53 protein-coding genes (2 of these 53 cut by a window edge) are annotated in these 55,582 nt (G+C 67.3%); 34 read left to right on the top strand and 19 right to left on the bottom strand.

What is annotated here, in order from left to right:
- Both htpG and KF707C_RS17100 read left to right on the top strand, forming a co-directional pair.
- A protein-coding gene (gene htpG / locus KF707C_RS17105) for a molecular chaperone HtpG (protein WP_003456152.1) crosses the window boundary here: on the top strand, positions 1–945 show its 3' end. The gene continues 960 nt to the left of window position 1, outside the view; 945 of the gene's 1,905 nt are visible here — the last part of the coding sequence; its start codon lies beyond the left edge, outside the window; its stop codon occupies positions 943–945.
- A gap of 292 nt (positions 946–1,237) precedes the next feature.
- A complete protein-coding gene (locus tag KF707C_RS17100; protein WP_003456150.1) occupies positions 1,238–2,026 on the top strand; it encodes a dienelactone hydrolase family protein in 789 nt (262 codons plus the stop codon).
- 20 nt (positions 2,027–2,046) lie between these two features.
- Here the strand turns inward: KF707C_RS17100 and KF707C_RS17095 are convergent, their stop codons facing one another.
- Positions 2,047–2,907, bottom strand: coding sequence for a pirin family protein (locus KF707C_RS17095; protein WP_003456149.1), 861 nt, complete (start codon positions 2,905–2,907; stop codon positions 2,047–2,049).
- A gap of 64 nt (positions 2,908–2,971) precedes the next feature.
- Positions 2,972–3,391 (bottom strand): OsmC family protein, encoded by a 420-nt coding sequence (locus KF707C_RS17090; RefSeq protein WP_003456147.1) that lies wholly within the window; start codon positions 3,389–3,391, stop codon positions 2,972–2,974.
- A gap of 142 nt (positions 3,392–3,533) precedes the next feature.
- Between KF707C_RS17090 and KF707C_RS17085 the strand changes: the two genes are divergently transcribed.
- The 5 genes from KF707C_RS17085 to mddA all read left to right on the top strand — a co-directional run bounded on the left by KF707C_RS17085 (position 3,534) and on the right by mddA (position 9,662).
- Positions 3,534–4,556 (top strand): amidohydrolase family protein, encoded by a 1,023-nt coding sequence (locus KF707C_RS17085; protein ID WP_003456140.1) that lies wholly within the window; start codon positions 3,534–3,536, stop codon positions 4,554–4,556.
- A 63-nt stretch (positions 4,557–4,619) separates the two neighbouring features.
- The gene (locus KF707C_RS17080; RefSeq protein WP_003456138.1) at positions 4,620–5,084 is read left to right on the top strand and encodes a DUF3859 domain-containing protein; all 465 of its coding nucleotides are present in this window, start codon (positions 4,620–4,622) and stop codon (positions 5,082–5,084) included.
- A 62-nt stretch (positions 5,085–5,146) separates the two neighbouring features.
- Positions 5,147–5,863 carry a response regulator gene (locus tag KF707C_RS17075; protein ID WP_003456137.1) on the top strand — a complete coding sequence of 239 codons (717 nt, stop codon included), beginning with the start codon at positions 5,147–5,149 and terminating at the stop codon, positions 5,861–5,863.
- A gap of 112 nt (positions 5,864–5,975) precedes the next feature.
- Entirely contained in the window at positions 5,976–8,795 is a 2,820-nt protein-coding gene (locus KF707C_RS17070) for a PAS domain S-box protein (RefSeq protein ID WP_003456135.1), read from the top strand.
- A 93-nt stretch (positions 8,796–8,888) separates the two neighbouring features.
- Positions 8,889–9,662 (top strand): methanethiol S-methyltransferase, encoded by a 774-nt coding sequence (gene mddA / locus KF707C_RS17065; protein WP_003456133.1) that lies wholly within the window; start codon positions 8,889–8,891, stop codon positions 9,660–9,662.
- Between the two features lie 87 nt (positions 9,663–9,749).
- Here mddA and fabB read toward each other — a convergent pair whose 3' ends face one another.
- The 3 genes from fabB to KF707C_RS17050 all read right to left on the bottom strand — a co-directional run bounded on the left by fabB (position 9,750) and on the right by KF707C_RS17050 (position 13,655).
- A complete protein-coding gene (gene fabB / locus KF707C_RS17060) occupies positions 9,750–10,967 on the bottom strand; it encodes a beta-ketoacyl-ACP synthase I (protein ID WP_003456131.1) in 1,218 nt (405 codons plus the stop codon).
- A gap of 11 nt (positions 10,968–10,978) precedes the next feature.
- On the bottom strand, positions 10,979–11,494 hold the full coding sequence (fabA, locus tag KF707C_RS17055) for a 3-hydroxyacyl-[acyl-carrier-protein] dehydratase FabA (RefSeq protein WP_003456128.1): 516 nt from the start codon (positions 11,492–11,494) through the stop codon (positions 10,979–10,981).
- A 253-nt stretch (positions 11,495–11,747) separates the two neighbouring features.
- Positions 11,748–13,655: an ATP-binding protein gene (locus tag KF707C_RS17050; protein ID WP_003456127.1), complete on the bottom strand. Its 1,908-nt coding sequence runs from the start codon at positions 13,653–13,655 to the stop codon at positions 11,748–11,750.
- 341 nt (positions 13,656–13,996) lie between these two features.
- Between KF707C_RS17050 and KF707C_RS17045 the strand changes: the two genes are divergently transcribed.
- From KF707C_RS17045 to glsB, 15 genes are all read left to right on the top strand, one after another.
- The gene (locus KF707C_RS17045; protein WP_003456125.1) at positions 13,997–15,019 is read left to right on the top strand and encodes an NAD(P)H-dependent glycerol-3-phosphate dehydrogenase; all 1,023 of its coding nucleotides are present in this window, start codon (positions 13,997–13,999) and stop codon (positions 15,017–15,019) included.
- Positions 15,020–15,068: 49 nt separating this feature from the next.
- A complete protein-coding gene (locus KF707C_RS17040) occupies positions 15,069–15,416 on the top strand; it encodes a DUF4389 domain-containing protein (RefSeq protein WP_003456124.1) in 348 nt (115 codons plus the stop codon).
- Positions 15,413–15,877: a phosphohistidine phosphatase SixA gene (sixA, locus tag KF707C_RS17035; RefSeq protein ID WP_003456121.1), complete on the top strand. Its 465-nt coding sequence runs from the start codon at positions 15,413–15,415 to the stop codon at positions 15,875–15,877. The genes KF707C_RS17040 and sixA overlap by 4 nt, the downstream gene beginning before the upstream one ends.
- Positions 15,878–15,981: 104 nt before the next feature.
- Positions 15,982–17,649 (top strand): AMP-binding protein, encoded by a 1,668-nt coding sequence (locus tag KF707C_RS17030; protein ID WP_003456119.1) that lies wholly within the window; start codon positions 15,982–15,984, stop codon positions 17,647–17,649.
- A gap of 199 nt (positions 17,650–17,848) precedes the next feature.
- Complete coding sequence (locus tag KF707C_RS17025; protein WP_003456118.1) at positions 17,849–18,652, top strand: alpha/beta fold hydrolase; 804 nt, start codon at positions 17,849–17,851, stop codon at positions 18,650–18,652.
- Positions 18,649–19,512, top strand: coding sequence for an alpha/beta fold hydrolase (locus KF707C_RS17020; RefSeq protein WP_003456117.1), 864 nt, complete (start codon positions 18,649–18,651; stop codon positions 19,510–19,512). Before KF707C_RS17025 ends, KF707C_RS17020 begins: the two co-directional genes overlap by 4 nt.
- Positions 19,513–19,665: 153 nt before the next feature.
- Complete coding sequence (locus tag KF707C_RS17015; protein WP_003456116.1) at positions 19,666–20,469, top strand: DUF4892 domain-containing protein; 804 nt, start codon at positions 19,666–19,668, stop codon at positions 20,467–20,469.
- Positions 20,470–20,565: 96 nt separating this feature from the next.
- On the top strand, positions 20,566–21,648 hold the full coding sequence (locus KF707C_RS17010; RefSeq protein ID WP_003456115.1) for an AI-2E family transporter: 1,083 nt from the start codon (positions 20,566–20,568) through the stop codon (positions 21,646–21,648).
- Positions 21,649–21,921: 273 nt separating this feature from the next.
- A complete protein-coding gene (kdpF, locus tag KF707C_RS17005) occupies positions 21,922–22,011 on the top strand; it encodes a K(+)-transporting ATPase subunit F (protein ID WP_036993962.1) in 90 nt (29 codons plus the stop codon).
- 8 nt (positions 22,012–22,019) lie between these two features.
- On the top strand, positions 22,020–23,720 hold the full coding sequence (gene kdpA / locus KF707C_RS17000) for a potassium-transporting ATPase subunit KdpA (RefSeq protein WP_003456110.1): 1,701 nt from the start codon (positions 22,020–22,022) through the stop codon (positions 23,718–23,720).
- 19 nt (positions 23,721–23,739) lie between these two features.
- Positions 23,740–25,791, top strand: coding sequence for a potassium-transporting ATPase subunit KdpB (gene kdpB, locus KF707C_RS16995; protein ID WP_003456108.1), 2,052 nt, complete (start codon positions 23,740–23,742; stop codon positions 25,789–25,791).
- Positions 25,792–25,880: 89 nt separating this feature from the next.
- The gene (gene kdpC, locus KF707C_RS16990) at positions 25,881–26,432 is read left to right on the top strand and encodes a potassium-transporting ATPase subunit KdpC (RefSeq protein WP_003456106.1); all 552 of its coding nucleotides are present in this window, start codon (positions 25,881–25,883) and stop codon (positions 26,430–26,432) included.
- Positions 26,429–29,077: a sensor histidine kinase gene (locus KF707C_RS16985; protein WP_003456104.1), complete on the top strand. Its 2,649-nt coding sequence runs from the start codon at positions 26,429–26,431 to the stop codon at positions 29,075–29,077. The genes kdpC and KF707C_RS16985 overlap by 4 nt, the downstream gene beginning before the upstream one ends.
- Before the next feature lie 60 nt (positions 29,078–29,137).
- A complete protein-coding gene (locus tag KF707C_RS16980) occupies positions 29,138–29,830 on the top strand; it encodes a response regulator (protein WP_003456103.1) in 693 nt (230 codons plus the stop codon).
- A 79-nt stretch (positions 29,831–29,909) separates the two neighbouring features.
- Positions 29,910–30,818: a glutaminase B gene (gene glsB / locus KF707C_RS16975; protein WP_003456101.1), complete on the top strand. Its 909-nt coding sequence runs from the start codon at positions 29,910–29,912 to the stop codon at positions 30,816–30,818.
- A 151-nt stretch (positions 30,819–30,969) separates the two neighbouring features.
- Here glsB and KF707C_RS16970 read toward each other — a convergent pair whose 3' ends face one another.
- Positions 30,970–32,319 carry a hypothetical protein gene (locus KF707C_RS16970; protein WP_003456093.1) on the bottom strand — a complete coding sequence of 450 codons (1,350 nt, stop codon included), beginning with the start codon at positions 32,317–32,319 and terminating at the stop codon, positions 30,970–30,972.
- A 495-nt stretch (positions 32,320–32,814) separates the two neighbouring features.
- Here KF707C_RS16970 and KF707C_RS16965 point away from each other — a divergent pair, with 495 nt between their 5' ends.
- The gene (locus KF707C_RS16965; protein ID WP_003456092.1) at positions 32,815–33,489 is read left to right on the top strand and encodes a phytanoyl-CoA dioxygenase family protein; all 675 of its coding nucleotides are present in this window, start codon (positions 32,815–32,817) and stop codon (positions 33,487–33,489) included.
- A gap of 72 nt (positions 33,490–33,561) precedes the next feature.
- On the opposite strand, the gene KF707C_RS16960 is transcribed toward KF707C_RS16965, so the two are convergent.
- The 6 genes from KF707C_RS16960 to KF707C_RS16935 form a co-directional block, all read right to left on the bottom strand.
- Positions 33,562–34,023: a methyltransferase family protein gene (locus KF707C_RS16960; RefSeq protein ID WP_003456090.1), complete on the bottom strand. Its 462-nt coding sequence runs from the start codon at positions 34,021–34,023 to the stop codon at positions 33,562–33,564.
- A 148-nt stretch (positions 34,024–34,171) separates the two neighbouring features.
- Positions 34,172–34,429 carry a heavy-metal-associated domain-containing protein gene (locus KF707C_RS16955; protein WP_036993959.1) on the bottom strand — a complete coding sequence of 86 codons (258 nt, stop codon included), beginning with the start codon at positions 34,427–34,429 and terminating at the stop codon, positions 34,172–34,174.
- Positions 34,430–34,526: 97 nt separating this feature from the next.
- Positions 34,527–36,815, bottom strand: coding sequence for a heavy metal translocating P-type ATPase (locus tag KF707C_RS16950; RefSeq protein WP_394296140.1), 2,289 nt, complete (start codon positions 36,813–36,815; stop codon positions 34,527–34,529).
- A gap of 87 nt (positions 36,816–36,902) precedes the next feature.
- Complete coding sequence (locus KF707C_RS16945) at positions 36,903–37,151, bottom strand: DUF2933 domain-containing protein (RefSeq protein ID WP_036993957.1); 249 nt, start codon at positions 37,149–37,151, stop codon at positions 36,903–36,905.
- Between the two features lie 74 nt (positions 37,152–37,225).
- Positions 37,226–37,696, bottom strand: a complete 471-nt coding sequence (locus KF707C_RS16940; RefSeq protein ID WP_003456085.1) for a hypothetical protein — start codon at positions 37,694–37,696, stop codon at positions 37,226–37,228.
- Positions 37,697–37,799: 103 nt separating this feature from the next.
- Positions 37,800–38,192, bottom strand: a complete 393-nt coding sequence (locus KF707C_RS16935) for a hypothetical protein (protein WP_036993955.1) — start codon at positions 38,190–38,192, stop codon at positions 37,800–37,802.
- A gap of 256 nt (positions 38,193–38,448) precedes the next feature.
- Here KF707C_RS16935 and KF707C_RS16930 point away from each other — a divergent pair, with 256 nt between their 5' ends.
- From KF707C_RS16930 to KF707C_RS16920, 3 genes are all read left to right on the top strand, one after another.
- Positions 38,449–39,378, top strand: coding sequence for a malate dehydrogenase (locus tag KF707C_RS16930; RefSeq protein ID WP_003456081.1), 930 nt, complete (start codon positions 38,449–38,451; stop codon positions 39,376–39,378).
- Between the two features lie 169 nt (positions 39,379–39,547).
- A complete protein-coding gene (gene vapB, locus KF707C_RS16925) occupies positions 39,548–39,796 on the top strand; it encodes a type II toxin-antitoxin system VapB family antitoxin (RefSeq protein WP_003456080.1) in 249 nt (82 codons plus the stop codon).
- Between the two features lie 6 nt (positions 39,797–39,802).
- On the top strand, positions 39,803–40,228 hold the full coding sequence (locus KF707C_RS16920; protein ID WP_003456079.1) for a type II toxin-antitoxin system VapC family toxin: 426 nt from the start codon (positions 39,803–39,805) through the stop codon (positions 40,226–40,228).
- A gap of 21 nt (positions 40,229–40,249) precedes the next feature.
- On the opposite strand, the gene KF707C_RS16915 is transcribed toward KF707C_RS16920, so the two are convergent.
- Positions 40,250–41,275 carry a patatin-like phospholipase family protein gene (locus tag KF707C_RS16915; RefSeq protein ID WP_003456078.1) on the bottom strand — a complete coding sequence of 342 codons (1,026 nt, stop codon included), beginning with the start codon at positions 41,273–41,275 and terminating at the stop codon, positions 40,250–40,252.
- Positions 41,276–41,460: 185 nt separating this feature from the next.
- Here KF707C_RS16915 and KF707C_RS16910 point away from each other — a divergent pair, with 185 nt between their 5' ends.
- From KF707C_RS16910 to KF707C_RS16890, 5 genes are all read left to right on the top strand, one after another.
- Entirely contained in the window at positions 41,461–41,739 is a 279-nt protein-coding gene (locus KF707C_RS16910; protein WP_003456076.1) for a hypothetical protein, read from the top strand.
- A gap of 159 nt (positions 41,740–41,898) precedes the next feature.
- On the top strand, positions 41,899–43,365 hold the full coding sequence (locus KF707C_RS16905) for a flavin-containing monooxygenase (protein WP_003456074.1): 1,467 nt from the start codon (positions 41,899–41,901) through the stop codon (positions 43,363–43,365).
- On the top strand, positions 43,349–44,293 hold the full coding sequence (locus KF707C_RS16900; RefSeq protein ID WP_003456072.1) for an alpha/beta hydrolase: 945 nt from the start codon (positions 43,349–43,351) through the stop codon (positions 44,291–44,293). The genes KF707C_RS16905 and KF707C_RS16900 overlap by 17 nt, the downstream gene beginning before the upstream one ends.
- 269 nt (positions 44,294–44,562) lie before the next feature.
- Complete coding sequence (locus KF707C_RS16895) at positions 44,563–44,904, top strand: ribonuclease E inhibitor RraB (RefSeq protein ID WP_003456068.1); 342 nt, start codon at positions 44,563–44,565, stop codon at positions 44,902–44,904.
- 171 nt (positions 44,905–45,075) lie between these two features.
- Positions 45,076–45,780, top strand: a complete 705-nt coding sequence (locus KF707C_RS16890; RefSeq protein ID WP_003456066.1) for a type 1 glutamine amidotransferase — start codon at positions 45,076–45,078, stop codon at positions 45,778–45,780.
- A gap of 176 nt (positions 45,781–45,956) precedes the next feature.
- Here the strand turns inward: KF707C_RS16890 and KF707C_RS16885 are convergent, their stop codons facing one another.
- From KF707C_RS16885 to KF707C_RS16860, 6 genes are all read right to left on the bottom strand, one after another.
- Positions 45,957–47,381 carry a gamma-aminobutyraldehyde dehydrogenase gene (locus tag KF707C_RS16885; RefSeq protein ID WP_003456065.1) on the bottom strand — a complete coding sequence of 475 codons (1,425 nt, stop codon included), beginning with the start codon at positions 47,379–47,381 and terminating at the stop codon, positions 45,957–45,959.
- Positions 47,382–47,451: 70 nt separating this feature from the next.
- On the bottom strand, positions 47,452–48,258 hold the full coding sequence (locus tag KF707C_RS16880) for an ABC transporter permease (RefSeq protein WP_003456064.1): 807 nt from the start codon (positions 48,256–48,258) through the stop codon (positions 47,452–47,454).
- A complete protein-coding gene (locus KF707C_RS16875; protein ID WP_036993951.1) occupies positions 48,248–49,186 on the bottom strand; it encodes an ABC transporter permease in 939 nt (312 codons plus the stop codon). Before KF707C_RS16875 ends, KF707C_RS16880 begins: the two co-directional genes overlap by 11 nt.
- 3 nt (positions 49,187–49,189) lie before the next feature.
- Entirely contained in the window at positions 49,190–50,200 is a 1,011-nt protein-coding gene (locus tag KF707C_RS16870; protein ID WP_003456060.1) for an ABC transporter ATP-binding protein, read from the bottom strand.
- 225 nt (positions 50,201–50,425) lie between these two features.
- Positions 50,426–51,577 (bottom strand): putative ABC transporter substrate-binding protein YdcS, encoded by a 1,152-nt coding sequence (gene ydcS, locus KF707C_RS16865; RefSeq protein WP_096368043.1) that lies wholly within the window; start codon positions 51,575–51,577, stop codon positions 50,426–50,428.
- Between the two features lie 200 nt (positions 51,578–51,777).
- Positions 51,778–52,329 (bottom strand): peroxiredoxin, encoded by a 552-nt coding sequence (locus KF707C_RS16860; RefSeq protein ID WP_004422069.1) that lies wholly within the window; start codon positions 52,327–52,329, stop codon positions 51,778–51,780.
- 451 nt (positions 52,330–52,780) lie between these two features.
- Between KF707C_RS16860 and KF707C_RS16855 the strand changes: the two genes are divergently transcribed.
- The 3 genes in view from KF707C_RS16855 to KF707C_RS16845 are tightly spaced (at most 2 nt apart) and all read left to right on the top strand, a layout consistent with a single transcriptional unit that may run on beyond the window.
- Positions 52,781–54,190 (top strand): circularly permuted type 2 ATP-grasp protein, encoded by a 1,410-nt coding sequence (locus KF707C_RS16855; protein WP_004422068.1) that lies wholly within the window; start codon positions 52,781–52,783, stop codon positions 54,188–54,190.
- A 2-nt stretch (positions 54,191–54,192) separates the two neighbouring features.
- Positions 54,193–55,143 (top strand): alpha-E domain-containing protein, encoded by a 951-nt coding sequence (locus KF707C_RS16850; RefSeq protein WP_004422065.1) that lies wholly within the window; start codon positions 54,193–54,195, stop codon positions 55,141–55,143.
- On the top strand, positions 55,140–55,582 hold the 5' portion of the coding sequence (locus tag KF707C_RS16845; RefSeq protein ID WP_004422064.1) for a transglutaminase family protein. Its footprint extends 355 nt past the window's final position; only the first 443 of its 798 coding nucleotides appear in the window; it begins with the start codon at positions 55,140–55,142; the stop codon falls past the right edge of the window. Before KF707C_RS16850 ends, KF707C_RS16845 begins: the two co-directional genes overlap by 4 nt.

The following is a 55,582-nucleotide window of genomic DNA, read 5'->3' as shown; positions in this document are numbered from 1 at the left end:
CCGCTGTACCTGCGCTTCATCAAGGGTGTGGTGGACTCCAACGACCTGTCCCTGAACGTCTCCCGCGAAATTCTCCAGTCCGGCCCGGTGATCGACTCCATGAAGTCGGCGCTGACCAAGCGCGTGCTGGACATGCTGGAGAAGCTGGCCAAGAACGAGCCCGAGCAATACAAGGGCTTCTGGAAGAACTTCGGCCAGGTCCTCAAGGAAGGCCCGGCGGAAGACTTCGCCAACAAGGAGAAGATCGCCGGCCTGCTGCGCTTCGCCTCCACCAGCGACGAGAACGGCGAGCAGAGCGTCGGCCTGGCCGACTACATCGGTCGCCTGAAAGAGGGCCAGGACAAGATCTACTTCCTCACCGGCGAGTCCTACGCCCAGGTGAAGAACAGCCCGCACCTGGAAGTCTTCCGCAAGAAAGGCATCGAAGTGCTGCTGCTCACCGACCGCATCGACGAGTGGCTGATGAGCTACCTCACCGAGTTCGACGGCAAGCAGTTCGTCGACGTCGCCCGTGGCGATCTCGACCTCGGCAAGCTGGACAGCGAGGAGGACAAGAAGGCCCAGGAAGAGGTCGCCAAGGCCAAGGAAGGGCTGGTGGAGCGCCTCAAGGGCGCACTGGGCGAGCAGGTGGCCGAGGTGCGCGTCTCCCACCGCCTGACCGACTCCCCGGCGATCCTCGCCATCGGCGAGCAGGACCTGGGCCTGCAGATGCGCCAGATCCTCGAGGCCAGCGGGCAGAAGGTGCCGGAGTCCAAGCCGATCTTCGAGTTCAACCCCAGCCACCCGCTGATCGAGAAGCTGGACAGCGAGCAGGACGAGGACCGCTTCGGCGAACTGTCCCATATCCTCTTCGACCAGGCTGCCCTGGCCGCTGGCGACAGCCTCAAGGATCCGGCCGCCTATGTCCGCCGCCTGAACAAGCTGTTGGTCGAGCTCAGCGCCTGACCCGCCGTTCCCCTCGGGCACGGGGGCAGGCGCCAGCGCGCCGGCGAAGCGCTCCCTATCGCGAGCGCGCCCCTACCCGGTAGCCAGAAGACGCCGCTGTCCTGATGAAGGGCAGCGGCGTCTTTTCATCTGAGCCGCGTTGCACGCCGCACGGGCCTTCGCGTCCGTCGAACCCTGTCCTTCGACGCTGCCTGGCGTCAGCGGTGAAACTCCCTGCAACCAAGGGGGATGAAAGGCGGTGCCCGGGCGGGTCTAAGCTTCAGGACTACCCCAGGCAGAGGAGAGTCCTCCCATGAACCGTTCGCTGCTGTGCACCCTGTTGCTGGCGGTTGCCAGTCCCGGCTGGGCCGCCATGGTCACCCAGCCGGTGGCCTACGAACTCGACGGCAAGGCCTTCGAAGGCATCCTGGTCTACGACGACGCCGTGACCGCTCCGCGCCCGGGCCTGCTGATGGTGCCCAACTGGCTGGGCGTCACGCCGGCCGCCGCCGAGCAGGCCAAGCTGATCGCCGGCCAGCGCTACGTCATCCTGGTGGCCGACATGTACGGCAAGGACGTGCGCCCCGCCAACCCCGAGGAGGCACGCGCAGCCGCCACGGCGGTGCGCGCCGACCGGCCCCTGATGCGCAAGCGGGCCGCGGCCGGGGTGGAAGCCCTGAAGGCCCAGGCCGGGAAGGTACCCCTGGACCCGGCGCGGCTCGGCGCCATCGGCTTCTGCTTCGGTGGCGGCAGCGTGCTGGAACTGGCTCGCGCCGGTTCGCCGCTCAAGGGCTTCGTCTCCTTCCACGGCAACCTGGATACGCCCAATCCCGAGGATGCCCGGAATATCCGGGCGCCCGTGCTGGTACTCCATGGCGCGGACGACCCGGCGGTGCCCAAGGAGCAGGTAGACGGCTTCATCGCCGAGATGACCGCCGCCAAGGCCGACTGGCAGCTGGTGAGCTACGGCGGTGCGGTGCACTCCTTCACCGATCCGGACGCCAAGGTGCCGGGCCGCAATGAATACCATCCCAAGGTCGCCGCCAGGTCCTACCAGGCCATGAACGACCTGTTCGACGAAGTCTTCGATCCTGCGCGGTAATCCATGTCCCAGCGCTACCCTCAGCGGGGCAGTTCGATGCGGCTGGTTTCCCCCGGCACCACCGGCCAGTCGCCCGCCGCCCAGCGCGTGCGGGCCTCGTCGATGCGCTCGGGGCTGCTGGAGACGAAGTTCCAGTTCATCCGGCGCGGGCCGTCAAGGGGCGCGCCACCGATCATCGCCAGCCGGCTGCCTTCGCAGGCCGCCAGCAGGTAGTCCACGCCTTCCGGGAGCACCACCAGGGTGTGCGGCTCCAGGGGCTGGTCGTCCAGGCGCACGTCGCCTTCCACCAGGTAGAGCGCCCGTTGCGGGTGCTCGCAGGGGATGGCCAGGGTGGCGCCGGCCTCCAGTTGCAGGTCGGCGTAGAGGGTAGGGGAGAGCACCGGCACCGGCGATTCCAGGCAGAACCCGGTGCCGGCCACCAGGCGAATTCGCACGCCCAGGGACTCGCGGACCGGCAGGCTGGCCGCCGGATGGTGGCTGTAGTGCGGCTCGCAGTCTTCCTGCTCCCGGGGCAGCGCCAGCCAGACCTGCAGGCCGTGGGCGCGGGAGCCGCTGGCCAGCAGGTCCGCCGGTGTGCGCTCGACGTGGGCAACGCCCCGGCCGGCGGTCATCCAGCTGACGTCGCCAGGACGCACCCGCTGGTCCGAGCCCAGGCTGTCCTTGTGCTGCAACTCACCCTCGAACAGGTAGGTGAGGGTGGACAGGCCGATATGGGGATGCTGGCGCACGTCCATGCCGGTGCCGGGGGCGTAGTCCGCCTCCAGCATGTGATCGAAGAAAACGAAGGGTCCGACGCTGCGGCATTGGGCCGAAGGCAGCGGGCGGAGAATGGGTTGCCCGGCGAGCACTTCGGCGCGGGGGCGGAGGGTGAGGAGATTCATGTCAGGGCTTCCTGCGCGGGGATCGCAGAAGCATAACCCGTTCGCGCCGGAAGCCCAGCCCTCGTTACTGGCTGAAGTCACCCTCGGCGAGGCGCGTCTCGATATGGGTTTCCACCTGGCTCATCAGCTTGTGCACCGGGCACTTGTCGGCGATGCGCAGCAGGGTGGCGCGCTGTTCGTCGGTGAGGGCGCCGCGCAGGGTCAGCTTCACGTCGAGGCGGTAGTGGCCCTTGCGCTCCTCGCTGTCGTCGCGCGTGACCTCGACGCCGATTCCGGTCAGCGGAATGTCGTGGCTACGGGCATAGAGGCTGACGGTCAGCGCCTTGCAGGCTCCCAGGGCGGCGTCGTAGAGGTCATGGGGCTCCGGTGCGCTGCCTTCGCCGCCCAGGGCCGTGGGAATGTCGGTAAAAAGGCTGTGGGTCTCGTTCACGCTGATGCGGTGGCGGTAGCCTTCGGCGCTTTCGGTGGTCACGGTCACGGTCATGTCGATCCCTCTGGTCAGTGGCGGATTGAGTCTTGCAAAGCGGTAGAGGCTGCTCCGGTCCGGACGTTCCCGCAAGTTTTCCCTGAACCCGGGCGTGCGGAATCCGGTCTACCCTCCCACTGCACGCCCTGGAGGACCGCCCTTGCCCCCCGTTCGAACCTGCCTCGCCGTCCTGGCCCTGCTGTCGGCCCTGCCGCTCCAGGCGCGGGATTACCGCTACAGCGACGCCCACCTGCACTACGTGGACTTCTTCCAGGAAACCGAAGGAATGCGATCCCTGCTGGATGCCATGGACGCGGGCGGCATCGAGCATGTGATGATCTCCGGCGTTCCGGTGGCGAAGAAGTGGCACGAGGATGAGCCCAAGCGTCCGCGCTACTACGCCGGCGACGATGCAGGCGCCTATTGGTACAGCGCCACCGATGTGCTGGTGGCCGCCGCCGTGAAAGGGTTGCCGGCGGATCAGCGCCATCGCTTCCACCCCTTCCTCAGCGGTTTCAATCCCAATGACAAGAACGCCGACGCCCACATCCGTCGCATGCTGGAGCTGGATCCGGGGCTCTGGCAGGGCATCGGCGAAGTATTCACGCGCCACGACGACCTCACCGCGCTGATCGATGGCGATACGCCGAGGGCCAACAACGAGGCCATGAGCCGCGTCTACCACCTGGCAGCCGAGTACGACCTGCCGGTGATGCTTCACTCCAACATCACCTCAAAGCGTGAGCGCAACCCGCTCTACCTGCAGGAAGTGGAGGAGCCCCTGCGCAATCATCCCCACGTGCGTTTCATCTGGGCCCACGGCGGAACCAGCAAGGAGATCCACCGGCACCAGACCCGCCTGGACTTTCTCCACGACACCCTGGCGCGGCTGCTCGCGGACTACCCGAACCTCTACATCGACCTCTCCTGGACGATGCTCGATCCCTACCTGCTGGATGCCGACGGCAAGCCGCGTGCGAACTGGCTGAAGCTGGTGGAGCGCTTTCCGGACCGCTTCATGCTGGGCTCCGACGTCGTGGGGCGCTTCAACGGGCTGGGAGGCTACCTCAAGGTCTATGAGCCCTTCCTCGACGCCTTGCCCGAGGCGGTGGCGCGCAAGGTCGCGCGGGACAACTTTCTTGCCGTGCTCCCCCGCAAGCATCGACCCCAGACGTCGAACTGAGCCTGTCACGCGCTTGTCATGGACGCGTCATAACCTCGCGCCACCGCAAACAAGGAGCGCGACATGAACCCTTTCCGACTGACAGCACTCGTGGCCCTGGGCCTGGCCTCCGGCATGGCCCTGGCGGACGTCCGGGTCGAGGGGCCGGTGGAATACGGCATCTTCGAATCCCGTTACCAGGACTTCCAGCCCGGCGAGCGCGTGCTGACCCGCAGCGACCAGAGCATCCAGCGCACCGAGGTGATCCCGGCGAAGCTGGGTACCAAGTTCGGCCTTCGCTACAGCCTGGTGGGCAAGCGCGAGAACGACACGCCGCTGACCCTGCTGTACCTCACCCCCGGCGTGGTCTCACCGGACGGCAAGCGCCACGACAAGTTCGTGGTGGAGCAGAAGATGGCCCCCGGCGCACCGCTCGACGTGATGGCCTTCGAGTTCACCGAGCCCCACGAAGTGGTGCCCGGCGAATGGCGCTTCATGGTGTTCCAGGGCGATCGCCTGCTGGCCCAGCAGGTCTTCTCCGTCCGCTGAAGCCACGCATCGTCCCGGGGCGGACTATAGTCGCTGGGTCAGGCCGACATGAGGCAGGGCCCATGACCGAACAGATCCGCATCCTGGTGGTGGACGACGACGAGGCGATCCGCGAGCTGCTGCTCGACTACCTGGGCGGGCAGGGCTATCGGGTCGAGGCGGTCGCCGACAGCGTGCAGATGCGCGCCTGGCTGGCCGAGGCGTTGCCGGACCTGGTGCTGCTGGACGTGGGCCTGCCCGGCGAGGATGGCCTGAGCCTGGCGCGCTACCTGCGGGAACACCACGACCTGCCGGTGATCATGGTGTCCGGTGCCGGTACGCCCCTGGACCGGATCGTCGGCCTGGAGGTGGGGGCCGACGACTACCTGGCCAAGCCGTTCGACCCGAGGGAACTGCTGGCGCGGGTCAAGACCGTGCTGCGGCGCTATCGCCGGGCACCGGCCGCCGCGTCTCCCGAGTCGGTGGAGACGGGCGAGCTCCTGAAGGTGGGGCTCTGTCGCCTTGACCTCGCCAGCCGCCAGCTGTTCGGCGCGGACGGTTCGGAGATTCCCCTCACCGCCATGGAGTTCGACCTGCTCCAGGCCTTCGCCCAGCGTCCCAATCGACCGCTGTCCCGCGACCAGTTGCTCAACCTCACCCAGCACCGCGACTGGAACCCCTTCGACCGCTCCATCGATATCCGCATCGCCCGGCTGCGCCGCAAGCTGGAGCCGGACCCCGACAAGCCGCAGGTGATCCGCACCGTGCGCGGCGTGGGCTATATGTTCGTGCCCGGCTGAGCGGCCGGCTGCGCCGCTTTGTTTCAATTGTTTCAATGCGCCGCGCGCCCCACCGGACGCCGTGGCGCTGTTCCTATACTCAGGCAGTCCAGCTTCCCCGGAGGGCACTGCGGTGAGCCAGCCATCCATCCGACCCTCGACCGACAGCGCCGGTGCGCACCACCTGCGGCAGATCGTCGACAACAGCAGCGCGGTGATCTACGTGAAGGACCTGGAGGGCCGCCTGGTGCTGGTCAATCGCGCCTTCGAGCGCCTGTTCAAAGTGCGCGCCGAGCGGGTGCTGGGGCGTACCGACCATGATTTCTTTCCCCGGGAGATCGCCGACGCCCTGCGTGCCAACGACCTGCGGGTGGCCCAGTCGGGCCATGAGCTGGAGTTCGAGGAGCAGGTTCCCATGGGCGGCATCATCCGCACCTACCTGTCCAACAAGTTCCCCTTGTTCGACAGCGACGGACGGGTCACCGCCATCTGCGGCATCTCCACCGACATCAGCTCGCGCAAGAGCCTGGAGGAGGTGCTTCGCTTCGTTGCCCTGGGGGTCTCGGCGGCCACCGGCAACGAGGTGTTCGAGGCCATCGCCCGCTACATGGTGCGTTCCCTCAATGCCGATTTCGCCTTCGTCAGCCGTATCAGCGACGAGGGGCCCCATCGCCTCACCACCCTGGCGCTCTTCTACGACGGCCGGCTGCAGCCCAACGCCACCTACGACCTGGAAGGCACGCCCTGCGCGGAAGTCTTCGGCCGCAGCTTCTATCTCGTCCCCCGGGACCTGGGGGTGTGCTACCCCAATGACTCCGTGCTGGCCGCCTATGGCATCGACAGCTACGCCGGCTACCCGCTGTTCGCCGGTGATGGCCGCCCCCTGGGACTGATCGCCGCGGGCCGGCTCGGCCCCATGGGCGACCATGACAAGGTGGAGTCGGTGCTGCGGATCTTCTCCGTCCGGGCGGCGGCCGAGATCGAGCGGTTCGCGGCCGAGGCCAGCTACCGGGCCATCTTCGACACCTCCGAGGACGCCATCTTCGTCCACGACATCGACAGTGGCACCCTGGTGGACGTGAATCCCAAGGCCTGTCGCGCCTACGGTTACAGCTACGAGGAGATGCTCGGGCTGGACATCGACGCATTCAGCGCCGGCTATGCGCCCTACACCGGCAAGGAAGCCGCCGGTTACCTGGCTCGGGCCGCCGCCGGCGAGCTGCAACGCTTCGAATGGCACCGGCGCAACCGTGACGGCAGCCTGCACTGGGACGAGGTGCTGCTCAAGCGCGTGACCATCGGGGGCATCGACCGCATCCTCGCCATCACCCGCGAGATCACCCAGCGCAAGGAGGCCGAGCAGGCCCTGCGAGCCAGTGAGCTGCAGTACCGGGCCATCACCAACACCGCCCTGGACTGCTTCATCGGCATGGATGAGCGGGGGCGCGTGCTGGCCTTCAACCCGGCGGCCGAGCGTTGCTTCGGCATCGGACGCGAGCAGGCGCTGGGTCGTTCGCTGCTGAAACTGATCATCCCGCCGCGATTCCGAGAGGCCTACGAGCGCGGCCTGGAGCACTACCTGATGACCGGCCAGGGCGCCTTCCTCGGCAAGCGCATGGAAGTGGTGGCGCAGCGTGCCGACGGTGAGGAGTTCCCCGCCGAACTGGCCCTGACCCAGGTGCCGGGTGACGAGGGGCCGCGCTTCATCTGCTACCTGCGGGACATCACCGAACGTACCCAGGCCGAGGAGGAGCGCGCGCGGCTGGAGCAGCAATTGCGCCAGGCCCAGCGCATGGAGGCCATCGGACACCTCACTGGCGGCATCGCCCACGACTTCAACAACCTGCTCACCAGCATGCTGGGCTACACGGTGATGGCCCTGGAGCGGGTGGAGCCAACCGGAGACGAGCGCCTGGGCAAATACCTCGCCCGGGTACAGCGGTCGGCGGAGAAGGCCCGTGACCTGATCCAGCAGATGCTCACCTTCAGCCGGGGTAGTCGTGGCAAGCCGCAGCTGCTGGCGCCGGACCGCCTGCTGGGCGACTTCATCCGACTGATGGAGTCCACCCTGCCGGCGACCGTGGAGCTGGATGTCCGGCTGGATTCCGAGCTGCCTCTGGTGCTGGCCGATCCGGTGCAGCTGGAGCAGGTGCTGATGAACCTCTGCATCAACGCCCGGGACGCCATGGGCAGCGTCGGCCAGCTCCAGATCAGCCTGGGCCTGGAAGAGCTGGAGTGCGTCTGCGCCTCCTGCCAGCAACGGGCCAGGGGACCCTTCGTGGCGCTGCGCGTCAGCGACAGCGGGCCGGGTATCGATCCGACGCTGCGGGCGCAGATCTTCGAGCCCTTTTTCACCACCAAGGCCAGCGGGCAGGGCAGCGGCATGGGGTTGTCCATGGTCCACGGCATCGTCCATGAGTACGGCGGGCACATCCAGCTGGACAGCCAGCCGGGGCATGGCGCCACTTTTCGCGTGTTGCTGCCGGCCCACGGTCCGGCCGCCCAGGTGAACGGCCGGGATGCCGTCCCTGAGCTGCCGCCGTTGCGCTCGGCCCTGCAGGGGCGGGTGGCGGTGGTGGACGACGATCCGTCGGTGGCCGAGTTCATGGGGGAGTTGCTGGAAGGCTGGGGCCTGGCGCCGGTGCTTTTCGGCGACGCCGAACTGGCCAGCCAGCAGCTCTGCGCCGACCCCTACGCCTGGGACTTCGTCATCCTCGACCAGAGCATGCCCAGGCTCTCGGGCCTGCAACTGGCGCGTCGCCTGCTGGCATCCCGCGCCGACCTGCCCATCGTGCTCTACACCGGATTCAGCGATTCGCTCCTGGAAAGCGAGGTGCAGCAGCAAGGGGCCAAGGCGCTGCTGACCAAGCCCCTCGATCAGCAGCGCCTGCACCAGTTGTTGCAGACCTGGCTGGGCCAGCCACGGCCGGGATACAACGCTGAAACAAACTGAGCGCCGCCAGCCATCGGACTGATACAGGCCAGGGTCACTCTGCATCTCACGGCGGAGCGATGCCGCCGACCAGACCCCCGGCAGGAGTGCATCATGTTCAACCTTTTCAAGCGTGTCTCGATCTTCGGCTACGGTGTGATCAGTTACCTGGTCTTCCTCGCCACCTTCATCTACTCCATCGGTTTCGTCGCCAACCTGCCGTTCGCCCCGCGAACCCTGGATGGCGATCCACGGCTGCCGTTCTGGACGGCACTGGGCATCGACGTGCTGCTGCTGGGACTGTTCGCCGTGCAGCACAGCCTGATGGCCCGGCCCGCCTTCAAGGCCTGGTGGACGCGCTGGATTCCCGAAGCGGCGGAACGCAGCACCTATGTGCTCTTCTCCAGCCTGGCGCTGATCCTGCTCTACAGCTTCTGGCAGCCCCTGGGCGGCGAAATCTGGGTGATAGAGAACCGCTCCGGGCGACTGGTGATGGGCGCGGTCTTCGGCTTCGGCTGGGCGCTGGTGCTGTACGCGACGCTGCTGATCAACCACTTCGACCTGTTCGGCCTGCGCCAGGTCTGGTTGCAGCTGCTGGGTCGGCCCTACACCAATCTGGCGTTCAAGGTACCCGGCGCCTACAAGCTGGTGCGCCACCCCCTCTACCTCGGCTGGTTCCTCTGCTTCTGGGCCACCCCGACCATGAGCGCGGCGCACCTGCTGTTCGCGGTTCTCACCAGCCTCTACATCCTGGCGGCCATCCGGCTCGAAGAGCGGGACCTGGTTCGCGCCCACCCCGAATACGCCGAGTACCGGCGGCAGGTCCCCATGCTGCTGCCGCGTATCGGCAGCCGCGCCAAGGCGGACGGTGGGCGCGAGGCGGCCTGAGGAGCCTGGGCGACAGGGCGGGACAGACCAAAGAAAAAGGGCGCCTTGCGGCGCCCTTTGTCTTGAGTACGGCGATGGCCGTGGCGATCAGCCGTTGAAACGACGCAGCACCAGGGTGGCGTTGGTGCCGCCGAAGCCGAAGCTGTTGGACATCACGGTGTCGACTTTCGCGCCTTCGCGGGTTTCGCGCAGGATCGGCAGGTCGGCCACTTCCGGGTCCAGTTCGTCGATGTTGGCGGAGCCGGCCATGAACTGGCCTTCCATCATCAGCAGGCAGTAGATGGCTTCCTGCACGCCAGCGGCGCCCAGGCTGTGGCCGGACAGGCTCTTGGTGGAGCTGATGGCCGGGGCCTTGTCGCCGAACACTTCACGCACGCCGCGGATCTCCGCAACGTCGCCCACCGGGGTGGAGGTGCCGTGGGTGTTCAGGTAGTCGATGGGGGTGTCGACGGTGGACAACGCCTGCTGCATGCAGCGGATGGCGCCTTCGCCGCTCGGGGCGACCATGTCGTAGCCATCGGAAGTGGCGCCGTAGCCGACGATTTCGGCGTAGATCTTGGCGCCGCGCTTCAGGGCGTGCTCGAGCTCCTCGACCACCACCATGCCGCCGCCGCCGGCGATGACGAAACCGTCACGCTTGGCGTCGTAGGCGCGGGAAGCGCGCTCGGGGGTCTCGTTGTACTGGGTGGACAGGGCACCCATGGCGTCGAACAGGCAGCTCTGGCTCCAGTGCTCTTCCTCGCCGCCGCCGGCGAAGACCATGTCCTGCTTGCCCAGCTGGATCTGCTCCATGGCCTGGCCGATGCAGTGGGCGCTGGTGGCGCAGGCGGAGGAGATGGAGAAGTTCACGCCCTTGATCTGGAAGGGGGTGGCCAGGCAGGCGGATACGGTGCTGCCCATGGTGCGGGTCACACGGTATGGGCCGATGCGCTTGACGCCCTTCTCGCGCAGGATGTCGATGGCTTCCATCTGGTTCAGGGTGGATGCACCACCGGAGCCGGCGATCAGGCCGACACGGGGGTTGGAAATCTGCTCGGCGGTCAGGCCGGCGTCTTCGATGGCCTGCTGCATCGCCAGGTAGGCGTAGGCAGCGGCATCACCCATGAAGCGGAAGATCTTGCGATCGATCAACTCTTCCAGGTTCAGGTTCACGGAGCCGGAAACCTGGCTGCGCAGACCCATTTCCGCGTAGGACGGGTTGTGCCGGATGCCGGAACGACCGGCGCGCAGGTTCTCGGAGACGGTGGCTTTGTCATTGCCCAGGCAGGAGACGATGCCCAGGCCAGTGATCACGACGCGACGCATGCGGATGTCCTTCAGAAGCTGTCGGTAGAGGTGAACAGGCCGACGCGCAGGCCTTCGGCGCTGTAGATCTCGCGGCCGTCGACGGCGACGGTGCCATCGGCGATGCCGAGGATCAGCGAACGATTAATAGTGCGCTTGATATGGATGTTGTAGGTGATCTTTTTCGCGGACGGCAGGACCTGGCCGAAGAATTTCACTTCGCCGGAGCCGAGGGCGCGGCCACGGCCGGGGTTGCCCTGCCAGCCGAGGTAGAAACCGACCAGCTGCCACATGGCGTCGAGGCCGAGGCAGCCGGGCATGACCGGGTCGCCTTCGAAGTGGCAGGCGAAGAACCACAGGTCGGGATTGATGTCGAGCTCGGCGACGATTTCGCCTTTGCCGTACTTCCCGCCGGTCTCACTGATGTGGACGATGCGGTCGATCATCAGCATGTTGGGGGCGGGCAGTTGCGCATTACCAGGGCCGAACAGCTCGCCGCGACTGCAGCGCAGCAGGTCTTCCCGGGTATAGGCGTTTTGTTTGGTCATGCGAGCTCCTCAATGGTCCCCGTGCGGCACAGGGCTTTGCATTCTTCTTTCTGCCGGACCGGACGGGTCTCAGGCGACAGACTAGTCATAGACTATTGCGTTGCGGTGAAAGTCACAGCGTAGCGAGCACAGTCGTTCACTTGGTCGCTTCGTTGGGCTGGAACTCCCGTGCCAGGGGCTTCCGCCAGCAAATCGTGACGCACTTTAACATCCCTTCACACTCGACGAATGCCTGGAAGCGGCACCAATGGTTTCAGTCCGACGGCCTGCTCAACCAGCGCTGGATCACCCGCAGCAGGTCGGCGCGCTTGAAGGGCTTGGCCAGGTAGTCGTTCATTCCCGCGGCCAGGCAGGCCTCGCGGTCGCCCTGCAGGGCATTGGCGGTCAGGGCGATGATGGGCACCGCCTCGCCGCCCGGCAACTGGCGGATCTGCCGGGTGGCCTCGTAGCCGTCCAGCACCGGCAGGCGGCAATCCATGAGAATGACGGCGTAGGTGGCGCGCGAGGCCTCGTGGACCGCCTGGGCGCCGTCGCCCACCAGGCTGACCTGGAAGCCCAGGCTGCGCAGCATGGCCTCGATCACGGTCTGGTTCACCGGGTTGTCCTCCACCAGCAGCACCTGCTGGCCGGCGCCTTCGTCTTGCGGATGCGCGCCGCCGGCCGTCCTGTCGGCGTCCTGGATGCGGAAGGGCAGGGGGATTTCCAGGGTGAAGATCGAGCCGGAGCCTTCGTGGCTTTCCGCGCGCAGGGTGCCCCCCATGCGTTCGGCCAGGGTCCGGGCGATGGGCAGCCCAAGCCCGGTGCCGCCATAGCGTCGGGAGATGGACTGGTCGGCCTGCTGGAAGGCGTCGAACATGTGCTCCAGGCGGTCAGGCGCGATGCCGATGCCGCTGTCATGGACCGCACAGGTCAGCCAGAGCACCTCGCTGTCCAGGGCCTGCCAGCGGGTTTCCACGCGGATGCCGCCTTCTTCGGTGAACTTGAGCGCATTACCCACCAGGTTCACCAGAATCTGCCGCAGCCGGGTGGGGTCGCCTTGCACTTCCACCCGCTCCAGGCCTTCCTGGGTGTCCAGGACCAGGTCCAGCCCGCGTTGCTGGGCGCCATGCTGGAACACCTGCACCGAGCCCAGGATCAGATCCAGCAGGTTGAAGGGGATGCTTTCCAGTTCCAGGGCGCCGCGCTCGATGCGGGAGAAGTCGAGGATGTCGTTGATCACCTTGAGCAGGTGCTCGGTGGACTCCGTGGCGAGGGCGGCGTACTCCGCCTGCTCGTCGTTCATTTCCGTGGTTTCCAGCAGCTGCAGCATGCCCAGCACGCCATTCATCGGCGTACGCAGCTCGTGGCTCATCATGGCCAGGAAGTCGGACTTGGCGCGGTTGGCGGTTTCCGCTTCCTCCCGGGCCTTGATCAGCTGGTCCATGGCTTGCTGCTGCTCCTGCGCCGCCTTCTCGAGGCCATTGGCGAGGTTGTTGATATGGCGGCTGAGGTCGCCCAGTTCGCTGTCGTCCACCTCCGGCAGGCTGGCGTCGTAGTGGCCGGACTGGATGGCCTTGACCGCTTCGCCCATGGCGCTGATGGGCTGCGACAGGCGGGTCGCCAGGCGCCGGGCGAGCAGGAAGGTCAGCAGCAGGGCGGTCAGGGCCAGCGCCGTGGCCTTGAGGAGGATTTCCTGCTGGCGGGTGCTGAAGGCGTCATTGGACATGCCCACCACCACGCGTCCCAGGTAGTTGCCATCGGTGGTGCGACTGTCGCCGGTGGCGAGGATGCGCCGGGCCTGCAGGTCCGGCAGCTGCTGGACGATGGGCGCGTGGAACACCTCCACCTGGACGCCGGTCTTCTCCAGGCTGTCGGGCTGTTCCAGGTACACCAGGATATTGTCGCCACGGTCCCGGACCTCGACGAAGCGCAGGTGCGGCGTGCCCAGGCTAGCCTGGAGCAGGCCTTCCAGCGCTTCGAGGTTGCCGTTGACCACGCCGTATTCCACGGCGGGGGCGAGCTGGCTGGCAATCAGCTGGCCGGTATGGTTGAGCTCCTGGCGCAGGTCCTGGAGCCGGGCGAAGGTGAAGAAACCGGTGAGGAGCAGGGTGAGCAGCAGGGCCGGGCCGAGGCTGATGAGCTGGGTACGGGCATGGATGTCCCAGCGGTTGCGTGTGCTCATGGGTGGCGCACTCCCTCTACCTCGGGGAGCGCCGCCGGAGTTTGCCTGTTCGGCAGTCGGGGGGAGCGGGGGCACATCATCCATTTGCCTCGATGCGGGGTCGTCCATGGGTGGAGCCTTGCTGGAACTCTAGTCCGTCATGCCCCGGTGCTGGGGATTTTAGATGCCTCGAAGCCTCCGGCACAGACTGCGGGAGGTCGCGCTCGGCGGTCGGACGGGCGCATCTTAACCGAGGCGGGCGGCTTTTCCAGCGCACGGCCCCGGGGATTGAGGCTGGCCGGTCGCCGATGCCTCCGTATAATGCGCGAATTCGCCATCCCTATGGCCTACATGGATCCGTTATGACACTACAGCAACCCGTCGCGGTGCTCGGCGGCGGCAGCTTCGGCACCGCCCTCGCCAACCTGCTCGCCGAGAATGGCCGGCCCGTGCGCCAGTGGATGCGCGACCCGGAACAGGCCGAGGCGATCCGGACCCAGCGTGAGAACCCGCGCTACCTCAAGGGCGTGAAGATCCACCCGGGCGTGGAGCCCGGCACCGACCTGCCCGCCGTGCTCGCCGAGTGCGAGCTGGTGTTCGTCGCCGTACCCTCCAGCGCCTTGCGCAAGGTACTGGAGCCGGTGGCCGGGCAACTGACGGGCAAGTTCCTGGTGAGCACCACCAAGGGCATCGAGGCCCAGAGCTTCAAGCTGATGAGCCAGATCCTCGAGGATGTCGCACCCGACGCCCGTATCGGCGTGCTGTCCGGCCCCAACCTCGCCAAGGAAGTGGCCGACCACGCCCTGACCGCCACCGTGGTGGCCAGCGAGGATGCCGAGCTCTGCAAACGGGTGCAGGACGCCCTTCACGGCCGCACCTTCCGCGTCTACGCCAGCCAGGATCGATTCGGCGTGGAGCTGGGCGGCGCCCTGAAGAACGTCTACGCCATCATGTCCGGCATGGCCGCCGCCCTGGGCATGGGCGAGAACACCAAGAGCATGCTGATTACCCGCGCCTTGGCGGAGATGACGCGCTTCGCCGTGAAGCTGGGCGCCAATCCCATGACCTTCCTGGGCCTGGCCGGCGTGGGCGATCTGATCGTCACCTGCTCCTCGCCCAAGAGCCGCAACTACCAGGTGGGCTTCGCCCTCGGCGAGGGCCTGTCCCTCGAAGACGCGGTGGCGCGCCTGGGGGAAGTGGCCGAAGGCGTGAACACCCTCAAGGTCCTCAAGACCCGTGCCGAAGAGCTTCAGGTCTACATGCCACTGGTCGCGGGTCTGCATGCCATCCTCTTCGAGGGGCGTACGCTGGCCCAGGTCATCGAGGCGCTGATGCGCGGCGAGCCCAAGACCGACGTAGACTTCATTCCAACCACCGGTTTCTGAATCCGGGACGCGCCCGTCCCGTCACCCCCCAAGGACAAGGAGATTCCCCATGAGTGAAGAGCGCGAAGACCTGCAACGCGAGCACATCCTGCTGCGCGTGTTGTGGATGCTGATCTTCGTCGTCGTCTGGCAGCTGGCCGAGATCATTCTCGGCGCCGTGGTCCTGCTGCAGCTGGGTTATCGGGCCTTCTACGGTGCGCCCAACGCCAGCCTGCTGGGGTTCGGCGACAGCCTGAGCCAGTACCTGGCGCAGATCGGCCGTTTCGGCACCTTCAACTCCGAAGACAAGCCCTGGCCCTTCGCCGATTGGCCGACTCCCCGCGCCCCGGAGGGCGAAGCGCCGCACCAGGTGCCGCCGGCCGCCCATCCGGTGCGTGACGAGGAGCCCAAGCTGTGAAGCTCTGGCTGCTGCGCCATGGCGAGGCCGAGCCCCGAGCCGCGACCGACGCGGCGCGGGAGCTGACCCGGCATGGCCGGCAGGATGTGCTGCACAGCGCCGCCCGGCTTGCCGGGCGGCCGCTCGGGGCCATCCTCGCCAGCCCCTACGTCCGCGCCCAGCAGAGCGCCGAACTGGTTCGCGAGGCCCTGGGCTTCACCGGCGCGATCGGCATCGCACCCTGGGCGACGCCCGACAGCGACCCCCGCGCCGCCGTGGAATTCCTCTCCGAACGCGGCGAGGAAGAAATCCTGCTGGTCACCCACAACCCCTTCGTCAGTGAACTGGCGGGCCTCCTCATCCACGGACATCGCCAGGAACCCGTGCCCATGGCCACCGCCAGCCTGGCGGAGCTGGATGGCGAACTCCTGGTGCCGGGACTCCTGTCCCTGCGTTCCCTGCATCACGTTCGCCATCACTGACCCCTCGCAACATTTCTTAACTTGCGCCTCCTCCGGGTGCGTGGAATAGTCGACCAAGCAAGTGCTTGGTTGTCCCCCACAAAAAGAACAAAGGAGGAGGCCCTGTGGCTGATGCAGTCCGTTTACCGCTCGACGTGTTCTTCGAACGCGAAGCCCGTCACCCGAACAAGCGCTATCTGGTCCAGCCCCTGGGCGGCGGCCGGATCGAGGCGCTGAGCTGGGGGGATGTCGGCGAACAAGCCCGTCGGGCCGCCAGTTGGCTGCGGGGGCGCGACCTGCCCCAGGGCAGCCGCATCGCGATCATTTCCAAGAACTGCGCCCACTGGATAGTGGCCGACCTCGCCATCTGGATGGCCGGCCACGTCTCGGTGCCCCTCTATCCCAACCTCACCGCCGACTCGGTCCGCCAGGTGCTGGAGCATTCCGAGGCCGCGCTGGTGTTCATCGGCAAGCTGGATGACTGGCCCGCCATGGCCGGTGGCATTCCCCAAGGCGTGACGAGCGTGGCGCTGCCCATCCATCCGGAAGGCCGGTTCGATTTCAGCTGGGCGGACCTGCAGGTCGCCAACCCCATCCGCGACAACCCGAAGTCCGCGCCCGACCAGCTCGCCACCATCATCTACACCTCCGGCACCACCGGGACGCCCAAGGGCGTGATGCACAACTTCGGCAACTTCGCCTTTGCTGCCAGCCACGGCGTGCAGCTGTTCAAGACCGGCGAGGAGGACCGCCTGCTGTCCTACCTGCCGCTGTGCCACGTGGCCGAGCGGATGTTCGTCGAGATGGGCTCGCTCTATGCCGGGCAGACGGTGTTCTTCGCCGAAAGCCTCGACACCTTCCTCGACGACCTGCGCCGCGCCCGGCCCACCGCCATCTTCGGCGTGCCGCGCATCTGGACCAAGTTCCAGATGGGGGTCTACTCGAAGATGCCGGCGGAGAAGCTCGACCGCCTGCTGCGGCTGCCCATCATCGGCCGCATCGTCGGCCGCAAGGTGCTCGCCGGACTCGGGCTGGATGCCGTGCGCAACGCCCTTTGCGGCGCCGCGCCGGTCCCTGAGGCCCTGCTCAACTGGTACAAGCGCCTGGGCCTGGAAGTGCTGGAGGTCTACGGCATGACCGAGAACTGCGGCTATTCCCACCTGTGCCGCAAGGGCCGTTACAAGTCCGGCTGGATAGGCCAGAACAGTCCCGGCGTGGAAGTGCGCATCAGCGAGGATGGGGAGGTGCAGGTGCGCAGCGGCGCCACCATGCAGGGCTACTACAAGGACCCCGAGAAGACCGCCGAGGTCTTCACCGATGACGGCTTCCTGCGCACCGGCGACAAGGGCGAGCAGGACGCGGAGGGCAATCTGCGACTCACCGGCCGCATCAAGGAGATCTTCAAGACCAGCAAGGGCAAGTACGTGGCGCCGGCCCCCATCGAGAACCGCCTGGCCGTGCACCCGCGCATCGAACAGGTCTGCGTCGTGGGTGACGGCCTGCCCCAGCCCATGGCCCTCTGCGTGCTGTCCGACGTGGGGCGGCAGGAAGCCGCCAACAGCGGCCGGGCCGACCTGGAACTGAGCCTGCGCAGCCTGCTGGAAGCGGTCAACGGCGACCTCGACAAGCATGAACGCCTGCGCGGACTGGTGCTGGTCAAGGAGGTCTGGGCGGTGGACAACGGTTTCCTCACGCCGACCCTGAAGATCAAGCGCAACAGGGTGGAAGACGCCTACGGCAAGCGCTTCCCCGAGTGGCTGGAGCGCCAGGAACTGGTCGTCTGGCACGACTGACATGAAGTCGGGCCGGGACAGGCGTCCCGGCGTCTGGGGTTGTGGTGGGGCCTGTGGCAGCGCGCGCGTTCGCGGCAGCTGCCGCACCGGCCTGACGCCTGGAGTTTGGCACTAGCGCCATCATCACTGGCGCTTACGGTCATTGCCGCCGCCTCGGCGCTGCCAGAAAATCCCAGCAGTTCACGACGAGTGCAAGGCCATGTCGCAGACCATCTTCTTCGCCCATGCCAACGGCTTTCCCTCGGCCACCTACGGCAAGCTGTTCGCCGCCCTGGCGCCGGACTTCCGGGTCGAGCACCTGGACCAGCACGGCCACGATCCGCGCTTCCCGGTGAACGACAACTGGGACAATCTGGTGGACGAACTCATCCACCACCTGGAGCAGCGTGACGGCCCCGTCTGGGGCCTTGGCCATTCCCTCGGAGGGGTGCTGCACTATCACGCCGCCCTGCGCCGCCCGGAGCTCTACCGGGGCGTGGTGATGCTGGACTCGCCGGTGCTGACCCTGGCCGATCGCCTGGTGATCCGCGCCGCCAAGCGCTTCGGTTTCATCGACCGCATCACCCCCGCCGGACGCACCCTGGGCCGCCGCGAAGCCTTCGACGACCACCAGCAGGCCCGCGACTACTTCGCCGGCAAGTCCCTGTTCCGCCGATTCGACCCCGACTGCCTGGACGCCTACGTGCGCCATGGCCTGGCTCCCGGCGACCAGGGGCTGCGGCTGAAGTTCGACGCGGCCACCGAAATCCGCATCTACCGCAGCGTGCCCCACCGCGCGCCGGGGCGACCGCACCAGCTGCAGGTGCCACTGGCCCTGGTACGGGGACGCCACAGCAACGTCGTGCTGCCCCATCACGCCCGGCTGGTGAAGCGGGTGCCGCAAGGGGAGTACCTGTCCCTGCCGGGCGGGCACATGTTCCCCCTCGAACGGCCCCAGGAAACCGCCGACCTGCTCAAATCCGTCATCGGCCGCTGGGACGGCCGCCAGGAGCCCCACCCATGACCGCACAGGTCGAAGAAATCCGCCTGAACCTGCCCCATATCGAACTGGCCGCCCACCTTTATGGCCCGGAGGACGGCCAGCGGGTGATCGCCCTGCACGGCTGGCTCGACAACGCCAACAGCTTCGCCCGCCTTGCACCCCTGCTACCGGGGCTGCGCATCGTCGCCCTGGACTTCGCCGGGCACGGGCTCTCCGCGCACCGCGCTCCCGGCGCCAGCTACCTGCTCTGGGACTACGTCGCCGATGTGCTGCAGGTGGCCGAGCAGCTGGGTTGGGAGCGTTTCTCCCTGCTGGGCCACTCCATGGGCGCCATCGTCTCGGTACTGCTCGCCGGCGCCATGCCCGAACGGGTGGAGCGCCTGGCCCTGATCGACGGCCTGATGCCCTACACCGGCGAGGCGGAGCAGGCGCCGGCCAAGCTGGGCGAGGCCCTGCGTGCGCAACTGGCGCTGCGCAACAAGCGCAAGCCGGTCTACGCCGATATCGACCGCGCCGTCGAAGCGCGCATGCGCAACACGGGCGCGGTCAGCCGGGAGGCGGCGGAGCTGTTGGCCGAGCGCGGCCTGATGCCGGTTCCCGGCGGCTACACCTGGCGCACCGACAACCGTCTGACCCTGCCGTCGCCCCTGCGCCTGACGCGTGCCCACGCCCAGGCCTTCGTTCACGCCGTGCAGTGCCCGACGCGCCTGGTGCTGGCGGAGCAGGGCATCCTGGCCGTCGAACCCGGATTCTCCGGCCTGCTGGAAGGCATGCCCGTCGAGGTCCATCGCCTGCCCGGCAAGCATCACCTGCATCTGGATGACGAGGCCGGTGCCCGGGCCGTAGCAGACTGTTTCAATCCCTTCTTCACGCTTCCTTGACTTGGGCTCCCCAACTGGGGAGGCTGGCGGGCTTCGCCTCTGGGCCGCCGCTCCGCCCGCCTTCCCGGCGCCAACACCGATCGCGGCGGGGCGGGACAAGCTCGGGATGCTGGTCCAGACTGCACAATTCAGGACAGAACGATAAGGAAGCGCATGCGTCTCTCCCTTCTTGCCGGCCTGCTGCTGGCGGCCTCCGCCCAGGCCGCCGACCAGCCCGATAGCCACGACCTGGCGGCACTCCCGCGTTTCCCCCATGCCGAGATCTTCGAGTTCCGCGAACGCGACGGCGAGGAACGGACCTACCCGCAAAGCGCCATCCGCCGCATCAGCAACCAGTTGCGCATGGAGCGCAAGGTGGAGGTGGAAGGCCGACAGACCGCCGTGACCTACCGCCTGCCCAGTGGTCACAGCGCCCTGGACGCCTTCGACCGGGCTCGCCAGGACCTGCTCAAGGGCGGCGCCGAGCTGCTCTACTGGTGCCAGGGGCGCGATTGCGGCTCCAGCAGCCTCTGGGCCAATACCGTATTCGGCAACGCCAGGCTCTATGGACCCGACGAGCAGCAGGCCTACCTCCTGGTGCGCCTGGCCGAGCCCAGCCAGGACAGCCTGCTGGCCCTCTATGCCATCACCCGGGGCAATCGCCGCGCCTACCTGCACGCCGAGCAACTGGACGCCAACGCCCCCCTCGGCGAGCTGTTGCCCACCCCCGATACCCTGATGCGCGAACTCAAGGCCAGCGGCGAGCTGCGCCTGGCCCGCCTGCCCGCCGAGCCGCCGGCCAACTGGGCCACCCTGCTGGCGCGCTGCCTGAACCTGGACAGCACGCTGCGCGTCAGCGTCGCCGGCGAAGGCGCCGAGGCCTGGCGCGAGGCGCTGGTGGGGCAGGGCGTGCGGGCCGCCCGGCTGGAGCTGGGCGAAAGCCGTGACCCCGGTTTGCACTTGAACCTTCTGCGCTGAGAAATACTCAGCCGCTCTCTATGCTTGTGACTGCCGGGTGCCTGACGCATCACGGCGCGCACCGCCTTTCCTTTCCCAAGCCGGAGTGATCCAGGGATGTTCAACAATGATCGCCTGCTGGTGCAGATACTGCTGCTGGCCCTGCTGGGGGCTTGTCTCTGGGTGTTGGCGCCCTTCGTTTCCGCACTGTTCTGGGCGGCGGTACTCGCCTTCGCCAGCTGGCCGCTGATGCGGCTGCTCTCCGGGGCGCTCAAGGGGCGGGAGTCCGCCGCGGCCGGGTTGCTCACCGTGGGCTGGATGGTGCTGGTGGCGCTGCCCCTGGCCTGGCTGGTGAGCAACCTCGCCGACCACGTGCGCGATGCCACCGAGTTGGTCAAGAACGTCCAGGTGGAGGGACTGCCGGCGCCGCCGGAGTGGCTGATCGAAGTGCCCCTGGTGGGCGAGCGGCTGGTGCGCGTCTGGAATTCCATCGATGCCCAGGGCGCGGCCTTCTTCGCCGGGCTCAAGCCCTACATGGGCCAGGCCGGCAACTGGATCCTGGCGCGCACGGCGCAGGTCGGCGGCGGCATGGTGGAGCTGGTGCTGAGCCTGGTGCTGGTGTTCTTCTTCTACCGGGATGGTCCGCGCATGGCGCAGTTCGTCGAGCGGGGACTGGAGCGGCTGATCGGTGAACGCGCCGAGCATTACCTCGAGCTGGTGGCCGGCACCGTGCAGCGGGTGGTCAACGGCGTCATCGGCACCGCCGCCGCCCAGGCGCTGCTGGCGCTGATCGGCTTCTGGATCGCCGGCGTACCGGGTGCCCTCGTACTGGGCATCGTCACCTTCGCCCTCAGCCTCATTCCCATGGGCCCGCCGCTGGTCTGGGCGCCCGCCACCGCCTGGCTGGCCTGGCATGGGGACTATGGCTACGCGGTGTTCCTCGGCATCTGGGGCATGTTCGTCATCAGCGGCGTGGACAACGTGCTCAAGCCCTACCTCATCAGCCGGGGCGGCAACCTGCCGCTGGTGGTAGTCCTGCTGGGCGTGTTCGGCGGCATCCTCGCCTTCGGCTTCATGGGGCTGTTCCTCGGCCCCACGCTGCTGGCGGTGGCCTACAGCCTGATCTCCGACTGGATCGGCCAGCCGCAGCCGTCCCAACCCGCCGCAGCGGCCCGGGACACGGAAGACCGGCCATCCTGAGTCCCGGTTGAACACCGCTCAATCCGGAGCCTGGATGAAATCCGGGGGTAGGGCGGCGTCCCGCTCCCGGATGGCGGCCGGGCCACCCGGTCGCGAGCGACGACGCGCCTGATCCACGCGCATCGTCATCCCGTGGGGCGCACAGCCCAGCCCCTCACCCCGCATCTTTACGCCTTCTTTATGCCCCGCTCCGGCCACTGGGCTCGTTCCTTTACGCCTCCCGTTCCGACAATGGCTCCACAGCGGCATGGACCGCATCAAGGAGCACAGGCAATGAGCATTCTCGACGGGGTGTCCCTGGTTCTCGCCACGGGGCTTTTCATCTACTTGCTGGTGGCGCTGCTGCGCGCCGAACGGGGCTAGGAGACGTCATGCAGGTTCAAGACTATGGGCTGCTACTGGCCTTTTTCGTGCTGGTGCTGGTGCCGGCGCCCTTCCTCGGCCGCTTCATCCATCAGGTGATGGAAGGCCAGCGCAATGTCCTCAGCCCGGTACTCGGCCCGCTGGAGCGCGCCTGCTACCGGCTCGGCGGCGTCGATGCGGAGCGCGAGCAAGGCTGGAAGACCTACGCGCTGGCCCTCGTGGCCTTCTCACTGGCCAGCCTGGTCACGCTGTTCGCCATCCTCATGCTGCAGGGCGTGCTGCCGCTCAACCCCGAGGGGCTGCCGGGCCTGGAGTGGACCCTGGCCTTCAACACCGCCGTCAGCTTCATGACCAACACCAACTGGCAGGCCTACAGCGGTGAAGCCAGCCTGAGTTATTTCAGCCAGATGATCGGCCTTGGTGTGCAGAACTTCGTCAGCCCCGCCGTCGGCCTGGCCGTGCTGGTGGTGTTCTGCCGGGGCATCGCCCGCCGTTCCACCGACAGCATCGGCAACTTCTGGGTCGACCTCACCCGCGCGGTGCTCTACGTGCTGCTGCCCCTGTGCCTGTTGCTGGCGCTGTTCCTGGTCTGGCAGGGCGTGCCCCAGACCTTCGCCGACTACGCCCACGCCGTGACCCTGCAGGGCGCCGACCAGAGCATCCCGCTCGGCCCGGCCGCCAGCCAGATCGCCATCAAGCAACTGGGCACCAACGGCGGCGGCTTCTTCGGCGTCAACTCGGCGCACCCCTTCGAGAACCCCAGCGCCTGGAGCAACCTGCTGGAGCTGGCGTCCATCATTCTCATCCCGGCAGCCCTGGTGTTCACCTTCGGCCACTACGTCAAGGACCTGCGCCAGAGCCGTGCGCTGCTGGCCACCATGCTGGTGCTGTTCGTCATCGGCCTGGGCGTGACCCTCTACGCCGAGTACCAGCCGAACCCGGCACTGGCCGGCCTGCCCATCGAGCAGGGCGGCTCCCTGGAAGGCAAGGAATCCCGCTTCGGCATCGCCGCCTCGGCGCTCTGGGCCGTCACCACCACCGCCGCGTCCAACGGCTCGGTGAACGCCATGCACGACAGCTTCAGCGCGCTGGGCGGCATGATCCCGATGTTCAACATGATGCTCGGAGAGATCATCTTCGGCGGCGTGGGCGCGGGCCTCTACGGCATGCTGCTGTTCGTGCTGATCGCCGTGTTCCTCGCCGGCCTGATGATCGGCCGCAGCCCGGAATACCTCGGCAAGAAGCTGGAGGCCCGTGAAGTGCGCCTGCTGGTGGCGACCCTGCTGGTGATGCCCATCGGCGTGCTGGTGTTCTGTGGCCTGGCCATCAGCCTCGACGGCCCCGCCGCGTCCATCACCAACCCCGGCGCCCACGGCTTCAGCCAGGCGCTCTACGCCTACACCTCGGGCACCGCCAACAACGGCTCGGCCTTCGCCGGCTTCGGCGCCAACACCCCGTTCCACAACCTGATGATCGGCCTGGCCATGCTCATCGGCCGCTTCGGCTACATCCTGCCGATCATGGCCATCGCCGGCAGCCTGGCCGCCAAGAAGCGCGCCCCGCTGGGGGCCAACAGTTTCCCGACCCACGGCCCGCTGTTCGTCACCCTGCTGACCCTGACCATCCTGCTGGTGGGTGGCCTGACCTTCCTCCCGGCGCTGGCCCTGGGCCCCATCGCCGAGCACCTGGCGCAGCTCCAGGGCTTCTAACGGAATTCGGAGAATCGAGATGAACGCCCCTATCCAGGCGCACAAAAGCGCCCATGTGCAATCCAGGACCACCTTCGCCGCGCTGTGGAAGCCGGCGTTGATCCAGGCCTTCGCCAAGCTGGACCCGCGCCAGCTGGTGCGCTCGCCGGTGATCCTGGTGGTCGAGCTGACCGCCGTCCTCACCACCATTCTCTGCGCCATTCCCCACCCGGCGGTGAGCACCGGGCTGGCCGTGCAGATCGCCCTCTGGCTCTGGTTCACCGTGCTCTTCGCCAACTTCGCCGAGGCCCTCGCCGAAGGCCGTGGCAAGGCCCGCGCCGACAGCCTGCGGGCCGGCAGCCAGGGCCTGACCGCGCGCCGCCGGAAGAGCGCCGGCCAGTACGAGACCGTCGCCGCCAGCGCCCTGCGCAAGGGCGATATCGTCCGGGTCGAGGCTGGCGAGCTGATCCCTGGCGATGGCGAAGTGATCGAAGGCGTCGCCGCCGTCAACGAAGCGGCCATCACCGGTGAATCGGCGCCGGTGATCCGCGAGTCCGGCGGCGACCGCTCCGCCGTCACCGGCAACACCCGCATCGTCTCCGACTGGCTGCTGGTGAAGATCACCGCCAACCCCGGCGAATCCACCCTCGACCGCATGATCGCCCTGGTGGAGGGCGCCAAGCGCCAGAAAACCCCCAATGAAGTGGCGCTGGACATCCTTCTCATCGGCCTGACGCTGATCTTCCTGCTGGTGGTGGCCACCCTGCAGCCCTTCGCCCGCTTCGCCGGTGGCGACCTGCCGCTGGTGTACCTGGTGGCGCTGCTGGTGACCCTGATCCCCACCACCATCGGCGGTCTGCTTTCGGCCATCGGCATCGCCGGCATGGACCGCCTGGTGCGCCTCAACGTCATCGCCAAATCCGGCCGTGCGGTAGAGGCCGCCGGCGACGTGCACGTGCTGCTGCTGGACAAGACCGGCACCATCACCTTCGGCAACCGCCGTTGCAGCGCGATGGTCAAGGCGCCGGGCGTCTCCGGCAAGGACCTGGCCGACGCCGCGCTGCTGGCCTCGCTGGCGGACGAGACTCCGGAAGGCAAGTCCATCATCGAGTACCTGCGTCCGCTCAACAGCCTGGAGCAGCCGGCACGCGATGCCATCACCGCCATTCCCTTCACCGCCGAAACCCGCCTCTCCGGCGCCGACTGGGCCGGCCGCAGCTTCCGCAAGGGCGCCGTGGACGCCGTATTGGCCTGGGTCGGCATGGACCGTGAAGCGATGCCGGCGCCCCTGGCCCGCGAGATCGAGAAGATCGCCCAGAGCGGTGGCACCCCGCTGCTGGTGGCCGCCGACGGCCAACTGCTCGGCGCCATCCACCTCAAGGACGTGGTCAAGCCGGGTATCCGCGAGCGCTTCGCCGAACTGCGTCAGATGGGCATCCGCACCGTGATGGTCACCGGCGACAACCCCCTCACCGCCGCCGCCATCGCCGCCGAAGCGGGCGTGGACGACGTCATCGCCGAAGCCACGCCGGAGAAGAAGCTGGCGCGCATCCGCCAGGAGCAGGGCGAAGGCAAGATGGTCGCCATGTGCGGCGACGGCGCCAACGACGCGCCGGCCCTGGCCCAGGCCGACGTGGGCCTGGCCATGAACGACGGCACCCAGGCCGCCCGCGAGGCCGCCAACCTGGTGGACCTGGACTCCGACCCCACCAAGCTGCTGGACGTGGTCCAGGTGGGCAAGGAACTGCTGGTGACCCGTGGCGCGCTGACCACCTTCTCGGTGGCCAACGACATCGCCAAGTACTTCGCCATCCTGCCCGCCCTGTTCGCCGGCATCTACCCGCAGCTGGGGCTGCTCAACGTCATGCAGCTGGCCAGTCCGCAGAGCGCCATCCTCTCGGCCATCGTGTTCAATGCGCTGATCATCATCGGCCTGGTGCCGCTGGCCCTGCGCGGCGTCCGCGTGCAGGCCACGGATGCCGCCAGCCTGCTGCGCCGCAACCTGCTGATCTACGGCCTGGGCGGCATCGTCGCGCCCTTCGTCGGCATCAAGGTGATCGACGTCCTGCTCAACGCCGTCGGCCTGGTCTGACAATTCCCCCTCTCCCGCGAGCGGGGGAGGGCCGGGGGAGAGGGCGCCGGCGCGCCCCTCCCGCTTAGATTTCCCAAGAGGAACTGCATATGCTTAGCCAACTCCGTCCAGCCCTTAGCCTCCTGGCCCTGATGACCCTGATCACCGGCGTTGCCTACCCCCTCACCGTCACCGGCGTCGCCCAGCTGGCCTTCCCCGAGCAGGCCAACGGCAGCCTGGTGCGCGACGCCAAGGGCGAAGTGCGCGGCAGCCAGCTGCTGGCGCAACCCTTCGAAGGAGCCGGCTGGTTCCAGCCACGGCCCTCCGCCGGCAACTTCGCCACCGTCGCCAGCGGTGCCAGCAACCTGGCGCCGAGCAACCCGGCCCTGGCCGAGCGCATCGACAAGGATGCCCAGCGGCTGGCCAGCGAAGGTCACGGCCCGGTGCCCATGGCGCTGGTGACCACCTCCGGCAGCGGCCTCGACCCGCACCTTCCGCCCGAGGCCGCGCGCTTCCAGATCCCCCGCATCGCCGCCGAGCGCGGGCTGCCGGCGGCGACCCTGGAACGCCTGGTGGAGCAGAACACCCAGCGCCCGCTGATCGGCCCGGCGGTGGTCAACGTGCTGGCCCTGAACACCGCCCTGAACGAGATGCCTCGATGAGTGATGCCCTGCGCGCCGACGCGCTGCTGGCCGATGTCGCCCGAACGGGCCGTGGCCGGCTGAAAGTCTTCCTCGGCGCCGCACCCGGCGTAGGCAAGACCTACGCCATGCTCCAGGCCGCCCAGGCGCAGTTGCGCCAGGGCGTCGACCTGCGCGTTGGCGTGGTGGAAACCCACGGCCGCGCGGAAACCGAGGCCCTGCTTGCCGGGCTGCCGCAACAACCGCTGCGGCGCACCGACTACCGCGGCATGCAGCTCACCGAAATGGACCTGGACGGCATCCTCGCCCGGCCACCGAAGCTGGTGCTGGTGGACGAACTGGCCCACAGCAACGCCCCCGGCAGTCGCCACGCCAAGCGCTGGCAGGACGTGCAGGAACTGCTCGAAGCAGGCATCGACGTCTACACCACCGTCAACGTCCAGCACCTGGAAGCCCTCAACGACCAGGTGCGCGACATCACCGGCGTGCAGGTCCGCGAAACCCTGCCCGACTGGGTGCTGCAGGAGGCCGACGAGATCCTCCTCATCGACCTGCCGCCCCGGGAACTGCTGGAGCGCCTGCGGGAAGGCAAGGTCTACGTGCCCGAGCAGGCCCGCGCCGCCATCGATGCCTTCTTCTCCCAGACCAACCTCACCGCCCTGCGCGAGCTGGCCATGCAGACCGCCGCCGCGCGGGTAGACGCCGACCTCAACCGGCGCTATCGCCAGCGGGGGCTGGACGCTCCCGCCGTGCGCGGCCGGCTGCTGGTGGGCATCGATGGCGACCATCAGGCCGAGCGGCTGATCCGCCATGCCAGCCTCGTCGCCCAGCGACGCCACCTGCCCTGGTCGGTGGTCCATGTGGACACCGGCGGCGCCCGTTCCGAAGACGTGCGGGCGCGCCTCCAGGCGGCCCAGCAGCTGGCCGAGCGCCTGGGCGGCGAAGTGGTCACCCTGCGGGAGGATTCGGTGGCACGGGCCCTGGTGCAGCACGCCGAGGCACGGCGGGCCAGCCTGCTGCTGGTGGGCCGCAGTCGCTTGCGCCTGCGTCGGCGGCTGTTCGGCCGGGGCCTGGCGGAACGCCTGCTGAACCTGGCACAGGGGCTGGAAATCAGTGTGCTGGATACCGAGGTCGATGCCCGGCCGCCCAGCCCCCGGGCGCGGCAGGGCGCGCGCCTGCTGGACTATGGCCTGGCGGTGGTCGCCGCCGTGGCCGCCGCCGCCCTGGCCTGGGCCCTGTCCCACATGCTGGCGCTGCCCAACATCTCCCTGGTGTTCCTCGCCGCCGTGCTGCTGGTGGCGGTGCGCAGCAGCCTGGGGCCAGCGCTGCTCTGCGCGGGCCTGACCTTCCTCGCCTACGACTTCCTCTTCATCCCGCCCACGCTCTCCCTGACCATCGCCCGCCAGGAAGACGTCCTCACCCTGCTGTTTTTCCTGCTCATGGCCGCGCTCACCGGCAACCTGGCCTCGCGCCAGCGGCGGCAGCTGGAAGCCCTGCGAGACACCCAGGTGGAGACCGGCCAGCTGCTCGACCTGTCGCGCAAGCTCACCGCCGCCACCGACCGCCAGGCGGTGCTCAACGTCGCCGCCCAGCAGTTCGGCGCCTGGAGCGACCTGGAGATCTGCCTGCTGTCCCGTGGCCGCGACGGCGTGTGGAAGGTGGAAGCGGGCGTGCAGCGCCTGCTGGTCGACCAGGAGCGCGCGGCGGCGGAATGGTCCTGGCAGCACGACCAGCCCGCCGGCCTCGGCACCGACACCCTGCCGGGCGGTCGCTGGTGGTGGCTGCCGCTGTCCGCGGAGGAGGGCCCGCTGGTGCTGCTGGGCGTCAGCCCCCGGGACGAAGCGCCGCTGCCCGCCAGCCGGCGGCGGCTGCTCGCTGCCCTCGGCCAGCCCCTGGCCCAGGCCCTGGCCCGCGCCCAGCTCGCCGAGGAACTGGAAGCGGCGCGCCTGCATGGCGAAACCGAGCAATTGCGCAGCGCCTTGCTGGCCTCGGTCTCCCACGACCTGCGCACCCCGCTCACCGCCATGCGCGGCTCCATCGACAGCCTGCTGGCGCTCGGTGAAGCCATCCCCCTGGAGGACCGCCGCGAACTGCTGGAGGGCACCCGCGACGAGGCCGAGCGCCTGGACCGCTACATCCAGAACCTGCTGGACATGACCCGCCTCGGCCACGGCGGCCTCAAGCTCGCCCGCGACTGGGTGGCGCCGGGTGACATAGTCGCCAGCGCCTTGCAACGCCTGCGTCCGGTGCTGGCGCCGCTCAACGTGGAAACCCGGGTGCCCGACGCCTTGCCGCTGCTTTACGTCCACGCCGCGCTGATCGAACAGGCCCTGGTGAACGTGCTGGAAAACGCCGCGCGCTTCTCTCCCAGCCGGGGCCGCCTGCGGGTGCTGGTGGAAGCGGATGACGAGGAACTACGCTTCGCCGTCAGCGACCAGGGGCCCGGGATCCCGCCCGAGGAGCGCGAGCGCATCTTCGACATGTTCTACACCGCCGCCCGAGGTGACCGGGGCGGGCAGGGCACCGGCCTCGGCCTCGCCATCTGCCAGGGCATGGTCGGCGCCCACGGCGGCCGCGTCAGCGTCGGCGAGGGGCTGGAAGGGCGCGGCGCCACCCTGACCCTGCACCTGCCGCTGCACCCGCAGCCCAGGCTGGAGGAAGAGTGACCTTCGTTCGCATACAGATGGACAATGCACCGAGATGACAACGGATTTGACGACCTGCCCATGACAACCAACCAACCGACCATCCTGGTCATCGATGACGAGGCGCAGATCCGCAAGTTCCTGCGCATCAGCCTCAGCGCCCAGGGCTACCGGGTGCTGGAGGGCGCCAATGGCCGCGAAGGGCTGGAGCAGGCCGCGCTGGCCCGGCCCGACCTGGTGGTGCTCGACCTGGGACTGCCGGACATGGACGGCCAGCAGGTGCTGCAAGAACTGCGGGAATGGTCGCAGGTTCCCGTGCTGGTGCTGTCCGTGCGGGCCAGCGAGGGGGAAAAGGTGCTCGCCCTGGACCGTGGCGCCAACGATTACGTGACCAAGCCCTTCGGCATCCAGGAGTTCCTCGCCCGGGTGCGGGTGCTGCTGCGCCAGGCCGGCCCCGGCGAACAGCAGGAGGCCAGCATCGCCAGCGGCCCGCTGCGCCTCGACTTCGCCTACCGCCGCGTCACCCTCGACGGCGAAGAGGTGGCCCTGACCCGCAAGGAGTACGCCGTGCTCGCCCAACTGGCGCGGCACCTCGGGCGGGTGGTGACCCAGCAGCAACTGCTCAAGGACATCTGGGGGCCGACCCACGTCGAAGACACCCACTACCTGCGCGTGGTGGTGGGGCACCTGCGGCAGAAGCTCGGGGACGACCCGGCCAACCCCCGCTTCATCGTCACCGAGGCGGGTGTCGGCTACCGACTCAAGGAGGCCTGAACGGGCTGTGTCGTGACGGTCCCGGCGGGCGTCCAGAGGACCATGGGCGCAGCAGACGCCCGCAATCGGAAGGACCAGCATGCAAGAGCTGTTGAACGACATCCTCGACGAAGTCCGGCCCCTGATCGGCCAGGGCAAGGTCGCCAGCTACATCCCCGCGCTCTCCTGTGTCGCCCCGGACCAGTTGGGCATCGCCGTCTACAGCAATGACGGCGAGCTCTACAGTGCCGGTGACGGCCGCACCCCGTTCTCCATCCAGAGCATCTCCAAGGTGTTCAGCCTGGTGCAGGCCATCCAGCACTCCGGCGAGTCCATCTGGGAGCGCCTGGGCCACGAACCCTCCGGGCAGCCCTTCAATTCCCTGGTCCAGCTGGAGTTCGAGCGGGGCGTGCCGCGCAACCCCTTCATCAACGCCGGCGCCCTGGTCATCTGCGACATCAACGAATCCCGCTTCGCCGCGCCCTGCCTCTCCATGCGCGATTTCGTCCGCCGCCTGTCGGGCAATCCCCACGTGGTGTCCGATGAAGTGGTGGCTCGCTCGGAGTACCAGCACCGCGCCCGCAACGCCGCCATGGCCTACCTGATGCAATCCTTCGGCAACTTCCACAACGACGTGGAAGCTGTGCTGCACAGCTACTTCCACCATTGCGCCCTGCGGATGAGCTGCGCCGACCTGGCCCTGGCCTTCAGCTTCCTCGCCAACGACGGCGTCAGCCCCCACGACGGCGAACGCATCCTCTCCCCGCGCCAGGCCAAGCAGCTCAACGCCATCATGGCCACCAGCGGCCTCTACGACGAAGCCGGCAACTTCGCCTACCGCGTCGGCCTGCCGGGCAAGAGCGGCGTCGGCGGCGGCATAGTCGCCGTGGTGCCGGGCCGTTTCACCGTCTGCGTCTGGTCGCCGGAACTCAACGAGGCCGGCAACTCCTTGGCCGGCATGGCCGCCCTGGAGAAACTCTCAGAGCGCATTGGCTGGTCGATCTTCTAGCCGCACCCCGCGCGGCAAGGTGCCTCTCGCAGGATGGCGCAGAGCGCAGTGAAACCCATCGAGGTGCGCAGGACGCACCTCGGGACGGCGCCCTGTCCACCGGCCAGACCAGAGCCCTCCGGGCGCGGTGTGCCCGGAGGGGAACGGCGGATCACTCCAACAACTGCTCCAGGCTCGGATCACGCATGACGCGCGGTGCGTCCTGGGGCGCGGTGTCGCTCGGCCGGGCCATCTTCAGCTTCATGCTGGCGACTTTCGCGCAGGCGTTGGAGCCGTCCGCGTAGATGCCACTCATGTCGCACTTCCACTGGTAGAAATTCACCAGGCCACCCGACATCTGCAGGCTGTAGTCGGTGCTGCGGGTGCCCGGGGTGAACGGCTGGCCGGCGGGGATGTTCTGGAACCACTTCATCCAATCCGGCGAGCCCACCGGCGGCGGATCGGCCTGGAACAGCGGGTTCATGATCGCCAGCTGCGGCGACTCGGCCGTCATGTGGCAGCTCATGCAGGCGCTGTTCGGGTTGTCCACCGGGCCGTTGAGGCGACCGTTCCAGCCCAGGTGCGTGGGCGGCAGCTCCTCGGTGTTGGCGTTGATGGCGGTCTGTTTCAGCGCGGGGTTGATCCGGGTTTCCGTCGGCTGCGGGTTGGTGAAGTCGTTGCTGGTCACCTCCGGGTCGTTGCCCCACATGATCCCCACCGGCACCAGGTTGTCCCAACCGGGTTTGCCGGTCTTCTCGCCGTTGTACTGGAAGGTGCCGAAGATCCAGCCGGTGTCGCTGATGCGTGTATCACGCACGGCGATGTCCATCTGGATCAGCGCCACGTCCCGCACCGTGCGGTTGGCCGACTGGAAGGTCTCGGTGATATAGCCCGTCCAGAGGACCGGGTTCACCAGGAAGGGCACGGTGCTGCGGTCGATGTCCGCGAACAGCGCCTTGCACACCACGGTGCCGTTGGCAAAGCTGTTGGGCTTGGAGGTGTAGCTCGGGTCCGGGCTCTGCGGGTCCTTCCACACCTGGCCGATGGTGTAGGCACCGATATCGTTGTAGATGCCCACCGCGTAGGTCTGGCCGGTGGCGACCTGGGTGCTCGCCAACTGCCTGGACTGGATCTGCGCTTCCTTGGTCATGCCGTGGATGCCCTCGCGACCCAGCGGCCCATAGTGTTGCCACGGCATGTGATACCAGTCGCGTACCTTGTTGTTCTCCACGTACCAGTCGGCTTCCACGTTGCCTTCCAGGCAGTAGTCCTTCACCGCGTCCATGTAGGCGCGCCAAGTCTCGAAGTTGTTGTCCGGCTTGGCTGGCAACTGCTTGAAGAAGGCCGGCAGCCCGTCCTTGGGAGGCGTGGCGGGGTAACTCTGGCTGAGTGTGAAGGTGGGGCCCTTGTAGCTGTCCGGCGGCGCGTAGCCATAGTCCGGGTAGGTGCCCGCCTGGGCGGCGGCAGAGAGGAGGGTGGCCGTCATGGCCAATCCGGCAAGCGTTCCTTGAGGCTGGTTCATCGATCATCTCCTTGATTGCGAAACGCCTGGCACCGTTCGGGACCTGCCCGCCCGACCAGGGCTTCCTTCTTCTTCTTGGCCCGGGGCTCGGCACTATGGCCGGGACCGGCTTCACGGTGGAACTCGGTAGGGCGTGCTGCACCTCCTTGGCGGCGCCAGACGAACGAGCAGGTTCAGGCCCCGTCGATACGCCGGGAATGAGGACTGGAGAGAGGAATCGGATCAGGAACAGGGGGACGTGGGCGGGATACCGCCTGTCGACTCCTTTCGATCGTTCGTCGTTCTTCCATGCTTACAGGTGTAGGACATATCTGCGAAAGCGCCATGCCTTTCATCCCGATCGGTGCGCACGGATTGCAGGTCCTGGCCGCCCTGGAGTCGATCCGTCCGGCTGCGCACCCGGTTCACCCAATCGACCTGCTTGTCGCTGAATCACCCACTCTTCGCCGGCCCGCTCTGCTAAAACACGTCTCTGACAGGGAAATCGAGGACGCCATGATCGAACGCCAGCAGGTCCACAGTGACGGCTATGCGCTGCTCCGCCAGGCCATACCGGCCGAGAGTCTGGATGAGCTTCGCGCCGTGTTCGATGCGGGCGTCAAGCCGTCGAGCCAATGGCCCGTGCCCCGTGGCATGGACTGGCGCCACTCGATGCTGGACCTCGATCCCGGGGTGCAGGCGGTGTGTCGCCTGCCGGCGCTGCTGGCGGTGGTGGGAGCACTCATTGGCGAGCGCTTCTTCCTCGCTCAGGTCGAAGGGCGCGAGCCGCTTGCGGGTGGCGGTCACCAGCGGCTGCACCGCGACCTGTCGGCCCAGCGCCCCGGCGACATGGCCATCGCCCTGGCGTTCCTCGACGACTATGGCCCCGACAATGGCGCCACCCGCATCGTCCCTGGCAGCCACCGGCCCGTACCGGACGAGCCGCCCTTCGACTTCAACGATGAATCCCGCTCGGTGCAGCTAGCAGGCGCTGCGGGCGACATCCTGGTGCTCGACGTCGATCTGGTTCATGGCGGCAGCCTCAACCTCCTCGGCGCTCGTCGTCGTACCCTGCTGATCAGCTACTTCGCCGAGCCGCTCTACGACTACCACCAGGAAACCGCGCACCTGCGCGGTGTGCGGATGGACGCGAGCGAGCGTTTCACACCAAACGAACTGGCGGCGTCCTGAATCCTCTACTCGGCGAGCCTCCGCCTTGACCCATGCACTCACCTGATGCGCCCTCCGGGGAGCGCCCCGTGCTTACAGCCAGCGACGCACCCGGGCGCGGTAGCAATCGAAGGCTTCGCCGAACAGCGCTTCGAGCGCCCGTTCTTCAGGAGCGATCTGGAAGCGGTTCATGTACAGCACGAAGATCAGCACGCCCAACAGGGCAAGGGGCGATGCCAGGGCCAGCGCCCAGGCTGCCAGGATGAGGGCGAAGCCCAGGTACATGGGATTGCGGCTGTACCGGTAGATGCCGGCCTCCACCAGCGAAGACGCCTGCTGTGGCTGTAGCGGATTGACCGTGGTGCGTGCGCGGCGAAACGACAGCACGCCGGCCACGCACACGGCGAGCCCCAGGAACAGTACCGGCAAGGCGGTTGCCAGCCGTCCTGCCCACACCAGCTCGAGGCGCGGCAGCCAGTTGGCCGCGAAGCCCATCAGCAGGGCGATCAGACCCGCTACCAGCAGCGGTGGAACGCGGTTCTCCAGCGCACCCATGGCGACGCCTCCCAGTGGTTATTCATCAGTGCCGGCCAATCTCGCCAGGCGCCTTCGTGTTGTCATCGCACCTGGCCGATAGTGTGGTAATCCCGCTCGAAACAGCCCCGACGCGGCCCGGCGTCGCTGGGGAAGAAGCATCCTGCATTCAGTGACAGCAGCAGGAACTGCCGCCGCAGCCCTGCGTTCCGACGTCCTCCGGGGCCTCGCGTCTGGCCGGGTAGCCTGCGTCCTGCAGGGCGGCCAGCAGCGACCGGGCATCGGCGTCGCCGCCGACGCGCACCCGGCCCGCCGCAAGGTCGACCGATACCTCGGTCACTCCGGCGACCGACGCCAACGCGGCATTCACGTGGCGAACACAGGAAGCACAGCTCACGCCTTCAACCCGCAGTTCGATACTTTTCATCCTGGCGACTCCTCAGCGAGTAAACTTCTCTACCCAAGACACCGGCTGACCCGGCGTGGGACCTGAATTCATCTTCGACCTTGCCATGGTGGCAAGGTCAAGCCTGTCGGACCTGGTCGCCGAGCGAAGCCTTGCGCAGGCGCAGCGCGTTGAAGACGACCGATGCCGAACTCACGCTCATGGCCAGCGCCGCCACCATCGGCGACAGCAGGTGCCCGGTCAGCGGGTAGAACAGCCCGGCCGCCAGCGGAATACCCATGGCGTTGTAGGCAAAGGCGAAGGCGAGGTTCTGGTGCATGTTGCGTACGGTCGCCATGGAGAGGCTGCGGGCGCGGAGAATGCCGAGCAGGTCGCCCTTGACCAGGGTGATCTGCGCGCTGTTCATCGCGACATCAGTGCCGGTACCCATGGCGATGCCGACATCGGCGCGCGCCAGGGCCGGTGCGTCGTTGATGCCGTCTCCGGCCATCGCCACCCGGCGTCCCTCCTGCTGCAGCGCGGCGACAAGGCGCTCCTTGTCCTGTGGCCTGACCTCGCCATGCACCTCCTCGATGCCGAGCTGGCGAGCCACCGCACGCGCTGTCGTCGGCCCGTCGCCGGTCGCCATGATGACCCGGACGCCTACGGCCTGAAGGCGCTCGACGGCTTGCCGGGAGGTCGGCTTGATCGGGTCGGCCACGGCCAGCAGGCCGGCTGCCGTGCCATCCACCGCCAGGTAGATGATGCTCGCCCCATCGCTGCGTAGCTGTTCGGCCCTCTCCCGCAGGGCTTCACAGGGCACGCCCGCTTCCTCCAGCAGCGCGGTATTGCCCAGCAGCAGGGTCCGTCCCTCTACGCGTCCGCGCACTCCGATCCCGGAGGCGCTCTCGAACGCCTCCACTGCGCTCAACGCCAGGCCCTCTGCGCGGGCCTGCTCCACGATGGCATGCGCCAGGGGATGCTCGCTGCCCTGGTCCAGGCTGGCGGCCAGCCGCAGCACGTCCCTGGCAGTGAATCCGGGGGCCACCTCAAGGCCCTGGAAGGACGGCCGACCTTCGGTAAGGGTGCCGGTCTTGTCGACAATCAGGGTATCGATCCGGCGCAGGTTCTCGATGGCCGCAGCATCGCGGAACAGCACTCCGCTGCCGGCAGCCTTGCCGGTAGCCACCATCACCGACATGGGGGTCGCCAGGCCAAGTGCGCAGGGGCAGGCGATGATCAGCACCGCCACCGCATTGATCAGGCCGAACACCCATCCGGGCGTCGGTCCCCAGAGGCCCCATAGGAACAGGGTCAGAATCGCGATGGCGATGACGACCAGTACGAAATAGCCGGCGATCACGTCAGCCAGTCGCTGCATGGGGGCCTTCGAGCGCTGCGCCTGCACGACCATCTGGACGATCTGCGCGAGGACGGTCGCCGAGCCGACTTTCTGTGCTTGCACCACCAGGCTGCCGTGGGTGTTGAGGGTGGCGCCTATCACGGTGTCCTCGGGCCGTTTCAGTACCGGAATGGGCTCGCCCGTCAGCATTGACTCGTCGACGGCGCTCTCACCCTGCAGGACCAGGCCGTCGACCGGAACCTTTTCGCCTGGGCGGACGCGCAGCCGGTCACCCGGGTGCACGTGACTCAGGGGGATGTCCTCTTCGCTGCCGTCGGCGTTGATCCGTCGCGCCGTTCGGGGCGCCAGGCCCAGCAGGGCCTTGATGGCGGCGGAGGTCTGCGAGCGCGCCTTGAGTTCGAGCATCTGCCCCAGCAGGGTGAGTGAAATGATGACGGCCGCAGCCTCGAAGTAGACGCCGATGCGGCCTTCCATCATGAAGTTCGCCGGGAAGGCCGCCGGTGCCAGGGTGGCCACGACGCTGTAGAGATAGGCGGCGGAAGTCCCGAGGCCGATCAGCGTCCACATGTTGGGACTGCGCTGGATCACCGAGCGCACTCCGCGAACGTAGAAGGGCCACCCAGCCCAGAGCACGACCGGACTCGCGATCACCAGTTCGACCCAGTTCTGCATGGCGCCGTGGAACAGGTTCAAGGCATGTCCGCCCATGGCCAGCAGCGTGACGATGCCGGTCAGCGGCAGGGTCCCCCAGAAGCGCCGGGAAAAGTCCCTGAGCTCGGGGTTCTCCTCCTGCTCCAGTTCCGGTAGTTCGGGCTCCAGGGTCATGCCGCACTTCGGACAGACTCCAGGCCCCGCTTGGCGGACTTCAGGGTGCATCGGGCAGGTGTACCAGGTAGCGCTCGCAACGGACGCTGGACTCACCGCGTCCGCACCTGTGCCTGTGCCTGTGCCTGTGCCATAGCGTTCCGGTTCGGCCCTGAACTTCGACAGGCACTTTTCGCTGCAGAACCGGTAGGTATTCCCGGCGTGCTGCAGTCGGTGGGGGCTGTCTGCACTGACCACCATCCCGCATACCGGGTCTTTCACCTCGACGGCCGAGGTGTCCTTCCCGGCGGGTGTGCGTGAGTGCGCAGGCTCGTGACTGTGCATGAGTCAGCCGCTCCTGCCGCCCTTGGTGGTGTCGTCGGTCTCACCATGACGGCCGTGGCCACCGCGATGATGGCCAAGCAGGTGCATCAGCGGGCACAGCAGCAAGATGGCGTAGGGCAATAACAGCGAGACATGGCCGTAATGCTCTCGGGCCAGGTAGAACAGGGCGATGACCAGCAACATGCCTGTGGCGATGCCGGGTGTGCTGCGCCAGAAGGGTGGCTGCGGGTGGGATGGATCCGACGCGTTCATGAGCTTTCTCCAGGAGCGGAGGCGGGATGTCCCGCTGCCGGCCGTTCACAAGGCCAGCAGCGGGTCTCGGCAAATCACTGTTGGGCGGGCTTCTGGGGCGGCTGCTCCGCAGGTGCCGGCATAGGCATGCCCTGCATGCCCGACTGCGGCCCCATCATGCCGGCCTGCTGGCCCATCATCTGCATCATCATCTCCATCATTTTCGAGTCCATCATTCCCATACGCCCTCCCATGCCCTGCCCGGGGCAGCCGCTCTGCATCATGCCGAGGCCGTCCTTCATCGCCTGCATGCCCTCGCGCATGGCCGCCTGGCGCTCCTCCGGGGTCTTGGCAGCAGCGATCCTGTCGTGAATGGCCTGCATCTTTTCCACTTGCTCGGCTATCGCCTTTTCCCGGGCCTGGTTCTGGGCCTCGGTCTGGACGGGGGCCGACTGGCTCGCGGCTTGCGCCGGGGCCTGGTCGGGATGATGTTCCTCGACGGCCGCGGCGAGCAGTGGACTACTGATCAGCAGTGCGGCGACGAACGATTTGATGGGCATTTGCATGGCGATCTCCGGTTGTTTCAAGGGGTGAGATGAATCGGGCAACGCCGGCGTCGAGCAGGCGCAGCAAGACGGCGTCCGAAAGTCCGGGCGCACGAATGGAGGGTCAATCGTTGAAGCGGACGAAGCTCAGACGTGCCGGTGGCCGTGGAGGCGCTGGCAGGCGAATGGCGAGTGCGCCGAAGCGCATGGGGATGACGGCTGTCAGGAAGAGGAAGGGAAGCGCAAGCAGCGCGCCCCAGAAGGCCTGTTCGAGTAGAAGATGGCTAGGCGCCGGATTGAGTGCTGACGCGCTGTCTTCGCAGAATTGCAGGCAGCCACTGGCATGAAGCTGGTGCGCCGAATCATGCAGGCTGGTCGGAATGTCCGCGTGAGCCAGCGCGAGGTCATGCACGGGATAGGACAGGCAGCCATGGCTTACCGCAACCCCGAACGCCAGCGCCCACAGCACCAGGGCCATGCGGAGCAGCGCGCGTTGATGGCTCCGGAACCAGATCATCTGCTCAGCCCGTCATGAAAATTAGCTCGACATTAGCGCCAGCAGCTCCGGGGCGCTTGATCCACGTCAACCAAATCCACTGGCCTGGCGACAGTCTAGCTGCCCGCATGGATGGCCGCTCCGGACCTGGCCGACTGCCCATCAGCGATACCTTTCGCCACCTTCGGGTGGTCGTTCTGCGTCAGCGGGCAATACTGTCCTGCAAGGGTAGACGTGCTGCGGGTGGCACGCGCCGCGGGATGGTGTGAGGTGTGAGATGAAAAAGCTATCGATCGTGGGTGTCGGAATGGTGGGTGAGGCGGCAGCCCAGATCATCGCCCGGGAAGAGCTCTGTCGTGAGTTGGTGATGATCGATGTGCAGGGTGAGCTGGCAAAGGGCAAGGCGCTGGACGTCTGGCAGGCGGCCGTTGAGTCAGGCTCCGATACCCGGGTTTGTGGCGGGGGCAATGCCGAGTTGCTGCAGGACTCCGAGCTGGTGGTGATTACGGCGGGTGTGCCCCGCAAGCCGGGCCAGTCGCGCCAGGATGTATTGAGTATCAATCTGCCAATTCTCGACAGCATCATGCGGGACATCAATCGTCATGCCCCGGCGGCGACGGTGCTGGTGGTGTCGAACCCGGTCGACGTACTGACCTATCGGGCCTGGTGCCTCAGTGAGCTGGGGCGCGACAGGGTGTTCGGGCAGGCGGGGGTGCTGGATACAGCACGCATGAAGTGTTTCATCGCCGAGGAGACAGGGTTTTCCGCTCGGGATATCTCGGCGCTGGTGCTGGGCGGGCATGGCGACAGCATGGTGCCGCTGATGCGCTACTGCACGGTCGGTTCGGTGCCGCTGTCCCACTTCCTGTCCAGCCAGCAGATAGAGCGGATCGTGGAGCGCACACGTCAGGGTGGCGGCGAGATTCTGGGATTGAAGAAGCTGGGAAGCGCCTGCGATGCCCCGGGCGTGGCCATCGCGCAGATGGTGGATGCCATCGCCAATGGGCGTAACCGCATCTTGCCGGCGGTGGCGATTCTCGAGGGCGAGTACGGGCGGACGGATATTGCGATGGGTGTCCCCTGTGTGCTGGCCGAGGAAGGGATTGTGCGGGTGATCGAGTTGCCTCTGGATGCCCAGGAGCAGGCAATGTTCGACCACTCCGCAGATCAGGTGGTGCGTGATATCGCTGAAATGAAGGCTTTGTGAGCTGGGGTGATGAGGGGGCACGAGGGAGATCGTGCCCCAGCAGGGGGGGGGTAACTGAGGTCCAGCCGCCGCGTCGAAAGGTCCCAGGCTCGCTGCGTCGAAACATATGCTTGGCATATGCTAATCTTGAGCGCTGAGGATTATTCGATTTGAAACGAGGAGGCTAACCATGGCCACTATCACTGTTTCGTTGTTCCGCAATGGTCGGAATCAGGCCATTCGAATCCCCCGGGACATGGAGTTCCACGGCGTGACCGAGTTGATCGTGACCCGTGAAGGCGACACGCTGACGCTGCGGCCGTCGCGCCCCTCCTGGAGCAGCCTGGCGACGATGGAGCCCATCGAGGCGGACTTCCTGGCGGATCGTCCTGCGGTCATCGAGCCAGGCCGGGTCGACTTCTCTGAACGCGAGGATTGACCCGGGATGCCGACTGTCGTGACCTATATGCTGGATACGAATATCTGCTCGTTCATCATCCGGAAGAACCCGCCGCAGGTGTTGGAGCGTCTGCAGTGCGCTGCCGCTGCCGGCAATCGGTTGGTGATTTCGGCCATCACCTACGCCGAGCTTCGCTACGGCGCCGCCTCGCCTCGCGCGCCCAAGGCGTTGACGGCCTGGATCGATGCCCTGGTGCAGCGCCTGGACGAAATTCTGCCCTGGAACGATACGGCCGTTGAGGCCTCTGCGAACTTGATGGCCCAGTTGCTGAAGGCAGGCACGCCGATCGGCCCGAACGACACCGGAATTGCAGGGCACGCACTCTCCACCGGCTGCATTGTTGTCACCAACAACACACGGGAGTTTCTGCGTGTGCCTGGTCTTCTCGTAGAGGATTGGGCCGCTGGCTGATCTGACTTTTCGATTACTTGTTCACCGCCCCTGCTCGAACCGCTCCAGCGTGTCCCGCGCAATCTGCCGTCCCAGCTGAATCAGCTCCGGGGCCTTGTAAAACTCGAAGAAGCGGCAGACGCGCTTGGGCACGTTGATGAGGATATCCGGCGGGTAGCCGGCGATCTTGTATTGGGCGAGGGAGGTCTGCATGACCTCGAAGCTCTGGTTGACCAGGTCCAGCAGGGAGGCGGGGCCGACGTTGGCGATCACTTCCGAGCCGCTGGCGGAGCGGGGGGCGCCGTCGGTTTCCGGGGCGGCGGCGGGTTGCTGCATTTGCGGCGCCGCGTCTTCCAGCCAGGGGTTGCCGCCGGGCAGACTTTCCGGGTCGAGCAGGCCGTGGGGTTCGCCGTTGCCGCGTTTGCGGAAGGGCAGGCGTGAGCTGAGGGAGTTCATCAGCAGGTCGACGCGGCTTTTGACGGCCGGTGGCCGGTCGATCACCGGCAGCTGGTATTCCCGCTGGTTGGTGGCGTTGAGGTTGACCGCGACGATGAGGTCGCAGTGGCTCGACACCACGGGAATGATGGGCAGCGGGTTGAGCAGGCCACCGTCCACCAGCATGCGGCTGCCCTGGACGACGGGGGTGAAGAGGCTGGGAATGGCCGCCGAGGCGCGCATGGCCTGGTGCAGGCAGCCTTCCTGGAACCAGATTTCCTGCTGGTTGGTGAGGTCGGTGGCCACCGCCGTGTAGGGGATGGACAGTTCCTCGATATTGATTTCGCCGACGATGTCGCGAATGCGCCCGAAGACCTTTTCGCCGCGGATGGCGCCGAGACGGAAGCTCACGTCCAGCAGGCGCAGTACGTCGAGGTAGTCCAGGCTTTCGGTCCATTCGCGGTACTGGCGCAGCTTGCCGGCGGCGTAGATGCCACCCACCACCGCGCCCATGGAGCAGCCTGCGATGCAGGCGATTTCATACCCCCGTGCTTCGATTTCCTCGATGACGCCGATATGGGCATAGCCCCGTGCGCCCCCCGAACCCAGTACCAGTGCGACACGCTTGCTCATCCGCAGCCCCTTTTGCAGAAGCTTTGACGATACGCCTCTCGCCGGTGCCTCGCCAAGACGGCAAAGGGCCGTCCCAGGGCGTTTCGTCGTGATGCCGATCCGTCCACGAAGTTGAATCTTCCCGCTGTCGGAGCGTCTATCGAGGCACTAGACTCTGGTCATTTTCACAACGGGAGTGTTTATCGATGAAAGCCTGGATCTGCCTGCCCCTGATGGCCCTCGTTCTGGTGGGGTGCGCCGGCAAGACGGCCTACCGCAGCAGTTGCGCGTCCGAACTGGATGCCGCCTGGCAGGAGCTGGACATGGCGAAGGCCGAAGGCTTTTCCGGAGCCGTGAGCTATTCCAAGGCACTGAGCCTGCTGACCGCCGCCAAGACCGAGCAACAGTTCGAGTCCTTCGAAGGGTGCACCGACAAGGCGCAGAAAGCCCGCTTCTATATCCGCGAGTCCCGCGCCGGCCGCTGAGCCCGGGACGCAGGGGAGGTCGATCCGGGCCTTCCCCTTACCCCGATCACGAAAAGCGGTACGCCTGTCCCAAAAAAGAGCTCCCCTGGCGCGTTGGGCCATTCCCGCCCGAGGCCAGTCGATCTAGCATCTCCCGCAGCATGACGGGGGATGATAAGAATGCAGAACAGTTCCCACGGGGTCCCACTGCGGGTGCTGATCATCGGCGCCGGCTTCGGTGGCCTCGGTATGGCCATCCAGCTGCGCAAGGCCGGCATCGAGGATTTCCTGATCCTCGAGAAGGGCGACGAGATCGGCGGCACCTGGCGTGACAACGGTTACCCCGGCGCAGCCTGCGACGTGCCTTCCCACCTCTATTCCTTTTCCTTCGAGCCCAAGGCCGACTGGTCACGCAAGTTCGCGCCCCAGGCGGAGATCCTCGCCTATCTGCGGCACTGCGCCGCCAAGTACGGGCTGCGCCGGCAGATCCGCTTCGGTTGCGAGGTGGAAGGCGCGGTGTTCGACGAGGCCAGCGGCACCTGGGAGGTGCATAGCCGCGCCGGGGAGCGCTTTCGCGCTCGGGCGCTGGTGAGTGCCTGCGGCCAGCTCAATCGCCCGGCCTGGCCGACGATTCCGGGGCTGGAGACCTTCCGGGGCGAGCTGTTCCACTCGGCCCGCTGGAACCACCGGTACGACCTGGCGGGCAAGCGCGTGGCGGTGATAGGCACGGGGGCCAGCGCCATCCAGTTCGTGCCGCAGATCGCCCCGCAGGTTGCGCGGTTGACGGTGTTCCAGCGTTCGGCGCCCTACGTGATCCGCAAGCCGGACCGCGCCTACCGCAGCTGGGAGCTGGCGCTGATGCGGCGCCTGCCTGTCCTGCAGAAGGTCGACCGGCTGCTCACGTACATCCATCATGAATCGCGGGCCCTGGCGTTCACGGTGTTTCCGTCGCTGATGAGCCTGATGCGGGGGCGCTTCGAGCGGCACCTGCGACGCGGCATCGCCGACCCGGAGCTGCGCCGGCGGCTGGTGCCGGACTATCCGCTGGGCTGCAAGCGCATCCTGATTTCCAACGATTTCTACCCGGCCCTGGAGCGCCCCAATGTGGCGCTGGAGGATGGCGGCATCCGCGAGGTGACGACGGACGCGGTGATCACCCGCGATGGCCGGCGCATCGAGGTGGACGCCATCATCCTCGGCACCGGCTTCACCGCCACGGACTTCCTCGCGCCCATGACGATCCGGGGCCTCGCTGGCCGCGACCTGAACGAGGCCTGGCGGGAAGGCGCAGAGGCCTATCTGGGCATCAGCGTGACCGGCTTCCCCAATCTGTTCGTGCTCTACGGACCCAACACCAACCTGGGCCACAACTCGATCATCTACATGCTGGAAAGCCAGTTCCCCTATGTGCTGGACGGCATCCGCGCGCTCCAGGGGGTTCGCTACCTGGACCTCAAGCCCGAGGTACAGCGCCGCTTCAACCAGCGCCTGCAGCGAGAGGTGCGCCATTCCGTCTGGGAGCAGGGCTGCACCAGCTGGTACAAGACCGCCGACGGTCGCAACACCACCAACTGGCCCGGTTTCACCTTCACCTATCGCCAACTCACCCGCCGACTGGAGCTGGACCGCTATGAATGCACCCGTTGATTTCACCGCTCCCGACCCTGGCCAGCCCCTGCTGCGGGCCGTGCTGCGAGTCAGCTTGCGGCTGCTGTTCCGGGGGCTGATGCGGCCGCCGACGCCGGTGCCCTGGCAGCGTCTTTTGTTGCGCGGCCTGACCGCAAGCACCCTGGCGCCCCGTGGCCTGGCGAGGGAAACCGGGCGGCTGGGCGGCCGGCCCTGCGAGTGGCACCGGCCGCCGGAGGGCGCCGATGGGGTGCTGCTTTACCTGCACGGTGGCGCCTTCATGACCGGCTCCCCGGCGACGCACCGGGCGATCGCCGGCCACCTCGCCAAGGGCGCCGGCATCGCCGTGTGCGCGCTGGATTACCGGCTGGCCCCGGAGCATCCCTTTCCCGCCGCCCGTGACGATGCCGTGGCGGCCTACCGCGAATTGCTGGCGGCCGGCCACCCGGCCTCGCGCCTTTTCATCGGCGGTGATTCGGCCGGCGGCAACCTGGCCCTGCTCTGCGCGCTGGAGGCCCGCCGCCAGGGCTTGCCGTCGCCGGCGGGAGTGCTGTGCTTCTCGCCGGTCACCGACATGAGCGGCGAGGCATTGCACGCGCCATCGGCGGGGGACCCACTGATCAACCCGGCCTGGGTGGCCCAGGCCGCCGACCTCTATTGCCCGCCGGGCATGGATAGGCGCGATCCGGCCCTGTCGCCGCTGTTCGACGACCTGGCGGGCCTGCCGCCATTGCTGTTGCAGGTGGCGGAGGACGAAATCCTGCGGGACGACAGCCTGCGCCTGGCGGAGCGGGTGAGGGAGGCCGGTGGCTGGGTACGCCTGGAGCGGTATCCGGGACTCTGGCATGTGTTCCAGGCCCATGCCGGGGTGCTGCACGCGGCGGACCGGGCGCTGGCCAGCGTTGCCGACTTCGTCCGTCGGCAACGGGGGGCTCGGCCGGGGGGGTGAGGGCCGCTGGTCGCCGCTTTTGCGACAACTTGTCCAGGTTTTCGGCAGACCGGCAAACGGGGCGCTACCCTGCAAATTGAAGCTGCATTCTCACTCTTCGAGTGAAACAGCGGCCGGGTCCGCTCGGGACCTGGTCGGGGCGTGGCGTTGCGTCTGCACGGCGGGCCCCTGGGGGGCGGCACCGCAGGGTGTCGCGAAGCCGGATCCTCCGGTTTCCTGAATAGCGGTAGAAGCGGAACACTCATCCATCGCCTAGAGGAGGTCGTTTCATGAGCACAGCCTTCCACGATGATGTCAGTACCAATCTGTTGCGCCGCATGAAAGAGGGTGGTTTCGATTTCGCCCGGGTCCATCCGATCGAGTTCTACGCCATTTTCCCCGACGAGGACCGGGCACGAATGGCGGCGCGGAATTTTCGCGGCGAGTCCTTGAATGCCCAGGTGTCGGTCCGTGCCGATGGGGCCTGGCACCTGCAGGTGAGCAAGGTGATGTATGCCACCCACGCGGGCATCGGTGATTTCGAGCATGACCTGGAGGCCCTGGTGGTGCCCCTGGGTGGGGTGCTGGACGGCTGGGGCGTGACCCAGGAAATTCCCGCCAAGCAACCCTGAAGCCCTTGCGGTTCGCGGCGGCGCGTCCGTCGCGAACCGGGCATTCCCGTCACAGTCCCGGCTGACTTTTCCTTCCCCGCACCGGCCGTGGATTCCCTGCAAACCCCCGGATTTCCGGTACTCGACCTCGGCATGGCCTTTGCCTCAGACTCCGCCAACGGAGACGACCCCATGACCGATATCCTGATTCTCACCCACGTGGATTTCTGCCCACCCGGCCACCTGGCGACCGTCCTGGACCGCGAGCAGCGCGACTTCACCGTGCTGCGGACGGACCTGGGCGAGCTGGACGGCTATGACCTGGACCGCCCCAAGGCCGTGGCCATCATGGGTGGGCCCATGAGCGTGAACGACCCCTTGCCCTGGATCGGGGCGGAGGTCGACGCACTGAAGCACTTCATCGCCCGCGACGTGCCCCTGATCGGCCATTGCCTGGGGGGCCAACTGCTGGCCCGCGCCCTGGACGCGCCGGTCCATCGCATGCCCTACACCGAGGTCGGCTGGCAGCCGCTGGAGAAGCGCGCCCTGGCCACCGACAACCCCTGGATGGCGCATCTGCCCCGGGAGTTCTCCATTTTCCAGTGGCACGGCGACACCTTCGATCTGCCCGAGGGTGCCCAGTGGCTGATGGACAGCCCCTGGTGCCCCAACCAGGGCTTCTCCTGGGGCGACAGGGTGCTGGCCCTGCAGGGGCATCCGGAGATGACCGAGGAACTGGTGCGTGTCTGGCTCACCGACTGGGCCCACCTGCTGGACGAGACCCAGCCCAGCCAGCAGGGCATCGCGAGGATGCTCGACGACCTGCCACGCAAGGTGAGGGCGCTGAACCAGGTGGCCGAGGGCTTCTACCGGCGCTGGCTGGACCTCGCTTTCTAGGAGCGGGCTTGCCCGCGAACCGGTCCGCGCCGTTCGCCGGCAAGCCGGCTCCTACAGGGTGCGCCCTGTCGATTCGCCGTGGGAGCGGGCTTGCCCGCGAATCGATCCGCGCCATTCGCCGGCAAGCCGGCTCCTACAGGGTGCACCCTGTCGATTCGTGCCCGCGAAGGGGGCGGTCAATGCCGGATCATCACGTGCCGCACCACGGTGTAATCCTCCAGGCCGTACATGGACAGGTCCTTGCCATAGCCGGACTGCTTGAAGCCGCCGTGGGGCATTTCGTTGGTGAGCATGAAGTGGGTGTTGATCCAGGTGCAGCCGTACTGCAGGCGCGAGGCGACGGCGGCGGCGCGGCCCACGTCGCGGGTCCAGACCGATGAGGCCAGGCCATAGTCGGAGTCGTTGGCCCAGCGCACGGCCTCGTCCACCTCGCTGAAGGGCGTCACCGTCACCACCGGGCCGAAGACTTCCCGCTGCACGATCTCGTCGTCCTGTTTCGCATGGGCCACCACGGTGGGTTCGTAGAAGAAGCCGCTGCCGGCCACGGGCTTGCCGCCCGTGGCGATCTGGACATGGGGCAGGGCGCCGGCCCGTTCGACGAAGCCCGCCACGCGATCCCGCTGCGCCTGGGTGATCAGCGGGCCGAGCTCGGTTGCCGGGTCCTGTTGCAGGCCGGTCTTCAGGCTGGATACCGCGCTGGCCAGGTCGGCCACGAAGTTGTCGTAGATCTTCCGGCCGGCGTAGATGCGGCAGGCGGCGGTGCAGTCCTGCCCGGCGTTGTAGAAGCCGAAGGTGCGGATGCCGGCCACCACGTCGGCCAGGTCGGCGTCGTCGAAGACGATTACCGGTGCCTTGCCGCCCAGTTCCATGTGGGTGCGTTTCACGCTGTCGGCGGCGCTGCGGATGATGGCCTTGCCGGTGCCCACCGAGCCGGTGAGGGAGACCATGCGCACCAGCGGGTGGGACACCAGCGGACTGCCGACGCTGGGACCCCGGCCGAGGACGATGTTGGCCACGCCGGCCGGGAAGAGTTCGGCGATGAACTCCGCCAGGCGCAGGGCGGTGAGCGGCGTCTGCTCCGAGGGCTTGAGCACCACGGTATTGCCGGCGGCCAGCGCCGGGGCCAGTTTCCAGGCGGCCATCATCAGCGGGTAGTTCCAGGGCGCGATGGAGGCGATCACGCCCACCGGGTCGCGGCGGATCATGGAGGTGAAGCCCGGCAGGTATTCGCCGGCGGCGGAGCCGGTGAGGCAACGGCTGGCGCCGGCGAAGAAGCGGAACACGTCGGCCACGGCCGGGATCTCGTCATTGAGGGCGGCGGCGTAGGGCTTGCCGCAGTTGTCCGACTCCAGCCGGGCGAATTCTTCGGCGTGGGCCTCGATGCGGTCCGCCAGGCGCAGCAGCAGGGTGGCGCGGTCCCTTGGCGAAGTCCGCGCCCAGCCTTCGAAGGCGGCGTCGGCGGCGCGCACGGCGGCATCCACCTGGCTTTCTCCGGCTTCCGGGATCTGCACCAGCACGGCGCCGGTGGCAGGGTTGAGCACGTCCAAGGCCGGGCCTTCGCCGGCGACGAACTGGCCGTTGATCAGCAGTTGGGTTTGCATGGTGGGGTCCTCGGTCGAATGCCATTCGGCCCTTCTTCCATCTGGGGAAGGGGGCTCTGCGGGAGTGTTTTCATTTGCCGCCGCCCGCCACGGTCTCGGTGCCCCGCGTCAGGTAGTAGGCGCCGAGGATGGGCAGCATGGTGGCCAGCATCACCAGCAGGGCCACCACGTTGGTCACCGGCACATCGCGCGGGCGGCTGAGCTGGCTGAGCAGCCAGAGGGGCAGGGTCTGTTCATGGCCGGCGGTGAAGGTGGTCACGATGATTTCGTCGAAAGACAGCGCGAAGGCCAGCATGCCGCCCGCCAGCAGCGCCGTGGCGATGTTCGGCAGGATGATGTAGCGGAAGGTCTGCCAGCCGTCGGCGCCCAGGTCCATGGAGGCTTCGATCAGGCTCTGGGAGGTACGGCGAAAGCGCGCGATGACGTTGTTGTAGACGATCACCACGCAGAAGGTGGCGTGGCCGACGACGATGGTGAAGAAGCCCGGGTCTATGCCCAGGGTCTTGAAGGCCGAGAGCAGGGCGATGCCGGTGATGATGCCGGGCAGGGCGATGGGCAGGATCAGCATCAGGGTGATGCTCTCCTTGCCGAAGAAGCTGCGGCGGTAGAGCGCCGCCGCTGCCAGGGTGCCCAGGACCATGGCGATGGCGGTGGCCAGGCAGGCGATCTTGAGGGACAGGACGATGGCTTGCAGCACGTCCTCGCGGCCGCCCACCACGGCGAACCATTCCAGGGTGAAGCCCTTGAGCGGAAAACTGTAGGCCGATTCCTCGGTGTTGAAGGCGTAGAGCAGGATCACCAGGATCGGGAAATGCAGGAACACCAGCCCGCCCCAGGCCGCCAGGCGCAGGCCCCAGGCCGCTCGCTCAGAGTGCATCGAAGGCTCCCAGCCGGCGGGCGAGGGTGAGGTAGAGGGCGATGAGCAGGATGGGCACCAGGGTGAAGGCCGCCGCCAGGGGGATGTTGCCCACCGAGCCTTGCTGGACGTAGACCATGGTGCCGATGAACAGACCGCTGGGGCCTACCAGTTGCGGGATGATGAAGTCGCCGAGGGTCAGGCTGAAGGTGAAGATGGAGCCGGCCACGACCCCCGGGAAGGCCAGGGGCAGGATCACCTGGAAGAAGGTCTGCCGGGGGCGGGCGCCCAGGTCGGCGGAGGCTTGCAGCAGCGAGGGCGGCAGGCGCTCCAGGGACGCCTGGATCGGCAGGATCATGAAGGGCAGCCAGATGTAGGTGAACACCAGGAAGCGTCCCAGGTGCGAGGTGGACAGGGTGTTGCCGCCGATGCCGGGCAGGCCCAGCAGCAGGTTCAGCAGGCCCTCCAGGTGCAGCCTCTGGATCAGCCAGTAGAGCAGCCCGCCCTTGGCCAGGATCACGGTCCAGGCGTAGGCCTTGACGATGTAGCTGGCCCACATGGGCAGCATCACCGCGATGTAGAAGAAGGCCTTTTCGCGGGGCGAGGCGTAGCGCGCCATGTAGTAAGCGATGGGGAAGGCCAGCACCGCGCTGGCCAGGCTGACCACCACGGCCATGCTCAGGGTGCGCAGGATGATGTCGTAGTTGGCGGGGTTGAACAGGGCCTGGTAGTTGGCCAGGGTCAGGTCGGGCGTCACCGCCATGGTGAAGTCGTCGAAGGTGTAGAAGCTCTGCCAGAGCAGGGCGAAGAGCGAGCCGACGTAGACCACGCCGAACCAGAGCAGGGGCGGCGTCAGGAGCAGCAGCAGGTAGAGGGTGGAGCGCCGGTAGAGGAAGCTGGACAACCCCCTCATGGGGCCCGTCGGGCGACGGATGATGACGGCGTCCATGGGCTACTCGCTGAGGGCGACCATGGCGCTGCGGGGCCAGCAGGCCCGCACCCGCTGGCCGGGCTCGGGACGGGCGCCGTCGAGGCGCTCGCCGTTGGGCAGGCTGACCGCCAGGCGCTCGCCGCCGTCGAGGTGGACTTCGTAGCGGCTGCTGGCGCCCAGGTACTGCACGTCGTGGAGGATGCCTTCCACCTGCAATTCGTCGTCGCTCGCCGTGCCGAAGCGCAGGTGCTCCGGGCGCAGGGAGAACGCGGCGGCGTTGCCGGTGAGCTGTCGGGCCAGCTCGCCGTGGAGCACGTTGGCCGTGCCGACGAACTCGGCGACGAAGCGGGTGCGGGGCTGGCGGTAGAGGTTCTGCGGGCTGTCCACCTGCTCGATGCGGCCCTTGTTGAACACGGCCACGCGGTCGGACATGGACAGTGCCTCGCCCTGATCGTGGGTGACGAAGATGAAGGTGATGCCCAGCTGGCGCTGCAGCTTCTTCAGCTCGCTCTGCATCTGCTCCCGCAGCTTGAGGTCCAGCGCGCCCAGGGGTTCGTCCAGCAGCAGCACGCGCGGACGGTTAACCAGGGCGCGGGCCAGGGCGACCCGCTGGCGCTGGCCGCCGGACAACTGCGCCGGCTTGCGCTCGCCGTAGCCCGGCAGGGCCACCATGGCCAGGGCCTCCTCGGCGCGCTGGAGGCGCTCGGCGCGGGCGACGCCCTTCACCTTGAGGCCGTAGGCGACGTTGTCCCGCACGTTCATGTGGGGGAACAGCGCGTAGTCCTGGAACACGGTGTTCACGTCCCGCTCATAGGGCGGCAGCCCGGCGGCTTCCTCGCCGTGGATGCGGATGGAGCCGGAGGTGGGTTGCTCGAATCCGGCGATCAGGCGCAGGCAGGTGGTCTTGCCCGAGCCCGAAGGCCCGAGCATGGAGAAGAACTCGCCGTCGCGGATCTCGATGGATACCCGGTCCACGGCCTTCACATCGCCGTAGTGGCGGCAGACATCGGTGAACTGCACGGCTGTGGTCATGTGCAACTCCGCATTGGTTTCGAAGGGCGCCGGGGAGCGCGCGGCCCCCGGCTTCCCTCTCCCCCGGCCCCTCTCCCGGAGGGAGAGGGGTGACTGTTCGAGCGTTGCACCGAGCCGAGCGAGCGTCCCGAGGGCTAGGCGCCCCGCAGCGAGACGCGAGACATACCTGTTGGTAGGCGAGCGTCGAGCGAGGACGCAACGACGCCCTCGGGGCGCGCAGCCGGCTCAGCGTCCTCCCATGATTGCGATGTAGTCCTGGGTCCATCGGCTATAGGGCACGAATTTTCCGCCCTGGGCCTCCGGGGTCTTCCAGAAGGCGATCTTGTCGAACTGGTCGTAACCATTGGTGGCGCAGCCTGCGGGGCCCAGCAGTTCGCTGGCCGAGCAGCCCTGGGCCACCACCGGCAGGGAGCCGAACCAGGCGGCCAGGTCGCCCTGTACCTTGGGCTCCAGGGACCAGTTCATCCACTTGTAGGCGCAGTTGGGGTGCTTGGCGTCCACGTGCAGCATGGTGGTGTCGGCCCACCCGGTGACGCCTTCCTTCGGCACTACGGTGGCCACGGGCTGGCCCTCGGCCTTGAGGGTGTTGGCCATGTAGCCCCAGGTGCTGGCGGCGGCCACGCCTTCGTTCTTGAAGTCGCTCATCTGCACGGTCGCGTCGTGCCAGTAGCGGTGGACCAGGCTGTGCTGTTTGCGCAGCAGGTCGAGCACGGCCGCGTACTGCTCCTCGTTCAGCTGGTAAGGATCCTGGATGCCCAGTTCCGGCTTGGTGGACTTCAGGTAGAGGGCGGCGTCGGCGATGTAGATGGGGCCGTCGTAGGCCTGGACCCGCCCCTTGTTGCTCTTGCCGTCGGCCAGTTGTTGTTCCTCGAAGACCGCGGCCCAGCTGTCCGGGGCCTTGGCGAAGAGCTTGGTGTTGTACATCAGCAGGTTCGGGCCCCACTGGTAGGGCGTGCCGTAGTGCTGGCCATTCACGGTATGCCAGGGGGCGTCCTGGAGACGTTCGTCAATTGTCTTCCAGTTGGGGATCAGGGCGATGTTCACGGGTTGTACGCGCTTGCCGAAGATCAGGCGCAGCGAGGCGTCGCCGGAGGCGGTGACCAGGTCGTAACCGCCCTTGGCCATGAGGCTGACCATCTCGTCGGAGGTGGCGGCGGTCTTCACGTTGACCTTGCAGCCGGTGTCCTTCTCGAACGCGGTGACCCAGTCGTAGTTCTTGTCTGTCTCGCCCCGCTCGATGTAGCCGGGCCAGGCGATGATATCCACCTGTCCTTCACCCTCGCCCAGTTGCTTGAGGGGTTCGGCGGCCTGGGCCGAGGCGATGAGGCAGGCACAGCTGACGGCAAACGACAGAAAGGCGGGTGTGAACGAGGGCATGTTCGACTCCTGGTGTACGAAACGTGCGGAGCCGTTCGGCGGGACTGCTGGCCGTTGGCGGCGCGTCGCAGCGGGCGGTGCACTGACCGCTGGTCGCATTCAGCAGCGTAGATCGGGGGCCAGGGGCTGACAAGGAAGGGGCCTGGCAGCCGGCCTCCAGGCGCAAGGCCGGCGTTTCGCGAGTGAATGGGCTCACACACTCAGAAGTGGATAGTCGCCTCGCCCTTGTGCCAGTTGCAGGGGCAGAGTTCCTCGGTGAGCAGGGCGTCCAGCAGGCGCAGGGTTTCCTGGGGGTTGCGACCGACGGAGAGGTCGTTCACCGAGACGTGGCGGATCACATTGCGCGTATCGATGATGAAGGTGGCGCGCAGGGCCACGCCCTCCTGGCGGTCGATGATGCCTAGCGCGCCGGCCAGTTCGTGCTTGATATCCGCCAGCCAGGGAAAGCTCTGGCCCTTGAGTTCCTGATGGTTGCGGCGCCAGGCCAGGTGGGCGAATTCGCTGTCGGTGGAGGCGCCGATCAGCTGGGTGTTGCGGTCGCTGAGCTGCTCCAGCAGCTCGCCGTAGGCCTTGATCTCCGTCGGGCAGACGAAGGTGAAGTCCTTCGGCCAGAAGAACAGCACCTTCCATTTTCCGGGAAAGCTGTCCTGGTTCAGCCGCTTGAACGCGGTCTCGGGGCTTGGGGCGTGTTCCGAATCCTGGTCCACGGCCAGCAGGTCGAACGCTGGCAGTCGGTCTCCAACGGTCAGCATGGCATTCCTCCGATGGCAGGGTGCGGAGGCACTGGGTTGGGCAAGTATGGAAGGCGTTCGGCACCTTGGAAATACGCCCTGGCTATCCGGCCGATAGTGGCGACCCATGGCGCGTGGATGCCGTTCGTCTCCCATAGGCCATCTGGTTATAGGGCGAATTCCAAATCGCAACATATGCATAGAACAATCGGGCCCAAGGGGCCTTGTGTCGCGGGTCTAGACTGAATCTTCCCGGCTTGCCGGTGCGAAAGGGGGAACGCTTCGCCACCGTGCGCCCTCGAACCCAGTACCGCCGCCAAACGGGGCGACGCCAGGCCATCGGTCCGCCAGGCTGCACCATTTGGGGGCGCGATCGTCGAGGTCGTCATGCAAGTGGCTGAAAGATAAGGAGTTGTTCCGATGGCACGGCGCTTGCGACGGTGTGATCGCCCGTGGAGACAAGGAGTTAGGCATGTCCCGCATTTTTTATGACGAGATGTATGACGCGAGTGGCGAATGCCGACCGCACTACCGGGAATTCGCGCGCTGGCTGGCGGACACGCCCCAGGAACTGCTGGCTCAGCGGCGACGAGAGGCCGACCTGCTGTTCCACCGCGCCGGTATCACCTTCACCGTCTATGGCGATGACCAGGGGACCGAGCGACTGATTCCCTTCGACACCATTCCCCGTGCCATTCCCATGAGCGAGTGGCGGGTGGTGGAGAAGGGCTGCATCCAGCGCGTGAAGGCGCTGAACATGTTTCTCGCCGACCTCTACCACAACCAGCGCATCATCAAGGCCGGGATCATCCCCGCCGAGCAGGTGCTGGCAAATGAGGGCTACCAGATCGCCATGCAGGGCCTGGACCTGCACCGTGACATCTACGCCCACATCGCGGGGGTGGACCTGGTTCGCGACGGCGATGGCACCTACTACGTGCTGGAGGACAACCTGCGCACGCCCAGCGGCGTGAGCTACATGCTGGAAGACCGCAAGATGATGATGCGGTTGTTCCCCGAGCTGTTCGCCGCCCAGCGCGTCGCCCCCATCGACCATTACCCGAACCTGTTGCTGGATACCCTCAAGACCTCCAGCCCGCTGGACAATCCCGCCGTGGTGGTGCTCACCCCGGGCCGCTTCAACAGCGCCTACTTCGAGCACGCCTTCCTCGCCCGGGAGATGGGGGTGGAACTGGTGGAGGGGGCCGACCTCTTCGTTCGCGACGACCGGGTATTCATGCGCACCACCTCGGGCCCGCAGCCGGTGGATGTGATCTACCGGCGCCTGGACGACGCCTTCCTCGATCCCCTGGCGTTCAACCCGGAGTCCATGCTCGGCGTGCCCGGCCTGCTGGCCGCCTACCGCGCCGGCAATGTGGTGCTGGCCAACGCCATCGGCACCGGCGTGGCGGACGACAAGTCCATCTACCCCTATGTCGGCGACATGATCCGCTTCTACCTGGACGAGGAACCCATCCTGAAGAACGTGCCCACCTGGCAGTGCCGCAAGCCGCAGGACCTGTCCCATGTGCTGGCCCACCTGCCCGAGCTGGTGGTCAAGGAAACCCAGGGCTCCGGCGGCTACGGCATGCTGGTGGGACCGGCCGCCAGCGCAAAGGAGATCGAGGCCTTCCGCGAGCGCCTCAAGGCCCGCCCGGAGGCCTATATCGCCCAGCCGACCCTGTGCCTGTCCACCTGCCCGACCTTCGTCGAGCAGGGCATCGCCCCACGCCACATCGACCTGCGGCCCTTCGTGCTCTCCGGCCGTGAAACCCGACTGGTGCCCGGTGGACTGACCCGCGTGGCGCTGCGCGAGGGCTCCCTGGTGGTGAACTCGTCCCAGGGCGGCGGTACCAAGGACACCTGGGTGGTGGAGGACTGACCATGCTTTCGAGAACAGCCTCCGAGCTCTACTGGATGTCCCGCTACCTGGAGCGCGCGGAAAACCTCGCGCGCATGCTGGACGTCAGCTACTCCCTGTCGCTGATGCCCCAGGACGGCCGTGGCGATGGCCTGGAAGAGCTGGCCATGCCGCTGCTGATCACCGGCACCCTGGACGCCTACCTGGAGCGCCACGGCCAACTGCACGCCGAGCGCATGCTGCATTTCTTCGCCCTGGACGCGGAGAACCCCGCCAGCATCTACAGCTGCCTGCAGGCCGCCCGCACCAACGCCCATGCCGTGCGCGGCCGCATCACCGCCGATATCTGGGAGAACATCAACGCCACCTGGCTGGAGATGCGCAGCATCGCCAACGAAGGGCTTGGCCGCTACGGCATCAGTCGCTTCTGCGAATGGGTGAAGGAGCGGTCCCACCTGTTCCGCGGCGCCACCTACGGCACCATCATGCGCGGCGAGGCCTACCGCTTCATCCGCCTGGGCACCTTCATCGAGCGCGCCGACAACACCCTGCGCCTGCTGGACGCCCGCTACGAAATGCTCGGCGAGGAAGCCGAGGAGGTGAGCGACACCTCGGCGCGCGGCTTCTACCAGTGGAGCGCCTTGCTCCGCGCGTTGTCCTCCTTCGAGGCCTACACCGAGGTCTATCGGGGCTCCCCGGGCACCCGCCAGGTGTCCGAGCTGCTCCTGTTGCGGGCCGACGTACCCCGTTCCCTGCGTGCCTGCATGGAAGAACTCGACCACATACTCGCCAGCCTGCCCGGGGACAACGGCCGCCCCGCCCAGCGACTGGCCGCCGAGCTGGACGCCCGGCTGAGGTACACCGCCATCGACGAGATCCTTGCCGAAGGCCTGCACACCTGGCTCACCGACTTCATCCTGATGGTCCGCCAACTCGCCCGGGCCATCCACAGCTCGTACCTGGAGGCTGTATGAAACTCTCCATTCGCCACGACACCACCTACCGCTACGACGACAAGGTCCGCGCCAGCATCCAGTACCTGCGCCTGACGCCCCAGGAGAGCGAACGCCAGCACGTGCTCAGCTGGCAACTCACCCTGCCGCGCCCGGTGCGCGCGCAGATAGATCCCTTCGGCAACGTCTTCCACGTCCTGACCCTGGACGAGCCCCACGACGCCATCGTCATCAGTGCCCGTGGCCAGGTGGAGATCGACGAGCGACAGGAGGCCGAGCACGACAAGCACTCGGCCTTTCCTTTCCTGCGCTTCACCCGCCTGACCACCGCCGACGACGCCCTGCGCGAGTTCGCTGCCCGCCAGTGCGGCACCCGCCGCGACCGCAGCGGGCTGATCGACCTGATGCAGGCGCTGCATGAGCAGATGCCCTTCAAGAAGGGCGTGACAGGCCTGGACAG

This window comes from Pseudomonas furukawaii (genome assembly GCF_002355475.1).
GTDB classification, from domain to species: domain Bacteria; phylum Pseudomonadota; class Gammaproteobacteria; order Pseudomonadales; family Pseudomonadaceae; genus Metapseudomonas; species Metapseudomonas furukawaii.
The sequence above is the reverse complement of the archived record's forward strand: the minus strand, read 5'-3'. Positions and strand labels throughout refer to the sequence as shown.

Excerpts from the sequence above, each read along its gene's own strand:
- KF707C_RS17100 (WP_003456150.1), top strand. The coding sequence starts at position 1,238 with ATGAACCGTTCGCTGCTGTGCACCCTGTTGCTGGCGGTTGCCAGTCCC.
- KF707C_RS17095 (WP_003456149.1), bottom strand. The coding sequence starts at position 2,907 with ATGAATCTCCTCACCCTCCGCCCCCGCGCCGAAGTGCTCGCCGGGCAA.
- KF707C_RS17090 (WP_003456147.1), bottom strand. The coding sequence starts at position 3,391 with ATGACCGTGACCGTGACCACCGAAAGCGCCGAAGGCTACCGCCACCGC.
- KF707C_RS17080 (WP_003456138.1), top strand. The coding sequence starts at position 4,620 with ATGAACCCTTTCCGACTGACAGCACTCGTGGCCCTGGGCCTGGCCTCC.
- KF707C_RS17075 (WP_003456137.1), top strand. The coding sequence starts at position 5,147 with ATGACCGAACAGATCCGCATCCTGGTGGTGGACGACGACGAGGCGATC.
- mddA (WP_003456133.1), top strand. The coding sequence starts at position 8,889 with ATGTTCAACCTTTTCAAGCGTGTCTCGATCTTCGGCTACGGTGTGATC.
- fabB (WP_003456131.1), bottom strand. The coding sequence starts at position 10,967 with ATGCGTCGCGTCGTGATCACTGGCCTGGGCATCGTCTCCTGCCTGGGC.
- fabA (WP_003456128.1), bottom strand. The coding sequence starts at position 11,494 with ATGACCAAACAAAACGCCTATACCCGGGAAGACCTGCTGCGCTGCAGT.
- KF707C_RS17050 (WP_003456127.1), bottom strand. The coding sequence starts at position 13,655 with ATGAGCACACGCAACCGCTGGGACATCCATGCCCGTACCCAGCTCATC.
- KF707C_RS17045 (WP_003456125.1), top strand. The coding sequence starts at position 13,997 with ATGACACTACAGCAACCCGTCGCGGTGCTCGGCGGCGGCAGCTTCGGC.
- KF707C_RS17040 (WP_003456124.1), top strand. The coding sequence starts at position 15,069 with ATGAGTGAAGAGCGCGAAGACCTGCAACGCGAGCACATCCTGCTGCGC.
- KF707C_RS17025 (WP_003456118.1), top strand. The coding sequence starts at position 17,849 with ATGTCGCAGACCATCTTCTTCGCCCATGCCAACGGCTTTCCCTCGGCC.
- KF707C_RS17020 (WP_003456117.1), top strand. The coding sequence starts at position 18,649 with ATGACCGCACAGGTCGAAGAAATCCGCCTGAACCTGCCCCATATCGAA.
- KF707C_RS17015 (WP_003456116.1), top strand. The coding sequence starts at position 19,666 with ATGCGTCTCTCCCTTCTTGCCGGCCTGCTGCTGGCGGCCTCCGCCCAG.
- KF707C_RS17010 (WP_003456115.1), top strand. The coding sequence starts at position 20,566 with ATGTTCAACAATGATCGCCTGCTGGTGCAGATACTGCTGCTGGCCCTG.
- kdpF (WP_036993962.1), top strand. The coding sequence starts at position 21,922 with ATGAGCATTCTCGACGGGGTGTCCCTGGTTCTCGCCACGGGGCTTTTC.
- kdpA (WP_003456110.1), top strand. The coding sequence starts at position 22,020 with ATGCAGGTTCAAGACTATGGGCTGCTACTGGCCTTTTTCGTGCTGGTG.
- kdpB (WP_003456108.1), top strand. The coding sequence starts at position 23,740 with ATGAACGCCCCTATCCAGGCGCACAAAAGCGCCCATGTGCAATCCAGG.
- kdpC (WP_003456106.1), top strand. The coding sequence starts at position 25,881 with ATGCTTAGCCAACTCCGTCCAGCCCTTAGCCTCCTGGCCCTGATGACC.
- KF707C_RS16985 (WP_003456104.1), top strand. The coding sequence starts at position 26,429 with ATGAGTGATGCCCTGCGCGCCGACGCGCTGCTGGCCGATGTCGCCCGA.
- KF707C_RS16980 (WP_003456103.1), top strand. The coding sequence starts at position 29,138 with ATGACAACCAACCAACCGACCATCCTGGTCATCGATGACGAGGCGCAG.
- glsB (WP_003456101.1), top strand. The coding sequence starts at position 29,910 with ATGCAAGAGCTGTTGAACGACATCCTCGACGAAGTCCGGCCCCTGATC.
- KF707C_RS16970 (WP_003456093.1), bottom strand. The coding sequence starts at position 32,319 with ATGAACCAGCCTCAAGGAACGCTTGCCGGATTGGCCATGACGGCCACC.
- KF707C_RS16965 (WP_003456092.1), top strand. The coding sequence starts at position 32,815 with ATGATCGAACGCCAGCAGGTCCACAGTGACGGCTATGCGCTGCTCCGC.
- KF707C_RS16960 (WP_003456090.1), bottom strand. The coding sequence starts at position 34,023 with ATGGGTGCGCTGGAGAACCGCGTTCCACCGCTGCTGGTAGCGGGTCTG.
- KF707C_RS16955 (WP_036993959.1), bottom strand. The coding sequence starts at position 34,429 with ATGAAAAGTATCGAACTGCGGGTTGAAGGCGTGAGCTGTGCTTCCTGT.
- KF707C_RS16950 (WP_394296140.1), bottom strand. The coding sequence starts at position 36,815 with ATGGTGGTCAGTGCAGACAGCCCCCACCGACTGCAGCACGCCGGGAAT.
- KF707C_RS16945 (WP_036993957.1), bottom strand. The coding sequence starts at position 37,151 with ATGAACGCGTCGGATCCATCCCACCCGCAGCCACCCTTCTGGCGCAGC.
- KF707C_RS16940 (WP_003456085.1), bottom strand. The coding sequence starts at position 37,696 with ATGCAAATGCCCATCAAATCGTTCGTCGCCGCACTGCTGATCAGTAGT.
- KF707C_RS16935 (WP_036993955.1), bottom strand. The coding sequence starts at position 38,192 with ATGATCTGGTTCCGGAGCCATCAACGCGCGCTGCTCCGCATGGCCCTG.
- KF707C_RS16930 (WP_003456081.1), top strand. The coding sequence starts at position 38,449 with ATGAAAAAGCTATCGATCGTGGGTGTCGGAATGGTGGGTGAGGCGGCA.
- vapB (WP_003456080.1), top strand. The coding sequence starts at position 39,548 with ATGGCCACTATCACTGTTTCGTTGTTCCGCAATGGTCGGAATCAGGCC.
- KF707C_RS16920 (WP_003456079.1), top strand. The coding sequence starts at position 39,803 with ATGCCGACTGTCGTGACCTATATGCTGGATACGAATATCTGCTCGTTC.
- KF707C_RS16915 (WP_003456078.1), bottom strand. The coding sequence starts at position 41,275 with ATGAGCAAGCGTGTCGCACTGGTACTGGGTTCGGGGGGCGCACGGGGC.
- KF707C_RS16910 (WP_003456076.1), top strand. The coding sequence starts at position 41,461 with ATGAAAGCCTGGATCTGCCTGCCCCTGATGGCCCTCGTTCTGGTGGGG.
- KF707C_RS16905 (WP_003456074.1), top strand. The coding sequence starts at position 41,899 with ATGCAGAACAGTTCCCACGGGGTCCCACTGCGGGTGCTGATCATCGGC.
- KF707C_RS16900 (WP_003456072.1), top strand. The coding sequence starts at position 43,349 with ATGAATGCACCCGTTGATTTCACCGCTCCCGACCCTGGCCAGCCCCTG.
- KF707C_RS16895 (WP_003456068.1), top strand. The coding sequence starts at position 44,563 with ATGAGCACAGCCTTCCACGATGATGTCAGTACCAATCTGTTGCGCCGC.
- KF707C_RS16890 (WP_003456066.1), top strand. The coding sequence starts at position 45,076 with ATGACCGATATCCTGATTCTCACCCACGTGGATTTCTGCCCACCCGGC.
- KF707C_RS16885 (WP_003456065.1), bottom strand. The coding sequence starts at position 47,381 with ATGCAAACCCAACTGCTGATCAACGGCCAGTTCGTCGCCGGCGAAGGC.
- KF707C_RS16880 (WP_003456064.1), bottom strand. The coding sequence starts at position 48,258 with ATGCACTCTGAGCGAGCGGCCTGGGGCCTGCGCCTGGCGGCCTGGGGC.
- KF707C_RS16875 (WP_036993951.1), bottom strand. The coding sequence starts at position 49,186 with ATGGACGCCGTCATCATCCGTCGCCCGACGGGCCCCATGAGGGGGTTG.
- KF707C_RS16870 (WP_003456060.1), bottom strand. The coding sequence starts at position 50,200 with ATGACCACAGCCGTGCAGTTCACCGATGTCTGCCGCCACTACGGCGAT.
- ydcS (WP_096368043.1), bottom strand. The coding sequence starts at position 51,577 with ATGCCCTCGTTCACACCCGCCTTTCTGTCGTTTGCCGTCAGCTGTGCC.
- KF707C_RS16860 (WP_004422069.1), bottom strand. The coding sequence starts at position 52,329 with ATGCTGACCGTTGGAGACCGACTGCCAGCGTTCGACCTGCTGGCCGTG.
- KF707C_RS16855 (WP_004422068.1), top strand. The coding sequence starts at position 52,781 with ATGTCCCGCATTTTTTATGACGAGATGTATGACGCGAGTGGCGAATGC.
- KF707C_RS16850 (WP_004422065.1), top strand. The coding sequence starts at position 54,193 with ATGCTTTCGAGAACAGCCTCCGAGCTCTACTGGATGTCCCGCTACCTG.